The 57,671-nt window shown below is 41.9% G+C and carries 44 protein-coding genes (2 of these 44 running past the window's edge); 16 read left to right on the top strand and 28 right to left on the bottom strand.

The window, feature by feature from the left end; genetic code table 11:
• The 5 genes from JMX75_RS04830 to purH form a co-directional block, all read left to right on the top strand.
• Positions 1-462, top strand: the 3' portion of a protein-coding gene (locus JMX75_RS04830; RefSeq protein ID WP_201531264.1) for a tetratricopeptide repeat protein. 411 nt of this gene lie to the left of the window's left edge; only the last 462 of its 873 coding nucleotides appear in the window; its start codon lies off the left edge, out of view; it ends in the stop codon at positions 460-462.
• Positions 463-578: 116 nt separating this feature from the next.
• The gene (gene prmA, locus JMX75_RS04825; RefSeq protein ID WP_149409569.1) at positions 579-1,505 is read left to right on the top strand and encodes a 50S ribosomal protein L11 methyltransferase; all 927 of its coding nucleotides are present in this window, start codon (positions 579-581) and stop codon (positions 1,503-1,505) included.
• A gap of 179 nt (positions 1,506-1,684) precedes the next feature.
• The gene (locus JMX75_RS04820; RefSeq protein ID WP_201531263.1) at positions 1,685-2,941 is read left to right on the top strand and encodes a DUF3426 domain-containing protein; all 1,257 of its coding nucleotides are present in this window, start codon (positions 1,685-1,687) and stop codon (positions 2,939-2,941) included.
• A 202-nt stretch (positions 2,942-3,143) separates the two neighbouring features.
• The gene (gene fis / locus JMX75_RS04815) at positions 3,144-3,404 is read left to right on the top strand and encodes a DNA-binding transcriptional regulator Fis (protein ID WP_088591987.1); all 261 of its coding nucleotides are present in this window, start codon (positions 3,144-3,146) and stop codon (positions 3,402-3,404) included.
• Positions 3,405-3,605: 201 nt separating this feature from the next.
• Positions 3,606-5,186, top strand: coding sequence for a bifunctional phosphoribosylaminoimidazolecarboxamide formyltransferase/IMP cyclohydrolase (gene purH / locus JMX75_RS04810; RefSeq protein ID WP_201531262.1), 1,581 nt, complete (start codon positions 3,606-3,608; stop codon positions 5,184-5,186).
• 126 nt (positions 5,187-5,312) lie between these two features.
• Here the strand turns inward: purH and JMX75_RS04805 are convergent, their stop codons facing one another.
• Positions 5,313-7,187: a SurA N-terminal domain-containing protein gene (locus tag JMX75_RS04805; protein ID WP_201531261.1), complete on the bottom strand. Its 1,875-nt coding sequence runs from the start codon at positions 7,185-7,187 to the stop codon at positions 5,313-5,315.
• A 394-nt stretch (positions 7,188-7,581) separates the two neighbouring features.
• Complete coding sequence (locus JMX75_RS04800) at positions 7,582-7,854, bottom strand: HU family DNA-binding protein (RefSeq protein ID WP_011513979.1); 273 nt, start codon at positions 7,852-7,854, stop codon at positions 7,582-7,584.
• Positions 7,855-8,363: 509 nt separating this feature from the next.
• On the opposite strand from JMX75_RS04800, the gene JMX75_RS04795 reads away from it, so the two are divergent.
• The 8 genes from JMX75_RS04795 to fdx all read left to right on the top strand — a co-directional run bounded on the left by JMX75_RS04795 (position 8,364) and on the right by fdx (position 15,469).
• Positions 8,364-9,011, top strand: a complete 648-nt coding sequence (locus JMX75_RS04795) for a hypothetical protein (protein WP_201531260.1) — start codon at positions 8,364-8,366, stop codon at positions 9,009-9,011.
• A gap of 381 nt (positions 9,012-9,392) precedes the next feature.
• Positions 9,393-9,905, top strand: a complete 513-nt coding sequence (locus JMX75_RS04790) for an Rrf2 family transcriptional regulator (RefSeq protein WP_201531259.1) — start codon at positions 9,393-9,395, stop codon at positions 9,903-9,905.
• Complete coding sequence (locus JMX75_RS04785; RefSeq protein ID WP_149491857.1) at positions 9,902-11,128, top strand: IscS subfamily cysteine desulfurase; 1,227 nt, start codon at positions 9,902-9,904, stop codon at positions 11,126-11,128. Before JMX75_RS04790 ends, JMX75_RS04785 begins: the two co-directional genes overlap by 4 nt.
• A gap of 207 nt (positions 11,129-11,335) precedes the next feature.
• Positions 11,336-11,722, top strand: a complete 387-nt coding sequence (iscU, locus tag JMX75_RS04780; RefSeq protein ID WP_011513983.1) for a Fe-S cluster assembly scaffold IscU — start codon at positions 11,336-11,338, stop codon at positions 11,720-11,722.
• 218 nt (positions 11,723-11,940) lie between these two features.
• Positions 11,941-12,261, top strand: a complete 321-nt coding sequence (iscA, locus tag JMX75_RS04775) for an iron-sulfur cluster assembly protein IscA (RefSeq protein WP_011280745.1) — start codon at positions 11,941-11,943, stop codon at positions 12,259-12,261.
• Between the two features lie 60 nt (positions 12,262-12,321).
• Positions 12,322-12,903, top strand: coding sequence for a Fe-S protein assembly co-chaperone HscB (hscB, locus tag JMX75_RS04770; protein ID WP_201531258.1), 582 nt, complete (start codon positions 12,322-12,324; stop codon positions 12,901-12,903).
• A 252-nt stretch (positions 12,904-13,155) separates the two neighbouring features.
• Complete coding sequence (gene hscA / locus JMX75_RS04765; protein WP_201531257.1) at positions 13,156-15,033, top strand: Fe-S protein assembly chaperone HscA; 1,878 nt, start codon at positions 13,156-13,158, stop codon at positions 15,031-15,033.
• 97 nt (positions 15,034-15,130) lie between these two features.
• Positions 15,131-15,469, top strand: a complete 339-nt coding sequence (gene fdx / locus JMX75_RS04760) for an ISC system 2Fe-2S type ferredoxin (protein WP_011513987.1) — start codon at positions 15,131-15,133, stop codon at positions 15,467-15,469.
• A 143-nt stretch (positions 15,470-15,612) separates the two neighbouring features.
• Here fdx and JMX75_RS04755 read toward each other — a convergent pair whose 3' ends face one another.
• The 5 genes from JMX75_RS04755 to JMX75_RS04735 form a co-directional block, all read right to left on the bottom strand.
• Positions 15,613-17,031: an adenylate/guanylate cyclase domain-containing protein gene (locus JMX75_RS04755; RefSeq protein WP_201531256.1), complete on the bottom strand. Its 1,419-nt coding sequence runs from the start codon at positions 17,029-17,031 to the stop codon at positions 15,613-15,615.
• A 353-nt stretch (positions 17,032-17,384) separates the two neighbouring features.
• Positions 17,385-17,816 carry an HIT domain-containing protein gene (locus JMX75_RS04750; protein ID WP_011513989.1) on the bottom strand — a complete coding sequence of 144 codons (432 nt, stop codon included), beginning with the start codon at positions 17,814-17,816 and terminating at the stop codon, positions 17,385-17,387.
• A gap of 228 nt (positions 17,817-18,044) precedes the next feature.
• Positions 18,045-21,776: a transcription-repair coupling factor gene (gene mfd / locus JMX75_RS04745; protein WP_201531255.1), complete on the bottom strand. Its 3,732-nt coding sequence runs from the start codon at positions 21,774-21,776 to the stop codon at positions 18,045-18,047.
• Positions 21,777-22,005: 229 nt separating this feature from the next.
• Complete coding sequence (gene rraA, locus JMX75_RS04740; RefSeq protein ID WP_188018897.1) at positions 22,006-22,521, bottom strand: ribonuclease E activity regulator RraA; 516 nt, start codon at positions 22,519-22,521, stop codon at positions 22,006-22,008.
• 273 nt (positions 22,522-22,794) lie between these two features.
• A complete protein-coding gene (locus tag JMX75_RS04735) occupies positions 22,795-23,496 on the bottom strand; it encodes an NAD-dependent epimerase/dehydratase family protein (RefSeq protein ID WP_181210099.1) in 702 nt (233 codons plus the stop codon).
• Positions 23,497-24,024: 528 nt separating this feature from the next.
• Between JMX75_RS04735 and rpsT the strand changes: the two genes are divergently transcribed.
• Positions 24,025-24,291, top strand: a complete 267-nt coding sequence (gene rpsT / locus JMX75_RS04730; protein WP_011513993.1) for a 30S ribosomal protein S20 — start codon at positions 24,025-24,027, stop codon at positions 24,289-24,291.
• A 128-nt stretch (positions 24,292-24,419) separates the two neighbouring features.
• On the opposite strand, the gene JMX75_RS04725 is transcribed toward rpsT, so the two are convergent.
• The 19 genes from JMX75_RS04725 to JMX75_RS04635 all read right to left on the bottom strand — a co-directional run bounded on the left by JMX75_RS04725 (position 24,420) and on the right by JMX75_RS04635 (position 46,970).
• Positions 24,420-25,256, bottom strand: a complete 837-nt coding sequence (locus tag JMX75_RS04725; RefSeq protein ID WP_181210100.1) for a histidine phosphatase family protein — start codon at positions 25,254-25,256, stop codon at positions 24,420-24,422.
• Positions 25,257-25,421: 165 nt separating this feature from the next.
• A complete protein-coding gene (locus tag JMX75_RS04720; RefSeq protein ID WP_201531254.1) occupies positions 25,422-26,219 on the bottom strand; it encodes a metallophosphoesterase in 798 nt (265 codons plus the stop codon).
• Positions 26,220-26,341: 122 nt separating this feature from the next.
• Positions 26,342-27,040: an orotidine-5'-phosphate decarboxylase gene (gene pyrF, locus JMX75_RS04715; protein ID WP_201531253.1), complete on the bottom strand. Its 699-nt coding sequence runs from the start codon at positions 27,038-27,040 to the stop codon at positions 26,342-26,344.
• A gap of 75 nt (positions 27,041-27,115) precedes the next feature.
• Positions 27,116-27,544 carry a LapA family protein gene (locus JMX75_RS04710; RefSeq protein WP_133104463.1) on the bottom strand — a complete coding sequence of 143 codons (429 nt, stop codon included), beginning with the start codon at positions 27,542-27,544 and terminating at the stop codon, positions 27,116-27,118.
• A 159-nt stretch (positions 27,545-27,703) separates the two neighbouring features.
• Positions 27,704-28,012 carry an integration host factor subunit beta gene (locus JMX75_RS04705; protein WP_041753160.1) on the bottom strand — a complete coding sequence of 103 codons (309 nt, stop codon included), beginning with the start codon at positions 28,010-28,012 and terminating at the stop codon, positions 27,704-27,706.
• A gap of 317 nt (positions 28,013-28,329) precedes the next feature.
• Positions 28,330-30,021, bottom strand: coding sequence for a 30S ribosomal protein S1 (gene rpsA / locus JMX75_RS04700; RefSeq protein WP_201531252.1), 1,692 nt, complete (start codon positions 30,019-30,021; stop codon positions 28,330-28,332).
• Positions 30,022-30,330: 309 nt separating this feature from the next.
• Entirely contained in the window at positions 30,331-31,086 is a 756-nt protein-coding gene (gene cmk, locus JMX75_RS04695) for a (d)CMP kinase (protein ID WP_201531251.1), read from the bottom strand.
• A 177-nt stretch (positions 31,087-31,263) separates the two neighbouring features.
• A complete protein-coding gene (tadA, locus tag JMX75_RS04690; RefSeq protein WP_201531250.1) occupies positions 31,264-31,857 on the bottom strand; it encodes a tRNA adenosine(34) deaminase TadA in 594 nt (197 codons plus the stop codon).
• Positions 31,858-32,595 carry a uracil-DNA glycosylase gene (locus JMX75_RS04685; RefSeq protein ID WP_020443774.1) on the bottom strand — a complete coding sequence of 246 codons (738 nt, stop codon included), beginning with the start codon at positions 32,593-32,595 and terminating at the stop codon, positions 31,858-31,860.
• Positions 32,596-32,732: 137 nt separating this feature from the next.
• Positions 32,733-35,270: an ATP-dependent Clp protease ATP-binding subunit ClpA gene (gene clpA, locus JMX75_RS04680; RefSeq protein ID WP_201531249.1), complete on the bottom strand. Its 2,538-nt coding sequence runs from the start codon at positions 35,268-35,270 to the stop codon at positions 32,733-32,735.
• Between the two features lie 532 nt (positions 35,271-35,802).
• Positions 35,803-36,210 carry an ATP-dependent Clp protease adaptor ClpS gene (locus tag JMX75_RS04675; protein ID WP_011514003.1) on the bottom strand — a complete coding sequence of 136 codons (408 nt, stop codon included), beginning with the start codon at positions 36,208-36,210 and terminating at the stop codon, positions 35,803-35,805.
• 127 nt (positions 36,211-36,337) lie between these two features.
• Complete coding sequence (locus JMX75_RS04670) at positions 36,338-37,222, bottom strand: hypothetical protein (RefSeq protein ID WP_201531248.1); 885 nt, start codon at positions 37,220-37,222, stop codon at positions 36,338-36,340.
• A 103-nt stretch (positions 37,223-37,325) separates the two neighbouring features.
• Positions 37,326-38,393 (bottom strand): N-acetyl-gamma-glutamyl-phosphate reductase, encoded by a 1,068-nt coding sequence (gene argC / locus JMX75_RS04665; protein ID WP_201531247.1) that lies wholly within the window; start codon positions 38,391-38,393, stop codon positions 37,326-37,328.
• 92 nt (positions 38,394-38,485) lie between these two features.
• Entirely contained in the window at positions 38,486-39,622 is a 1,137-nt protein-coding gene (gene hemE, locus JMX75_RS04660; RefSeq protein ID WP_201531246.1) for a uroporphyrinogen decarboxylase, read from the bottom strand.
• A 127-nt stretch (positions 39,623-39,749) separates the two neighbouring features.
• Positions 39,750-40,922, bottom strand: a complete 1,173-nt coding sequence (proB, locus tag JMX75_RS04655) for a glutamate 5-kinase (RefSeq protein ID WP_201531245.1) — start codon at positions 40,920-40,922, stop codon at positions 39,750-39,752.
• Positions 40,923-40,993: 71 nt separating this feature from the next.
• Complete coding sequence (gene cgtA / locus JMX75_RS04650; RefSeq protein ID WP_201531244.1) at positions 40,994-42,211, bottom strand: Obg family GTPase CgtA; 1,218 nt, start codon at positions 42,209-42,211, stop codon at positions 40,994-40,996.
• A 280-nt stretch (positions 42,212-42,491) separates the two neighbouring features.
• Positions 42,492-43,937, bottom strand: a complete 1,446-nt coding sequence (locus tag JMX75_RS04645; protein WP_201531243.1) for a glyceraldehyde-3-phosphate dehydrogenase — start codon at positions 43,935-43,937, stop codon at positions 42,492-42,494.
• A gap of 345 nt (positions 43,938-44,282) precedes the next feature.
• The gene (locus JMX75_RS04640) at positions 44,283-45,389 is read right to left on the bottom strand and encodes a lipocalin family protein (RefSeq protein ID WP_201531242.1); all 1,107 of its coding nucleotides are present in this window, start codon (positions 45,387-45,389) and stop codon (positions 44,283-44,285) included.
• A gap of 498 nt (positions 45,390-45,887) precedes the next feature.
• The gene (locus JMX75_RS04635) at positions 45,888-46,970 is read right to left on the bottom strand and encodes an NUDIX domain-containing protein (protein WP_201531241.1); all 1,083 of its coding nucleotides are present in this window, start codon (positions 46,968-46,970) and stop codon (positions 45,888-45,890) included.
• A 214-nt stretch (positions 46,971-47,184) separates the two neighbouring features.
• Between JMX75_RS04635 and hemP the strand changes: the two genes are divergently transcribed.
• Complete coding sequence (hemP, locus tag JMX75_RS04630; protein WP_020443783.1) at positions 47,185-47,349, top strand: hemin uptake protein HemP; 165 nt, start codon at positions 47,185-47,187, stop codon at positions 47,347-47,349.
• Between the two features lie 185 nt (positions 47,350-47,534).
• On the opposite strand, the gene JMX75_RS04625 is transcribed toward hemP, so the two are convergent.
• Together JMX75_RS04625 and JMX75_RS04620 are read right to left on the bottom strand one after the other, a co-directional pair.
• Positions 47,535-52,529, bottom strand: coding sequence for a translocation/assembly module TamB domain-containing protein (locus tag JMX75_RS04625; RefSeq protein ID WP_201531240.1), 4,995 nt, complete (start codon positions 52,527-52,529; stop codon positions 47,535-47,537).
• A 77-nt stretch (positions 52,530-52,606) separates the two neighbouring features.
• Positions 52,607-55,978 (bottom strand): autotransporter assembly complex protein TamA, encoded by a 3,372-nt coding sequence (locus tag JMX75_RS04620; protein WP_201531239.1) that lies wholly within the window; start codon positions 55,976-55,978, stop codon positions 52,607-52,609.
• A 487-nt stretch (positions 55,979-56,465) separates the two neighbouring features.
• On the opposite strand from JMX75_RS04620, the gene JMX75_RS04615 reads away from it, so the two are divergent.
• Positions 56,466-57,671 carry the 5' portion of an MFS transporter gene (locus tag JMX75_RS04615; RefSeq protein ID WP_201531238.1) on the top strand. Its footprint extends 135 nt past the window's final position, so only the first 1,206 of its 1,341 coding nucleotides appear in the window; it begins with the start codon at positions 56,466-56,468; the stop codon falls past the right edge of the window.

The raw sequence follows: 57,671 nt of genomic DNA, 5'->3' as shown, positions 1-57,671 counted from the left end.
CCGATCGTAACTCAGCCTGATACCGTGATCCTCACGCCTGCTCATGAAGATGAAGTGATATATGTGCCATCTATCCCGTCGCATAATGAGCTACTAGAGCGTGCGCGGCAGAACTCGCAGCGCAGTCAGAAAACCACCAACAATAATAGCAACTTGCCCGCCTTTCGTAACCTGATGCAAGTGGGCACTGAGCAATTAAAGGCAGGCAATTTAAATGGCGCTGAGAGCAGCTTTACCCGAGCTCAGCGCCTAGCACCCAAATCATCAGCGGTATATTTTTATCTTGCGCAAGTGGCACTCAAAAAAAACCAGCCACGCAAGGCTGAAGCAATGGGACGGCGTGGGCTTAGTGTCTCTCAAGACAGCAGTCGCCGCCGTGCGCTATGGCAAATTATTCTACAGTCTGGACAAGCACAAGGTAATGCACGGGTGATAAAAGAAGCCAAACAAGCATTACGCTAATAGTACTATCTTTTTGATTAACCATGACGACTGACTATATAAGCGCTAAAATAGGCTTTTATAGTCGGTCGTTAATTTTTATTATCTATTTTTTATTTTGAAACAAGGTTACTTTTATGGCATGGCAACAACTTCACTTACAATGTGAAAAAGACAACGTAGATCTTGCTGAAGCACTACTATTAGAAGCAGGCGCGCTATCTATTGCACTTGACGATGCAGGCGACCAACCTTTATTTGAGCCACTTCCTGGTGAATCACCACTATGGGACGAGGTAATTTTAACAGGGCTCTTCGATGCTACGATAGAGACTGGAACTCGTGATGTTATCGAGCAACTCAGTCATGAGATTGCAGCCCAAGTACAGGCGAGCCGTAGTTGGGTAAGTGCTGTCGATGACAAAGATTGGGAGCGTGAATGGATGTCCAATTACAAACCCATTGAGTGTGCCAATGACTTGTGGATTGTACCTAATTGGCTGACTCCGCCTAATCCTGAAGCGACAAACATCATAATGGATCCAGGCTTGGCATTTGGTACTGGCTACCATGCGACCACTCGCCTATGTCTTGATTGGCTAACTGAGCAGGACCTTACAGATAAAGTAGTGATTGATTATGGTTGCGGCTCAGGTATCTTGGGTATCGCTGCCTTATTATTAGGCGCGCGCCATGTTTATGCGGTGGACATTGACCCGCAAGCGGTACTGGCAACCAATCAAAATGCAGCACGCAATTCGGTCGACAATCGTTTGCAAGCGTTTTTACCAGAGGATTTCACTGCCTTTTGGCAACAGCAAAATATAGCGCCTGTAGAAGTGATGGTTGCCAATATTTTAGCCAAGCCACTGATAGGTCTAGCGCCTTATTTTGTCACCTTGATGGCACCAAAAAGTCGTATCGTCCTTGCCGGTTTGATTGAATCACAAACTGAGCAAGTGACCGAAGCGTATCAGCCTTATTTTGCGCTTGATCCTAAGCATGCTTTTACTGCACAAGAAGATCAACATTGGCAGAGATTGTCTGGTACATTTACAGGCTAGCAACATTAAATTACATCTGTTACGATAGAGTAGTAGTTAAATGTTGTGTATTTGGCGCTACTCTAGAGTTGCCTGTAGTTTATAATTAATAATACTTCAACAATGACATTGAAGTAATTGGCAGCGGTTGGTGAGTGGCTATACGGTATTCCTACTGATACCTTTTTGGATTCAACTCTATGACCACACCCATTAAAACCCAGTGTCCTCATTGTCATACAATTTTTAATATAAAAAATACCCAGTTAAATCAAAAAACCGCGACTGTCTGTTGTGAACATTGCCAGCAAATGTTTTTGGTGAATAACAATCTTATCGTCACTGCTGATATAGACAGCAATCGTAAGCTGACAGATACAGAAGTTTCTAGCGAGCGTGATAAGAAAATTAATGACATAACCTCTCATAAGAAACATTCTATTTTAGCTGCTGCAAACTCAAATGATACAGATATCCTAATTCATGACGATATGATACATGATGACATGATTCATGACGATATCGATATTGAGGCATCTGCTGACAAGAGTCTAGAATACGACTCACTAGATAGTATGGATGCGTGGCTTACACAAGCCACTGATAACAATAACGTTACCAAAAGCGCTCTATCAGCAAGAAGTACTGCGAAAAAATTAGATAAACATTCAGATACATCCCTTGATTTATTTGAAGAAACTTCTACCTCTACTAAGCATTCAAACCGCTCTCCTTCGTCCGCAGAAGTGGCTTTAAGCTCAACAGCGGCTAACAGTATTCATGCCAATATTGATAATGATGCTGATGACTCGTGGCTCGAAAAACTGCTTAAAGAACAGCACCCACCCGAAGATACGCCAACCAATGATACTGATTTATCGCAATTACTCATTAGTATGGGCGTCGACTTTAAAGAAGAAGACCGTAGTAAAGCGGCACATGCCAAAAGATTACAAGCGCAAGCCAAATTCTCACCAATACCATCCCATCGTTCAGTAGCTTCATTACTATGGACATTAGGCTGTTTGGTGCTAGTACTACTACTTTTTGCTCAGTACATTATGTTTAACTTAAATAACTTAGTTAAAAATCCTGCACATGCTCAACGCTTACAGACGATATGTACGATTGCAGCTTGCAGCCTGCCCAGTGCCGACTTGACTGCATTAACTCTGAGTGATATCAGATACCGAGCCGGTCAAATAAACAGTGCAGCTGATTCTAGTGATATAAGTGCTACTCTAAATAACCAAAGCTCACAAGCACAGCTATATCCTCATATAAAAGTCAGTGTATATGGTGCCCATGCGCTGATTGGTGAGTTTATCGCTCCACCAGATAAGTACTTGGTTGGTAAACAAAGTCAATTAGCTTCTAATGGTCGTAAGCAGTTACTCTTTACGGTACCTATTGCCAATGCTCAAATTAGTAAAATTGCTATCAATCCCATTTACTGATGTTCGCTCATTAGCCTCATCTTCTTAAGATGATCGCTGCTGATTTTGATATAATAGCCAACGAGAGCCTCATGGTTTTACTCTTTAACCCCAAGGACATTATCTTATGACACCACAGGCACAGTATAATGCCAGTCATGTTAACAAAAGCGCTGGTAATCTTGATTATTATGAAGAGGACTACCATCGCTCAATCCGTAATGTGGAATCTGCTTTAGATGACACAGGTCATGCGCATGAGCCATTACGGATACATGTTGAACGCGTGGTGCGTCAATATTTTGCAATGTTAGGTGATGAGATACCAACTGACTTATATGAGCTTATTTTAAAAGAGATAGAGCAACCTTTGCTGTCTGTGGTACTAGAAAAGAGCCGTGGTAATCAAACCAAGTGTGCACAGATTTTAGGTCTAAATCGCGGTACACTACGCAAAAAGCTCAAAATATATGGTTTAATGTAATACTATAAATAATGTTTTTGATACATCTGACTTATTAATAAGTACCATCAATCCTATTTATGAAACGCTTACCTACCCTAACTGATATTATGTATGGCAGTTTGTAGTTTATGATCTTATCACTCACGATATGTTCTATACTGATTGTCATTGTTACCTTGCCAGACGTTTACGTCAGGCTTTTTTTATGGAAATTTTTTTATGAGTAAAGCCCCACTAGCACTACTGTCGGTCTCCAATAAATCCAATATCGTTGAGTTCGCTCAAGGTCTGATTAAAGCAGGTTTTGGTCTGTTATCGACTGGCGGTACTTTCCGTTTACTCACAGAGCATAATGTCGCTGTCACCGAAGTATCAGACTATACGGGTTTCCCTGAGATGATGGATGGTCGGGTCAAAACGCTTCATCCCAAGATTCACGGTGGCATTTTGGGACGCCGCGGCACAGATGATGCGGTGATGAGTGAGCACGCGATTGAGCGTATTGATTTGGTAGTCGTAAACCTTTATCCATTTGCAGAAACGATTGCCCGTAGTGACGTTACCATGAATGATGCCATCGAAAATATCGATATTGGCGGACCTACTATGGTGCGTTCAGCGGCAAAGAATCATGCACATGTTGGTATTGTGACTGATCCAGCTGATTATACGCGTGTACTTGAAGCATTAGGAGATGGGACGACATTGACCCATGCCTTACGCTACGATTTAGCGGTCAAAGCGTTTGAGCATACGGCACAATACGACGGGATGATTGCCAACTTCTTAGGCAGCCGTGTTAACGAGAATCAAGAGCCGGAAGATTTTTCACGTACCTTTAACGTTCAGCTAGAAAAACTGCAAGACCTGCGCTACGGTGAAAACCCGCATCAAAAAGCAGCATTTTATGTAGAAAACAACGCTTTAAAAAGCAAGCAAGCATCTATTGCTACTGCTAAGCAATTGCAAGGCAAAGCATTGTCTTATAACAATATCGCCGATACTGATGCCGCGCTTGAATGTGTGAAAGCTTTTAGTACGCCTGCCTGTGTGATTGTAAAGCATGCCAACCCTTGCGGCGTTGCTGTCGACACTGATCAAGTAGCAGCATATCGCACTGCCTTCAGCACCGATCCTGAATCTTCTTTTGGCGGCATTATTGCTTTTAACCGCCCATTAACACTTGCCGCTGCTAAAGCCATTATCGACAATCAGTTTGTTGAAGTCATTATTGCCCCAAGCATTGAAGACGGTGTCCTTGAAGCGACAGCTAGCAAGAAAAACGTGCGCGTTTTGGTCTGCGGCGACTTGCCAGCACCTGAATTACGTGACCGCCAGCTTGATTACAAGCGCATCAATGGTGGCTTACTGGTGCAAGAGCAAGATTTAGGGTTAATTACTGCCAATGACTTAAAAATCGTCACAGACGTGCAACCAACCGAAGCACAAATTGCTGACTTACTGTTTAGCTGGAACGTTGCAAAATACGTCAAATCTAACGCCATCGTTTATGCTAAAGGTCAGCGTACCATTGGTGTCGGCGCAGGTCAGATGAGCCGTGTTAACTCAGCTCGTATCGCTGCTATTAAAGCGGAGCATGCTGGACTTGCAACCGAAGGCGCGGTTATGGCATCTGATGCTTTCTTCCCATTCCGTGATGGTATCGATAACGCTGCCGAAGTAGGTATTGCGGCGATTATCCAGCCGGGTGGCTCTATGCGTGATGATGAAACCATTGCTGCTGCAAATGAGCACGGTATCGCCATGGTATTCACCGGTATGCGTCATTTCCGTCATTAATTTGTGATTGAGCGCTATTCTCATTAAAAACTCATCCTCTTGAATAAAAAAAGCCACTGTATGATTACAGTGGCTTTTTTTATGTTTAAAAATAGATTTATTTAGAATGGATAGCGCACAAAGTACTTATCGTCCTTGAGCATTTTCCATATTGGCTTTATTAATCTCAACCTTATACACCAAACGCAAATAGTCTAAGTAATCTTGCAACTGATCTTGACCTAAATTATCACGGATAATCGCTGCCGTTTGCGCTCTTTGAGCCGCAGATAATGGCGATTGCTGCTCTGTTTTGATACGGTCACCAACCAATACCGTTGCGCCCATTTCTGTTTTACTTGCTACGGCAACCACACCGTTCTCAGGTGCTTGCTTACTAAACGCTAAGCCGCGCTCTTTTTCTGTCAGCTGCGTAGTCTGACGATTGATCTCACCAAGCGCTTGGAATGTTACCCCTTGCTTATTGATATCAGCGGTAGTCTTAATACCAGCCGCAAGTTTTTTCGCATCATTTAATGCCAATTCACTAGCCTTTTGCTGACGTAATAACTGCGTGATTCTAGGCGTCGCAGCAGTTAAGGACAATGTTTTGGTCGGACGATAGTTACTGGGCTGTACCCATACTGTGCCATTACCAACTTCGATACCAGCGGTGACCGCTTGGTCTTGAATGGTAAACTCATCAAACGCTTGTTTAATCACCGCTGGCTGGGCAAGGACAGATTTATTGTTCTCTTTGCGATAATCTTTAAGACGTTTTAATGACACATTTTCTTGCTGAGCAATATCTTCAATGCTAAACCCATCTGCGGCTAAATCGTTAATCGCCGTTACTTTGTCAGCGTAGATTTCTTGACGCTTGTACTCTTTTGCTTTGGCAGTTAACTCATCACGCATACTCTCAAGGCTTGGTATCTTGTTACCATTATCTTCAGTCACGGTGAATATCTGATAACCAAAGCTGGTCTTCACCGGTACGCTGATATCGCCTACACTCAAACCTTCTAACGCTTTTTCTACTGCTGCAGCGTCATTGCCAAATACTGAGGGATTAAAGCGTCCGATATCGCCGCCTGTTTCGCCTGATGGATCATCTGACTCAGCTTTAGCAACCTTCGCAAAGGCTTCACCTTTGGCAAGACGCGCTTTAATTTTATCAGCACGTGCTTTGGCATCGCTACCAGTTAATAAGATTTGGCTGATCTTACGCTCATCGACGACGGCAAGGCTTTGCTTATAGGCTTCGTACTGCTGCTGTAAGTCCTCTTTAGTGACCTCGTTTACTTGGATGGTCTGAGGGCTAAGCTGCAAGTAAGCCAAATCGACCATAGCAGCGCTTTTCAGGGTGTCTTTATTGGCATCATAATACGCTTGAATGTCATTTTTAGTTAATTTAACTTTTGACACATAATCTTGCCAGTTAAAACGATGTAGCCAAATATTGCGTGCCTCTAGCTGTAAATCAATCAGTTGACTGACTGCTTTCATCGGATAGGCAGCAGTACCAACGATACTGGCATTCAGCTGATCTAAGCTCAACTGATTGCGGAACTCATCAAACAGCTGATTTTTCGTCATATTGCGTTGACGTAAAAAGCTTGCAAACTGATCATTTGAAAACTCGCCATCTGCACCTTTAAATATCTCTTCTTGACGCAACAGACGATTGATGGTGTCATCAGAGACGGTCATACCAAGCTTGCCAGCCTGCTGCTCTAGCAAGGTGCGGTCAATCAGACCTTTTAACACTTGCTCATGTAGCACATCTTCATTTAATAAACTGGCATCATCAACTTGGTCTAAAAGCTCAGTACGGCGATTGTTTACTGCCGTTTGATACTCTGATAGGCCGATACTCGCTTCCCCTACCTGAGCGATCTGATTGGGATCGACATTACCCCCAAAGTAGCTTTCGACGCCCAATAGAGCGAGCGGCGATAGGCATAAAATCAATAAAATGCGACCCGGCCAGCTTTTTAAGAAATCGCGCAATTTATCCATAGTTATCTCTGCTTTATTAACCTATATTGATGAAAAACCATTGTAATACTATTAATAATATCAACGCTCTACAAGCTGGCAATGGTAAGAAAATGGTAAAACTAAGAAGGGGTACATTTTATTATGGTTGCTCAAGGCGGATAACACCGTCTTTGTTCGAACAACATCTCTGTCGCGCGCCCTATGATACGTGATTTTTGATGCAGACTCAAAATATTCAGACGATATAATACAAACCACAGCACTAAAAAAAGCACCTATTATCTAGGTGCTTTTTTGATGAGTCGCTCATAGCTGTTATAAGCCATCACCTTTTATCACTTTACCGTCAACAAACGCGGTTCTTATTCGGGTATCATGCCATAAGCTGCGACTGTCTTTAAATAGATACGGCTTAGTTCAAGCGTTCTTTTAGGTTTTTACCAGCTTTAAAGCTTGGTACTTTGCTAGCTGGGATACTTAGCTCTTCACCAGTCTTAGGGTTACGGCCAGTACGTGCTTTACGGTCTTTTACGCTAAAAGTACCAAAACCAACTAGTGAAATGCTATCGCCAGCTTCTAGAGCTTCGCCAACGCTTTCCATAACTGCGTTCAATGCATCGCCAGCTTGAGTTTTATTTAGACCACTTTTCTCAGCAATGCTATCAATTAATTCTGACTTATTCATAAAATTTCCTTCAAGTTTTAGGGGGTAAAAAAACGCTCACGCCAAGCATTGTATCGCTCTCAGAGCACTTAAGCAATAAAAACCACTTGGCTTATGCATAAACAGGTTTTGCTTTGTTATCGCCTTTATAGCAAGGCAACATAAGGAGCGCAAGCAATTTTACATATTTTTGTGCACTCTACAACGTATTTGACACCCAATGTTACCTAAACCTGCTGCAATATGATGACAAAAACGCTATTTTAGCTTTTAATTTGTGTCTTAGCTTTTATTTACTGAACGCTTATCTAGACGCTGATGTTTATCAACGCCAACTATAAACTGTGATAGTTAACGCATGAAATAAAAGAATTATTGTCAGGTAATAATTTTGCAACTGACAGAAACCCGCGTTACTTTTTATCATAAAGGCGTTACTATAAGCGCAATGTCATTGCACACTTTGGGTGGTTTTTAACCCTTACTTATCTTCTTATGTTTTATTTGAACAATAAAAACGGATTATCTACATGAAGCGTTCTACGTTGTCTCACTCTTTTCTTAATGTCATTTTGGTGTTTATCGAATCGGCGCTGACCCTATTGTTACGTTTAGACCCAGAACTCCGTAAAGCCGCTTATCCACTTGCTAAGCAAGAAACTGTCGTTGCGCTTAGATTATATCTACCACACGTAGAGGTGTTCGCTACTTTTAGTACCAAAGGCGTGTTATTAGATGACAGGCTACCTATTGGTCGCAGTGAGCCTGATGTCGTGATCAATGCTTATAGCCTGCAAGTGATTAATGCCATTACCACGCATGATAGTGAAACCACTGAAAAGCTGCAAATGCGTGGTGAAACGGTACAGGTTCAGCTGGTTAAGCAATTTATTATGCAGCTTGGTCTAGGTAGCTTAATTCAAGGCTTAATCAAAAAGATTAAGGGTGGTAAAAGCAAGCCCAAGCCGACCGAAGCGGAAATGGCAGATAAAAAAGAAAGCTATAAGCTACGTATTAAAGAACAGCAAATCGAAATTACCACTTTGACCATCAAAAATCGTGAGCTCGAAACCGCTGTCAAAGAGCTACAAAGCAAACAAAAGACTTTTATCATCACGACAATAATTGCTTCTATCATTGCTCTTGCTGCCATCATTGCACTCTTTATAATGAATTAATGTTCAAAAAATAATCTGATGTATAGATGATTTTTTAAAAATATCTCTTAAAAGCGTTTGATATGACCTATCGTCTATCAAGCGCTTTTTTCGTTTTATCACCAATCATTGTTTTTATCAATCATCGTCATTAATATCACTAACCATTCAACCACACTTTAATCTTGACTAAATTACTCGGGATTGAGTATAATTACCTTATCGTTGCACACATCGGGTAAACCATCTGTTGTTTAATAACGATAAGACACACTTAGTCGACAGATGATTTTTCTTATTAGCAGCATAGCTATTTATATGTGACTGGCTATCTCTTAACCATCTGACCGAACTAAGATCGTTGTTAAATAAAATTATCCTTAAAAAGTTTGGAGATAACACATGCGTTTAACTACTCGAGGCAGATATGCCGTGACCGCTTTGCTAGATTTGGCATTACAAACCAGCCAACAAGAAAGCGCGGTGTCTTTATCCGACATTGCCAAGCGACAGTCCATTTCTATATCCTACCTTGAGCAGTTATTCTCAAAACTTCGTAAGCGTGGTTTGGTCACTAGTATTCGCGGCGCAGCAGGTGGCTATTATCTAGCAAAGCCACTTGATCAGATTGATGTGATGAGTATCATTTCTGCTGTCGATGAATCGGTCAATGCCATGCAGTGTGAAGGACGCGGCGACTGCCAAGGTGGTACAATGTGTCTGACCCATGATTTGTGGTGTGCATTATCAAATCATGTAGAGCAGTACTTGAAAAATATAACATTAGCGCAATTATTAGACATGGAGCACGTGCAGTCTGTATCAGATCGGCAGCACAGCGATGCTCTAAAAGATATTTCTATAAAAGACATTAACACTATTACTTTATCGACCAGCGAGGCAAACCCAGCATGAGCCAACATAACACCCTTATATATTTAGATTATGCCGCCACGACGCCAGTTGCTAAGTCAGTCGCTGCCAAGATGAGCGAATATCTGACGGTAGATGGCATCTTTGGTAACCCAGCATCACGCTCGCATGGCTACGGCTGGCAAGCAGAAGAAGCGGTAGAAACGGCTCGTCAGCAAGTTGCTGAGGTCATCAATGCTGATCCTCGCGAAATCGTCTTTACCTCTGGTGCGACAGAATCTGATAACTTAGCCATCAAAGGTGCTGCTCATTTTTATCAGTCTCGTGGTAAGCACATTATTACCAGTAAAATTGAGCATAAAGCGGTATTAGATACCTGCCGTGAGCTTGAGCAAGAAGGTTTTGAGATTACGTATCTTGAGCCGCAGCCAAGCACTGGCATGATTTTACCAGAGCAAGTAAAAGCTGCCTTACGTGAAGATACTATCTTAGTGTCTCTCATGATGGTGAATAATGAGCTTGGTACGGTGACTGATGTTGCAGCGATTGGTGAAATCACGCGCGAAGCGGGTGTTGTTTTCCATGTTGATGGTGCACAGTCTGTTGGTAAAGTACTTATCAACCTTGCAGAGATGAAAATTGACCTAATGAGTTTCTCAGGTCATAAAGCTTATGGTCCTAAAGGTATTGGTGCCCTATTCGTTAGTCGCAAGCCGCGTATTCGCCTAAAAGCCGAGCAGCATGGCGGTGGTCATGAGCGCGGTATGCGTTCAGGTACTTTGCCGACTCACCAAATCGTAGGTCTTGGCGCAGCATTTGAGTTAGCTAATCAGCGCTATCAAGAAGACAATGCACATGCGGCAAAATTACGCCAAAAACTGTGGGATGGTCTACAAGATATTGAAGAGATTTATCTAAACGGTGATTTAGAAAACAGCGTACCTAATATTGTAAATATCAGTTTTAACTTTGTTGAAGGCGAATCACTGATGATGTCGCTAAAAGACTTGGCTGTCTCATCAGGTTCAGCTTGTACGTCAGCGACTCTTGAGCCATCTTATGTTTTGCGCGCTATTGGTCGCCCAGACGAGTTAGCACATAGCTCAATCAGATTTAGCTTTGGTCGCTACACTACTGAAGAAGACATTGATACGGTTATCACCCAGATGCATCAAGCTGTTGATAAATTACGTGCGCTATCGCCACTTTGGGATATGTATCAAGAAGGCGTTGATTTAGATTCAGTAGAATGGTCTGAGCACTAATACTACATTTAAGCTTTATAATTTAAAAAATAATGGCAACAGCGATATTTTTATTTACTTTTTCTACTAAACATAAAAATATCGCCATAGCTAATGAATCAGACAATTATACATTAAGTGTTTGACCCCAATTATCGATGAGCCAGTAACCCATTAACAAAGACAGTCATTAAATGACAGCTCATCATCTAACCAGGAGAAAACCCCATGGCCTATAGTGACCAAGTTATTGATCATTACGAAAATCCACGCAACGTTGGCAATCTTGATAAAAATGCCAAAAACGTCGGCACTGGTATGGTCGGCGCACCAGCCTGTGGTGATGTCATGCGTTTACAAATCCAAGTCGATGATAACGGTATTATCGAAGATGCACGCTTCAAAACTTACGGTTGTGGTTCAGCCATTGCGTCAAGCTCGCTCGTTACTGAGTGGCTAAAAGGCAAAAGCTTGGATCAAGCTGGTGAAATTAAGAACAGTCACATTGCTGAAGAATTGGCGTTGCCACCAGTAAAAGTGCATTGCTCAGTCCTTGCAGAAGATGCAATTAAAGCGGCTATTAGCGACTATAAAGGCAAGCATGTTCCTGCCTGAGCCCAGTCGTCGTTAAAATGACCAGCTATATTAAGTAGCGTACAAGCTGTTTAATATATATTGTTTAGCAACTTGTTCTCTGTATGAAAGCGCAAGCTGCCAAAAAGCAGCTAACGCCAAGGAGGTGACAATGACGCTTATGTAATTGTCACCTTTTATTTATTTCGTTATTTATTTTGAATTTTTATCCCTATTATTGATAGTCAATGGGAGTTGGCATGATTGAAATGACAGAACGCGCCGCTCAACATGTGCGTGAGTTTTTGGACAATCGCGGTAAAGGCGAAGGCATACGCGTGGGTATTCGTACGGCAGGATGTTCAGGCTTGGCTTATGTTTTAGAGTTCGTTGATATTCCTGACGAAAATGACACTCGTTATGAGAGCCTTGGTGTTAGTATTTTTATTGACCCTAAAAGCTTGGTATATCTCGATGGTCTATTAATGGATTATGAAAAAGAAGGTCTCAATGAAGGCTTTAAATTCAGTAATCCTAATCAGAAAGGCGAATGTGGCTGCGGTGAGTCTTTTACGGTGTAACCGTTTTTACTATATAAAATAGAAGCCCTTAAAATAATAAATAAAATAAAGGCAGACGATATGACAGATAGCACGTTAGAACCACAGTTTGATAATTTTTTTGCTTTATTTGAGCAGCCTGTACAGTTTGAGGTTGTACAAGACAATTTGGATCAGCGTTTACGTTTTTTGCAAAAACGCTATCATCCTGACAATGTCGCAAAAAATATAGCCAATATTGCAAAAGCACAGCAGCAATCTGAGCAAGCATCAGCGCTTATTAATCAGGGCTATCAAACTCTGAGTTCGCCTGATAGTCGAGCCAGCTACTTGTTAGATATGGCAGGTCAAGCGCAAAGTCTAGAGCATTCCATCGCAGATCTGGACTTCTTAGAAGACGCTATGGAAATGCGCATGGATTTAGACGACGCTATTGGTGCTCAAGACATAGCAACGCTAAAGCAGTTACATCCACAGATTACAGAACGTCTAGCAAAGCAGTCAGCAAACTTTAAAAACGCTTATGAGACTCAAGACTGGCAAACCGCTATTGATTCTACCCAAAAGCTGAAATTTCTGGTGAAGTTAAATGCTGACGTCGTGACAGCCATTGATGGAATTTCGGCAGCTACACATTTAGATGATGATGATTTATATGTGTAATTAATGCGCTTATTAGTAGCGTTATTATTGAATATAATAATAACGGCTCAATTTATAATACGTTTCAGAAGTTTTAAAAAGCGACGGTTAAAGTAAGACCAATTATCTCGTATAATCTTGACTCTAAAAGCCTTTAATGGCTAGTTTCTATATTCAAACATTTATAGCAAAACTATTTTATGTTGTACTCACGATAGTCGATTTATCGTCTTTGTATCATTTCACTTATTCATTTTATCTTTGAGTTATCTTATGTCCTTAATGCAAATTGCTGAACCCAATCAAAGCACCCGACCTCACGAGCATCGTTTTGGCCTAGGCATCGACCTTGGTACCACGCGATCATTGGTCGCCGTGGTACGCTCAGGCAAGGCCCAAGTTTTGCAAGCAAGCACAGCGACAGATACCTTGTTGCCTTCTGTGGTGTATTATCCAAGTGAAGGTAGCCCATTGGTTGGCTCGGACGCCCTCGCCCACGTAGTAGATGATCCAAAAAATACTATTATTTCAGCCAAGCGCTTTATGGGTCGTAGCCAAGCTGATATCAAATTCTCTCATCCTTATGAGCTAAGCGGTGGCAAAGATGAAATGCCAGCTTTTGTCACTGCGCAAGGAGCCGTATCTCCTGTTGAAGTGTCAGCGCGTATCTTAGCAGCGCTAGAACAGCGTGCTGCTCACGCATTGCCTGAGGATAGCATTCAAGGTGCGGTCATTACCGTGCCTGCCTATTTTGATGAAGCACAGCGTCAAGCTACTAAAGACGCCGCTCAAGCAGCTGGCATCAAGGTACTGCGTCTGTTGAACGAACCTACTGCGGCTGCGGTTGCTTATGGACTCGACCAAGCAACTGATGCAGGTATCGAGAAACATTACCTTATCTATGATTTGGGCGGCGGTACGTTTGATGTATCGATTTTGAAACTAAACGATGGCGTTTTTGAGGTGCTAGCGACAGGTGGTAATAGTGCACTTGGTGGTGATGATATTGATCGCTTATTGACCAATTGGCTGATCAAGCAGTTGAATATCGATCCTAAAGACGTCAGCCTGCATGATAAATCAATCCTTGCTCAGCAAGCCAAAGCCTATAAGCAAGCGTTGACGGATGCTGAGCAAGTTGAGATTGATATTATCGTGAATGAGCAATCCTTTAAGGGCATATTGCGCCGTGAAGATTTATTAGTCATTGTAGACCCAGTGAGTCGCCGCACCTTGAGCGTTTGCGAACAAGTATTACGTGATGCTAAACTTTCAACATCTGACTTAGATGAAGTTATTTTAGTTGGCGGCTCGACTCGCATGCCTGCTGTTAAACAAGTGGTTACTGATTTTTTTGCAAAGCAGCCACTTTGTCGATTAAATCCAGATGAAGTCGTTGCTTTAGGTGCTGCACAAACTGCGCATCAATTGGTCAACGGTGATAGTGATAATAACTTATTATTGTTAGATATCACTCCGCTATCGCTTGGTCTTGAAACCATGGGCGGTTTGGTTGAAGTGCTTATCCCGCGTAATACCCCCATTCCAGTTAAGAAACGCCAAATATTTACCACTTATCAAGATGGCCAGACTGGCATGGTGATTCATGTGGTACAAGGTGAGCGCGAGACTGTCGATAACTGCCGCTCACTGGGACGCTTTGAGCTATACGGTATTCCGCCTATGAAAGCGGGATTTGCGCGAATCGAAGTGACTTTTAGCATTGATGCTAATGGCCAACTGACAGTGAGTGCACAAGAAACCACTACCAAGACCGAAAGTAAAATTGAGATTGTGCCTTCTTACGGCTTGTCTGATGAACAAAAAGAACAGTTACTCATTGCAGGATTTAAATACGCTGAAGAAGACAAAAACGCGCGCTCATTGATTGAAACCAAGGTTGAATCAGAACGTGAGATACTGGCACTGCAATCGGCATTGAAAGATTTTGACGCTTTACTTTCAGAAGAGGCTAAGCAGTCTTTGGCACACACTATGCAAGACTTGCAAGCTGCGCTTGATACCAATGACTTAACCCTTATTGATGCAAAAAAGCTGGCGCTTAAACCGCATAGCGACGCCTTTGCTGCTCTTATCATGAATCAAAGTGTCAAGACTAGTATGGCAGGTACCAGCGCCAAAGACTGGTAACAGAAATAAGTTACCATATTACTGACGTGTCAAATTAAGCATATTTTTATATTTTTAGATGTTATTTTAAATGGATTAGCACCGGATAGACTACCTTATGCCAAAAATCACTGTACTACCCCATCATGAAATTTGCCCTAAAGGCATCGAAGTTGAATTAGCAGCAGGCGAAAACTTATGTAAAGCCTTATTAGAAAAAGGCATCAAGATTGAACATGCTTGCGAGATGTCAAAAGCTTGTACAACTTGCCATGTCGTCGTACGTAAAGGTTTTAATAGCTTGGATGAGATGGATGATATCGAAGCCGACTTACTTGATCGTGCTTGGGGGCTGGAACCTGATTCACGCTTGTCTTGTCAGGTGATGCTTGAGGATGACGATTTAACCATCGAAATTCCTAAATACACTTTAAACCATGCTAAAGAAAATCACTAATTATTGATGACTTTATACTCATAAAAAAGCCAACTATGTCTTATAGCTGGCTTTTTCCTATTCCAATATCTGATACTTTAAGTAATCACAATCTATTCATGAGCAAAGAAAATTATTTACTATCATTATAGTATTGCTATCAATTATTTATGCTTCCCTTCTTTTTTACTGGCTGCGTCAATTTTAATAGCGACAGATTTTTCTTCTTGTTCGATGCGTTCAAGTGCAAGATTGAGACGAATTCTGATATCTTGATAATCATTATCTTGCATGTCTCTAAAGTTCAAATGCAGATTAAAACCTGGAAGCGTGTGGTCTACCCATTTCGATAACTTGCCTTTATTTTCATCTGGATCCAATACTTTCCAAGCACTTACTTTATCATCGAAACCTTTTAGCGGGAAAGCACCTGCGTATTCGCAGTCAAAATCATGAGCGATATAGTCGTGAGTGCTCTCGCTAATGTATATTTCACCCTTACCAGCGACAGCTTCAAGCCTTGAAGCCAGATTGGCCTCTTTGCCAATCAGCGTATAGCTCAGACGATTATTACTACCAAAGTTACCAACATGACAGTAGCCTGTGCTAATACCTACGCGTATATATAATCCCTCAAAGCCCATCAGTCGCCATTTTTGCCTCAATGTGCGCATTTCACGGCGCATATCTATTGCCATAGCTACACAATCTAGGGCATCTTGACGCGGACCACGGCTATTTGGCTCTCCAAAAAAACACACCATGCCATCACCAATAAACTTATCTAATACTGCCCCATGTTTATTAGCGATCAAAGTCATACAGTGCATATAAGTGTTTAAAATATCAGCCAAATTATCTGCACTTAAGCTATCAGACAGCTCAGTGAAACCAACGATATCTGAAAACATAATCGTCAACTTAGCGCGTTTATTAGCGACAGTAACTGGACCGTCCGCTTTGACAATAGGCTCCCATACTTGCGGTGGTACGAAACGTGTCAACTTATTGATTACCGACACCATCGTACTTAAGCGACCAACCACTTGCTCAGCCCGTGCCTCATAATGGACATACTCATGATATATATGGCGAAAATGACAAAGTATTACGAGCATCGCTGCTAGCAAGATGATAGGCGTTATCCAAGTGGTATGACAATCTATCTCGGCACTACTCAAAATGACACTAACGTAGTAAAAAATAATGATGGTAACGATGGATACAGAAACCAGCTTTAGATGATTCTCAGGGCTGCTGAGAATGATACGTAGTCCAATTAACGCTGCCAAACTTAATGAGATGAGGGGACAAAGCTGAATAGAACCAATGACCACAGAAAATAAAATAATAACAATATTAGACGTCCAAAAGCTTTTTTGACGACGAAAGTTATAAATTAAAATCATGAGGCTAGGTAAGCAGACGACGATTAAAAGTGCCATCGAAGTTGGACTGAAGTCAAAATGGATAGCGAGCAGTATCACGCTGAGTATGAGAACAAAGATTTCAGGATAATCAAATCGACAGACATCAGTACCCTGTATAGATTTTTTGGGGCTAAAGGTGTCTAAAAGTGCCATGAGAGCTATTCGCTTAAATCAGTAAAATCATTGAAAGTACTCATAAAGATAGTATAGATAATGTACCTTATCCTTATAAAGAATATTTATGCTTATAAATAATATAAGAGAAATTAAACAGTTAACTTGCATATTATACGTTCTAATCTTAGTAACAGCTATGTCATTGAGTCCTCAAAGTATACCGTTTGTCATTTATTTTGTTACCAAAGCCAATGAAATCATCATCTCAAGACCTTTGTACTAAACATAAATATCAAGTTAAAGCTAATGGCAAAAAAGCCAGATAATATATCTGACTTCTTTTAACTGACATGTACCAAACAATGTTAAAACTATCAATAAGTAGTTAATTACATCTGCCAATCAAACGGCATTTGATGATGACCGCGCAGTGCCATCATCAAAGTCTGTTGCATTTGCGCCAATACTTCTTTGCTATAAGGCACTGCAGGAACGCCCCATACCGGATTTGGCCACTGCATATCGTTTTGATAGCGGACAATATGATGAAAATGAAGCTGTGGTACTTGATTACCGAGTGCTGCCACATTCATTTTATCTGCCTGAAAAGTTTTAGCGAGCTGACTTGATAACCAGCTCGATTCACGCAAAAACTGCGTTTGGTCTGCCTCAGACAATTCATACAATTCTTTGATGCCTGATACTCGTGGCACCAATATCAACCATGGAAACTGGCAATCATTGATTAAGCGACAGGTTGATAGTGGAAAATCACCCACTAAAAAACTATCGGCAGCAAGTTTATGATGAAGTTGGAACATAATGGCGGTTCTCTTGTTATGAAACTCAAGGATAAGAAAGAAAGATTAGGCTTAACATTTAAAACAGATATTTAAGGTAAAAATACAGTGACGCTATTTTATCAGTTATCCAATCGATAAAATAGCGTCATGATTTATTGTCTAAATGTCCTGCTTTTTAAATCTCTTAGTCTATAAGGTAAAGGTTAAACAGCTATTTTCCATGGTATATAGTGATGATTGAATATCCTAAACCGACTCTACCACCATATGCTTGCTAAAATAGCTTAATAACTCTTGAATCACCGTGACACGCTGCTGCGGTGTTGCCAATTTATCAGCATCCTGATAGCGAATGCCAGAAGCACCATTCATACGATAGTGCTGCCCATTTGCTTGAATTAGTTTAATAATCGCCAAAGCATCGACCGGGGTATCGGGTGCAAACTCTAATGTCATGCTATTACTATTGGCATCAATTTTATTAATTTTCAAAGGCTCGGCTTGTATGCGTAGACCATGAACCGCAAATAACTGCTTGGTCTGCTCTGGCAAAACACCAAAACGATCAATCATTTCAGTTCGAATATCAGTTAGTGCCTCTTTATCATCGGCATTACCAATACGTTTATAAAATAACAAACGCTGATGCACATCATGCAGATACTCTTCTGGTATCAGTGCCGAGCTATGCAGATTGATTTCGCTGGTTAGCGATAATGGTGTACTTAAATCAGGCTCTTTACCGGCTTTAATCGCCTTTGTTGCTCGCTCTAACATATCCATATATAGACTGAAACCAATTGCCTGCATATTACCACTTTGCTGCTTACCAAGTATTTCTCCAGCACCGCGAATCTCTAAATCTTCACTTGCCAGCATAAAGCCTGCACCTAATGTGTTAGCACGCTCAATAGCATGCAATCGGCGCTTGGCATCCCCTTTAAGCCCCTTAATAGACGGTACAAGTAGATAGCAATAAGCTTGATGATGACTACGACCCACGCGACCACGCAGCTGATGTAATTGAGCCAAACCAAACTTATCCGCGCGCTCTATAATAATGGTATTAGCATTCGGTACATCAATACCGGTTTCGATAATGGTCGAACAAATTAGCACATTGAATTTTTTATGATAATACTGCTGCATGACTTGTTCTAGTTGACGTTCTTGCATTTGCCCATGAGCGACCCCTACTCGCGCTTCAGGCACTAGTTCACGTATGGTCTCTGCCATACGCTCAATACTGGCCACATCGTTATGCAATAGATAAACTTGACCACCACGCAACAGCTCACGCAAGATAGCCTCTTTCATCAAAGCGTCGGTCTTCTGCATAACAAAGGTCTTAATTGCAAGACGACGGGCTGGTGGCGTGGCAATAATCGACATATCACGCATACCCGAGAGCGCCATATTGAGCGTTCTCGGGATGGGCGTCGCTGTCATCGACATACTATCAACATCAGTCTGAATCGCCTTAATACGCTCTTTATGGCGCACCCCAAAGCGATGTTCTTCGTCAACAATCATTAGACCTAGATTAGAGAACTTTACATCGGGTTGTAATAACTTATGCGTACCAATGACGATATCAACCTTGCCTGCCGCAAGGTCTGTTAGCACAGTATCTTGATGTTTTTTACCGCCAAAGCGCGAAAGCGTTTCAATACGTACTGGCCAATCAGCAAAACGATTGCGGAAATTGTCTTCATGCTGACCGGCTAGCAAAGTAGTCGGCACCAGCACCGCTACTTGATAACCAGCACTGACCGCGATGAATGCCGCGCGCATGGCTACTTCCGTTTTACCAAAACCTACATCGCCACAGATGAGACGATCCATGGGCTGATTTTGCTTCATATCTTCCATGACTGCATGAATAGCATTGGCTTGATCCGGCGTTTCTTCAAAGGCAAACTGACTAGCAAACAGCTCGTATTGCGAGATATCTATTTTAAAATGAATACCGACCTTTGCCTCACGCCGTGCTTGTATATTAAGCAACTCAGCTGCGACATCATGGATTTGCTCGAGCGCTTTCTGTTTAGCTTTGTCCCATTTTCCACTACCAATCTTGTGCAATGGTGCAAGCGCTGGGTCGCCGCCGCTATAGCGATTAATCATTTGCAGATTGGCAACCGGCACGTAAATACTGGCATCATCAGCGTATTTTAGGTGAATAAATTCTTGCTCACCATCTCCGACATCTAAGGTTATTAAACCATTATAACGCCCAATACCATGCTCAATATGGACGACTGGACTGCCATCAGTTATTTCAGTCACGCTTTTAACCAAGAATTCTTCTGATACACCGCTCTGGCGACGACGGCGCGTTTGCAGCACTTGCCGACCAAATAATTGTGTCTCACTAATCAACACCAAGCGCTCAGGAACATAGACGCCACGTTCAATAGGCGCAACCGTTAGACCAACCTGTGGCAACTTTTTATTATTAAGCCCCGTTGTTTTATCGGCAGCTAAAAATGCCTCAAAGCTGTCATAAGCCTTGATCTCAATCTTACCTTTAAACAGCTCGATGAGAATCTCACGGCGACCCGCTGTTTCAGCGACAATCAATACTGGTGTTGCTGTTTGCGCTTGTAGCTCTAAAAACGCTAGCAGCTCAGTAAGTGGCTCTGCTTTTTGATGATTGACTGCCAACTGTGGCGGCTCTTGCGCACTTAAGGTCACCAAGCCTTGTTGCTTATTCTGAACAAAATCTAACTGTGGTTGCTCAGATAACTGTAATGGACTCTCCAATACTGTCTCGTCAATCGCAGATGCATCATTCATTGTCGACAGTTCATTACGTGCACTGAGTATCACCCGTGGATAATGATTGAGATGCTCGTTAAGAGTATTTGACAATAAATACAGCAACTCAGGGGCGACAATAGGCTTATCAATATCATGACGGCGCTCTTCATAGCGGCGCTGGATTTGCGACCAATAATCCGCCTGTTTCTCGTTAATTAGCTCATCAGTGATGAATAGCGTATCGCTTGGCAGATAAGCAAATAAACTACTCTCTACCGTCCAATCCTTTAAATCAAAAAACAGTGGCTGATAATATTCCAATCCGCTACTCGCAATGCCTGCCATTACATCTTTATGTAATTCGAATTTACGGCTATTGCTATTGGGGAACATGGCAGCAAAATTGGTGCGAAAGGTTTCACGCCCTTCATCAAGTGGAAACTCTTTTGCGGGTAGGATCTGAAACTGTTTAATAGGCTTTGAGATATCTGGCAGTTTATGCAGTAGCGACAATGACTCTTTGCCCATACTACTATCGTTGCCACTCATCATGACTTTTAGGTCATCGACAGTTAATGTCCGTTGGGTCTGCGGATTAAAAAAGCGAATGGTTTCAATTTCATCGTCGAATAAATCTAGACGTAGCGGGAATGGCTGACCCATGGCAAAGATATCAATGATACTACCACGTACCGCAAATTCCCCCGGCTCAAAAACGTTGTCTACCGCTCGATAACCTGCTTTTGCGAGCAGAGAACGCTGAGTATTGATATCAAATTGATCGCCAACACTTAAATCAAAATGCTGTCCAATTAACCAGCTTGGTGGCGCAATACGGTGCATTAATGCTTGCACAGATATCAATAACACGCCTGACGTTGGCATATCGGTTAATAAATTGATACGCTCGCTGACAATATCTTGATGCGGTGACAACTCATCATAGGTCAGCGTCTCCCAATCAGGAAATACATGAGCATCCACGCCGCAAAATGCCAGTTCTGTCTCTATTTGATTCAGCTGATTTTGGTCACGCGTCACTACGACTTTTAGACGCTCGGCAACATTCCATATAGGTGCTTGTACTAAACTTGCCAGCCATAAGCTGCTGACAGCACCATGTACAGGTGCAAGCCAGCGGCGCTGGGCATTTTGGATAGGGAATAATTGCTGGTTAATCGGGGCAAAGGCGTCAGTCAAAGCAGTGATAGGCATAAAGGGTAAGATCAAGGTTAAGAGTCAGAAAGCTATTATACGAATATTTGCGCAATTACCAAAATTTATGCCGTAACGGTTTGTCACATAGCATTATTATAGAAAACACCAAGAGCCAAACACTTTATAAAATAAAGATTTATTGCTAAGAATAGGGCTGATAAACGAAAAGACCTTAGCTTGCGAGCCAAGGTCTTTATAGGGAACTCTTCAAAAACAGACTTTGTCTTTAAATTAATGGCTTGTCACTAGCGATAATGCCGTTATTGTCTGCGTAGACAAACATACCAGAATTTAGCGTTAAATCACCAAAGCTGATTTCAAGATCGGTTTGACCTTCATCGCGGCGATTTGATTTACGCGGGATACAACCAAGCGCCATGACCCCGATGTCCATTGCTGCCATATCATCAACATCACGAACACAGCCATACACCACAACCCCTGCCCAGCCATTATCAATAGCCGACTGTGCAATCATGTCACCTAACAACGCACAGCGCATAGATCCGCCACCATCAACGACCAATACTTTGCCATTACCGTCTTTGTCTTTACCATCACTGTTAAGCAACGATTTGACGCGACTATTATCTTCAAAACATTTGACGGTCACAATCTCACCGCAGAATTTGTCTTTGCCGCCAAAACTATAAAACGATTTACCTTCGATATTAGGCAGGCATACCTGTGATTCAGGATTGGCATCTAATAAATCACAAGTTACAAAGTTTTCTTTGGTCATTGTTACTGATTCTGGCATGGTGAGACTCCTTGTCTGTTATGGTTAAATTGTTCTGACTTATTAAACTTAAAAATTACTTAGGCTATTTATTATAGTATAGTTTATCCTAGATAAAACCGATACATCATGTTTTGACGCGGCACTAGTATAAATTTTTCTAGCTTGCTGTGCCTGCGCAGACAGAGGCTGCAAAAAATTCATTCTAGTCCCGCTGTATCGTTTTTATACTGAGTTTACTATAGTAATAAATGTAAAAGTTATCTGATTAATAGCTTAATGTTTTACACGGGTCATCGCAAGCATCTGTTTATTTTCGATAATATCAGTGGTTTTAATCGCGGGTTCGCTGCGGTATTTACTACGATGATAGATATCATGGGCGCTCATCGCCATGGCACTAGCGACACGCTTAGCTGAAATAGGATGTAAAGATAATGACTCGGACACCAATGGCGAGATAAGCTGAAAGGCTTTTTGTCCCAGACTTTCAAGCGGACGACCCTTATGTTTACCAAGTAGTAACGACGGACGGAAAATAACCAATTGGGCAAACCCTAATGCCATTATGGACTCTTCCGTTTCAGCCTTTACGCGATTATATAAAAAGCGACTGTTGATGTCCGCATTCATCGAGGACAATAAAAAGAAGTTTTCAACGCCTTTCTCTTGGCAAAGTTTGGCGAAACCAACATTATAATCATGGTCAATCTTGCGAAAAACTTCATCACTACCCGCTTGTTTTTTGGTGGTGCCCAAGCAACTAAAAGCATCCGTTTTTCGATCAGCGCCAATGCTTGTAAAGATTTCAGCTAAGTTGTCAAAATCATTCACCTGATAAAAACGCATGCTCGCATTGATGTAGCGAGGAGGACGCCGTGCAATCACAATCAATGTGTCATAAATCTCACTCAGCTGCTTTACAAGATGTTGCCCGACCAATCCCGTTGCACCTATTACCATTGCTTTTCGCTGCATATCCTATCCATTTATAGAGTGTTGGAATACTTATGATCGTCAAAAATGTGACTTTTTAAAGCCCGTCGGTGACGCTGACCACTGTAGTATCATACCTAAATTAATCAATCATCGAGGCTATTATGCATGATTTATTGTAAGAGATTTTATCAGCAAACAGTTTTACTCAGCTCATACGCTCGTTTAGACTCAAATACTCACTCAATATTATGATAAATACCTTTATAAATACCTATTAAAGGCATAAAATCCCGCTCATCCACGTAATGCCGTAACTTCTTTGAGCATTAATCATCAAACTTATTGTCCTAAGGGCGATAATTTGCTAAGATAACCGGCTTTACACGTCAACGCTGTTTAATTATTCCAAACAGTTTTGGCGCTTGCGATGATTTATTACTATCAGATACTTTAATAGTAGGCATCGACATCATGTTCGGCGAGACGGCTGCTCGTTATCGATGATGGTTAAACCCTTTATTGCAATCCACATTCATAATTTTATCTGTCTTTATCAAGGAGATTCGCGTGGCTAATACTGCACAAGCTCGTAAACGCGCCCGTCAAAACACCAAACGTCGTCAGAACTCTGCGTCACAACGCTCTATGGTTCGTACTTATTTGAAACGTGTTGACGCGGCTATCGCTGCTAAAGATTATGACGCGGCTACCGAAGCTTACAAAAAAGCGGTACCGGTTCTTGATCGTATGGCTGACAAAGGTATTCTTCATAAGAATAAAGCTGCTCGTCGTAAGAGCCGCCTAAACAAAACCATCAAAGGCTTACTAGCTTAAGATTGGTTGCGTTTAGACCGTATGATGCTTCGATAACATCATAACTAAAACCTTGTCACTGGTTCTAATACTGGGGCAAGGTTTTTTTATGCCTGATCAAAAGTAATTAATAATTTCGTAAATAACGCTTATGTCCATTTTACTTCTGGTGGCAATAATAGCTTATTTGGATGAAAGCCAGCGGTACGGTAGGCTTCAAGCAAAGTGTGTATTGGACGTACATAAACTTCACCGCGCCAGACAAAATACGCACTTGCCTGCTCGAATGGCTTGTCATCAAACCACAAAAATACCCCTTCCATCATTTTTGGCCAATCGTTCCAATCAATCTCAACAACATCAAACATCACCGCTAAGAATGCAGATAACAAAGTGTCATGGCTGACAGCGAGCATTAGATGCCCGTGTTGCGGCTGATTTTGATAAAAAAGCGATAGAATATCGAGACCGCCCTGATAAGCGTTTTTAGTGCCTTCAAGATTGCCTTGCAAGAATCGATTGATAAAATTGAGAACACCAATCTCTTTAAAGATGGGATTTGCAATATCAGGTTCGGTCACTAAGCTACCAGGCTCAACCAACAATGACTGGTGCGCGATATCACGCCTTAGTCCTGCCCCTTCTTGCATCAGCTGCGCCGTATCAAGACAGCGACCAATCGGGCTTGAGATGCTATCAACATCGAGCGAATACGGCAGATGTCCTGCCAACCAACGACCCCAAGATTTTGCCAATACACGACCTTTGGGTGTCAATGGCAGCTGATAACTGGCAAAGCCATTACCATCAGAGCGCTCACGCAGGGAATGTCTGGTAAATAAAATCAGGCGCTTATCTTCAGGTAACAACCTGACCGACGACATCATACTATCAGGAAGATGTGAGGGCGCTGGTGCACTTGGAGTATGACTCGCAAGCTTCTCAGTGGATAGGCTCGATGTGGTGTTATTAGGAAGTTTACTCATCACATAAGCCTATCAGATTTTTCGACAGGAATGAACCAAATATAAGTCCAATTGCAATATAATCTAAAGCAAATATATTGAGAGCAGACCCGTTAATTTTATTAGAAATAAGACGCTATGACACGGTGAAATCAAAAAAGAAATACTCATATTTATTACGTTTGACTAACCGATATCAATTACTCTATCCCATGTAAACGATAATGCCGTACTACTAACCTCATTTGGATAAGCACGCGGATTGACGATAACGCGCGTATTATGAATGTGGTAATCAAATGCTTCATGCGTATGCCCATGCACCCATAGTGCTGGTGCCCACTCTTCATACATCCAGCTTGATAAATCACTGATAAATGCGGCATTACTTGGTAGCTCAGCATACTTCTCAGAGACAGATAATGGACTGATACTATGATGACTCATCACCACCGTTTTTTTGCCCATTGCTTTTGCCGTTATCAATGCTTTTTTAAGCCATTGACGCTGCTTAGCATGAATCTGTATCGACATTTCAGGTGAAAATAGTTCGTTGCCGGCATAGATCTGTTTGTAGTCACGCATAAAGCGCATTGCCACTGCCCTAGTCTCTTCATTGGCTTGATATTGATAATCTGTCCAAAGCGTACAACCTAAAATGCGCACCTCTCCGATATCAATATGCTGACACTGCAAAAATCGTACGCCCTGCTTTGATTCACTATCATAATTGTCCCAAGTCGCCAGCTTTTTATCAAAATGCAGCACGTCTTCATTAAAGTACTCATGATTACCAGCGATAGTGATTAGAGGGACTTGTAAGCGCGCTGCTTGCTCTTGTAGCCATGGCATACCAATATCACTATTTGCTGTATCTCCCGCTACCAGTACGATGTCTGCGTCGGTTTTGGGGATATGCCCTATCGGATGGGATTGACGTATATAACTGTCAATATGTAAGTCACTCAAAATCTGTAATTTCATAGCAGCCTATATCATTAAATAAACATAAATAGTTTAGCACCTTTTCATCTAGGGACAAAAAGTAAAAAGACAGCGGATTAGGCTGTCTTTTTACTTTTTGACTGAAGTATCTAATTGAAAAGTTAGAGACTTTGGAGTATTAACTGTAATTTCGCTGCAGGATCTACTGCTTGAGTAATTGAGCGCCCAATCACCAGATAATCAGAGCCATCAAGTAATGCCTGTTTTGGCGTACAAATACGCTTTTGATCATTAGCATTATCATCTAGCAGACGAATACCAGGCGTAATCAGTTTAAAGTCCTGACCACATAATGCCTTTAATGCCTTTGCTTCTTGTGCTGAGCATACTACACCATCGAGACCGGCTTGCTTGGTTAATTGTGCTAAGCGGCTCACTTGTGCCTCTAAGCCGTCGGTGATGCCCGTTTGTATGAGCGCTTCATTGTCCATAGATGTTAAGACAGTCACTGCAATCAGTAGCGTGTCAAAATCATTATCTAGCAAGCGCTGTTTTGCCAATGACATCGCATCGTGGCCCGCACTTGCATGGACGTTGACCATCCATATACCAAGCTCAGCCGCAGCCAATACTGCTTGTGCAGTGGTATTGGGGATATCATGAAATTTAAGGTCTAAAAAAACCTCAAATTGGCGCTGATGCAATGCTCTGACTATCTCAGGGCCACAGCGGGTATACAGCTCTTTACCTACTTTCAATCGGCATAATGCCGGATCTAATTGGTCAGCTAATGCAAGAGAGGCATCCTTTGTCATATTATCTAATGCAACGATGACAGGAGAATTAATTGCGTTGTTCATTGTTATGCTTCTTTATATCAGGTTTATCAAATTATTATATTTATAATCAGCAGTGAAAATGCATATTACAAATTATTAGTAATCGCGTTTTTGCTTGGTCAAACTTGACCCATCATGCACATTGGCGTTGGGATGAGCATTGGGCATTGTCGTATCCTGTACATTAACCGCTGTTGCACCATAAACAGCTTCTTCTACAGTAGGCGCATTCGCTTGACGATCAATCACCATATTGGCTTGGGTTATCTGCTCTTGCAAATTGGTATTTGCCTTTTGTAGACGCGATATTTCCCACTTATTTTGCAAAACACGGAAAATTAGCAGTGCTAACAAGATACCTATAACGATACCAAGTATGAGACAAAGTATCATTAGCAAGCCTAAATTCATCGTTGGTGCTTGTGAAAACAAAAGATTGACGCCAACTTCAGTATTGTTTGCCAATACCAAACCTAGCGAGTAAGCGAAGCTCAAAAATAGCAGCACTAATAATAAAATACGCATCAGACGTCTCCTTAAGTTTTTAATAGAACAGATAAGTGGATAAAAACTAAGCCATACTGATTGATATTACTACGTTATAAAAGGTTTGGTATAAATAAGAAAAATCGGCTCATACTTTAGTAGTAGATCGGTATGATATCTTATATTACTTCAATTAACTTACTGTCCGCCTGCTACTTTTTCGTTTACAGCTTCGCGTAATGCTTTGCCTGGCTTAAAATGCGGAATTGCTTTTGCAGGTACTGGTACGCTTTCACCCGTTTTAGGATTGCGACCCATACGAGCACGGCGATGATGAAGACAAAAACTGCCAAACCCACGCACTTCTACTCGACCATCATTGGCGAGCGTATGAGTCATCAAGTTTAATATCTCGCGTACGGCGTCATCGACAACGGTATCTGTCATCGTGTCACAATTTGCACTCAGATTACTAATAAATTCGGACTTATTGATTGTTTGCTGCATTATCATACTTGCCTTGTTCATTGATAGATAAGATGATGGAAATAACTAAAATGATTACCACAGATATTATAAAATATTAGCTGACAACCACGCGATTGTTGACTAAATATCTGTTCATTTATAATGACTTGGGTCTAATTTTACATCTCGTTACTCGATGTTGTAAATGATAGCGGATATTGAAGGAAATTGGAAACAAGAGTTCCTCTATCAAGGAAAAAACTGTATCAATTATCGTTAATACTAAAATTTAGCCATAAAAAAAAGCGACCGGAGTCGCTTTCTTTTATAAGATCATAACATTAGCAGTAAATAGCTTACTGCATTTGTTCTTTGATCAAGTCACCAATCGTTTTTGGTTGTGCATCAGAACCAGCAGCAGTACTAGTCGTAGTTGTGCTACTTAACTCTTTAATCGCTTGACGCTCTTCAGCTTCGTCTTTCGCTTTGATAGACAGGCTGATGTTACGCGTTTTACGATCAACACTGATGATTTTCGCTTCTACATCATCACCAACAGTTAGATGCTTAGTCGCATCTTCAACGCGGTCACGTTGAATCTCTGAGGCACGTAGATACGCTTCAACTTCATCAGCAAGTTCGATAGTAGCGCCTTTAGCGTCTACTTCTTTTACTTTACCATTAACGATAGCACCGCGGTCATTGTTGACTAGGTATTCGTTAAATGGATCTGAAGTTAATTGCTTCACGCCTAGGCTGATACGATTGGCTTCTGAGTCTACAGACAATACCATTGCTTCAACGGTGTCGCCTTTGTTGTAGTTACGGATAGCATCTTCACCAGTTTCATTCCAAGAAATGTCTGACAAGTGAACTAGACCATCAATACCGCCATCTAGACCGATAAAGATACCGAAGTCAGTGATTGATTTGATCGTACCAGTGATTTTATCACCGCGCTCATGTTTCTTATCAAACTCATCCCAAGGATTAGCTAGAGTCTGTTTGATACCTAAGCTGATACGACGACGTTCTTCATCGATATCAAGGATCATTACTTCAACTTCATCGCCCACTTGAACAACTTTCGACGGATGGATGTTTTTGTTGGTGTGATCCATTTCTGATACGTGTACTAGACCTTCAATACCTTCAGAGATCTCAGCAAAACAACCATAATCAGTTAGGTTAGTAACGCGTGCTTTAACAACTGCACCTACTGGATAAGTGCCACCAACGTTATCCCAAGGATCAGTACCTAGTTGTTTTAGACCTAGGCTTACGCGATTGCGCTCACGGTCAAATTTAAGTACTTTAACTTTAAGATCTTGACCAACTTCAACCACCTCAGATGGGTGCTTGATGCGGCGCCATGCCATATCAGTGATGTGCAATAGACCATCAATACCACCAAGATCAACGAATGCACCGTAATCAGTTAGGTTCTTAACGATACCTTCGATCTCGATACCTTCTTCAAGCTTGTTCAATAGCTCTTCGCGCTCAGCTGAGTTTTCAGCTTCCATAACGGCACGGCGACTAACGACAACGTTGTTACGTTTTTGATCAAGTTTGATAACTTTAAATTCTAACTCTTTACCTTCTAGATGCGTCGTATCACGGATAGGACGTACATCTACCAATGAACCTGGCAAGAAAGCGCGTACTGAACCGATATCTACAGTAAAGCCGCCTTTTACTTTGCTAGAAATAATACCTTTTACAATCTCATCATTGTCAGAGATTTTTTCAAGGAAATTCCAAGTTTCAACGCGTTTGGCTTTTTCACGTGACAGTAAGGTTTGACCCATACCGTTATCAACCGCTTCAACCACTACGTCTACTGTATCGCCAACTTCAACTTCAAGTTCGCCTTCTTCGCTTAAAAACTCTTCACGAGCGACGATACCTTCAGATTTTAGACCCGTATCAACAGTGATCCAGTCGTTATCGATGGCGACAACAGTACCAGTAATAACCGAGCCACGCTCGATATCCAGACCTGTTTCTTCGATGCTCGCTTCAAATAGTTCAGCAAATGATTCCATTATGTCTACCTTTGTATAGCCGTATCCTGTCCAGCACAGTACGGATCAAATTTATGACTGTATAAAATGAGAATACTGGTTTTATATCCTATGCAGTCATATATAAAAACGTTTGTTGCTAATAAGCGAATGCGTCAGCAAACTCACTAGCAACAACTGTCTTATATTAAAATGCGTTATATTTTTTAAATTATGACCTTTAAACAGTAGATTCCATTTTTTTCTAAAGATTACTGGCGTCTACTACTGTAATTTTATACTAAAATCAATCCTATAGGAAACTTTTTCATGCTTACTACCTTGTTATTATTAGCTATTGAAGCAAATACCTTTATCTTGACAATATTGTTTTACTTGCTTATAAACCGCATCAGCATCTAAATTGGAGCTGTCTAATAGTAGCGCATCTGCTGCAGGCTTTGATGGTGCCGTTGTACGGTTTTCATCACGATCATCACGGGCCTTAATCGTCGCTAGAATCGCTTCAAAATCTGCTATTTGACCAGCAATTAGTAGCTGTGTTACACGGCGCTCGGCACGCGCTTCAGCACTGGCAGTCAAAAATACCTTGACGTCAGCGTCTGGAAACACGACTGTACCCATATCACGACCATCCGCAACCAATCCTGAACGAGTTGCCATATCTTGTTGCAGCGTTAGCAATGCTCGGCGAACTTTTGGAAATACTGCTATCTGTGATGCGTAACCGCCAACCGTTTCATTACGAACTTGCTCACCTACTGCATCACCATTTACGATAATATCGACACGTCCTGATGCATTGTTAGGTACAAAGGCAATCTCTAAGCTTTGAGTTAACGCTAATACAGCCATCTCGTCAATGGTCTGACTTGCATCAGCAGTAATCAATCCAGCTTCAAACGCCTTAAGTCCAACGATACGATATAACGCCCCTGAATCAAGTAGCTGATACCCTAAAGCTTGTGCTAAACGCCATGTAACTGTGCCTTTACCTGCGCCACTTGGCCCATCAATACAAATAACAGGATAACGCAATGAGGGCTTCTCACTGTTAGTATTCGCGTTAGGGTTGGCAACAGTCATAATACTCACTTAAAGTCGGCAATTTCTACAACCACATAAATAATTATAAAAGTATCAATAAAGCATTTTTCACTTACTTATCAAAGCATTATAAGGAAATCACTCTATTAACAAGTAAATAGGGCGATATTATAGCAAACAAAGCCACCTATCACTAGCAGCAAGAATCATATCTTGTTAATCACTGCTGTTACACTTAGCTTTTGCCGCTTTTCTGCGCTGACGAAAAAAATCTTTGAGCATCTGGCTGCTGTGCTCACGGCACAAGCCTGCATCGACTTGCATACGATGATTATAAAAAGGCTGTTCAGCCAAGTTCATTTGACTACCAAGCATCCCTGCTCTCGGCTCATGCGCTGCATATACTAGCCTATCTACACGTGCATGAATCATCGCACCCATGCACATGGTACAGGGTTCTAAAGTCACATATAAGGTCGTCTTTAGGGGCAAGCGATAATTCTTTAAGCGTGTACAAGCATCTCTTAACGCTACGATTTCAGCATGAGCCGTCGCATCACAGCGTCCAATCGGCTCATTAAACCCCTGACCAATAATATGCTGGTTATGTACCAAGACAGCTCCTACTGGCACCTCTTCTCTCTCAGCGCCTTGCTTGGCAAGTTTTAGCGCCTCTGTCATCCACTTGATATCCTCAACTGACCAAAATAGAGCTGTTTTAATCTGCTCACTTATCAGCGGATTACCATTAGTAAATGGACTATGTATTAGCTGGTAAGGTAATAAATTAGTGTTTAGAAAATTTTTCATTTACTGTGGTAATTGCCAGTCGATAGGCGTTTGACCATATTGCACCAGATAATCATTGGTTTTTGAAAACGGCTTAGAACCAAAAAAACCACCACGATTAGCAGCAAGTGGTGATGGGTGTACTGCCGTTAAAATCAGATGTTTATCAGTATTGATATACTTGCCTTTTTTCTGAGCTTTACTGCCCCATAAAATAAAAACAGTATGTTCAGTCTGCTCATTAATAACATCAATAACCGCATCAGTGAACTTCTCCCAGCCTTGATTTTGATGACTGTTTGGTTCGCCTTCTCTTACTGTCAAAGAGCTATTTAACAATAATACGCCTTGCTGTGCCCAATACGTTAAATCACCATGTGCTGAAGGTTTGATACCAATATCGTCGGCCATCTCTTTCAATAAATTGTTAAGTGACGGTGGCTTTGGGATAACTTTAGGGACAGAAAAGGACAGCCCCATTGCCTGTCCAGGACGATGATAAGGATCTTGCCCTAAGATAACAACTTTCACCTGTGATAAAGGTGTTAAATTAAACGCATTAAATATCAGCTGTGCTGGAGGATAAATACCATCCTCTGACTGATAGGCTTCTTTTAAAAAAGCTCGCAAGCTATCCATATTGTCAGAAGTTAATTCTTCTGACAACGCCTGCTTCCAATCTTCTGGCAAGCGTACATTGTCGAGAATCGCTTGCTTTTGCGCGACTGTTTTTGTGGGTTGTACGTCAAATAATTCCATGATGAATCCTTTTTTATTTGTTATCAGGATGCGTTAAGGTTGATATTAACAAAATATTAGGGTTGCGTTGTCATATATATTAGCAATAAAAAAACGGTTACCGCAGTAACCGTTTTTATCATAGTGCGAAAAATAACTTAACTGGCTAATGATTCGGAGTCTGGACGTGGCTCATGAGTCTCAACAACAGTCAATATAATACGGCTATCCGCTGACCCTTTATCTGACGACTTATCAAGCTTCACAGTATCACCATCTGATGCCTCTGGCTCCAAGGTTAAATGTACAACCCCACCATTCACTAAATCACCAAATAGAATCATATTTGCCAGAGGCTTTTTGATTTCGTCTTGAATCAGGCGCTGCATTGGACGTGCGCCCATTAAGCGATCATAGCCTTTAGCTGCCAGATAATCACGTACCTCATCATCAATCTCTAAAGTAACTTGCTTATCGTCAAGTTGTACCTGTAGCTCAACCAAGAATTTATCAACCACGGATACAACGACTGAGGTATCAAGCGGATTAAACTGGATAATAGCATCAAGACGGTTACGGAATTCCGGAGTAAACACACGCTTGAGTGATTCTGTATTGTCACGGCTATGATCTTGCTGGGTAAAGCCCATAGAAGATCGACTGATACTCTCAGCACCGACGTTGGTCGTCATAATAACAATGACCTGCTTAAAGATAGCAACCCGACCATTATTATCTGTCAATGTACCGTGATCCATCACTTGTAATAACAAGTTGAAGACATCCGGATGCGCTTTTTCGATCTCATCAAACAATAACACACAATGAGGATGCTGATTGATTTTTTCAGTCAATAGACCACCTTGATCATAACCCACATAACCTGGAGGCGCACCAATCAAACGTGAGGCAGTATGTGCTTCCATATACTCTGACATATCAAAGCGCACCAGCTCAACACCCAACAGATTTGCCAATTGACGAGAAACTTCCGTTTTACCAACCCCTGTCGGACCAGCAAACATGAATGAGCCGATTGGCTTATCTGGTGCTTTCAGACCAGCACGAGACAGCTTAATCGCATCTGCTAGAGTCGCAATCGCTTCATCTTGCCCAAATACTAGATGCTTAAGGTCGCGATCTAGATGCTGAAGAATACTCTTATCATCACTAGATACTGACTTGGGCGGAATACGTGCAAGCTTAGCAACAATCGCTTCGATATCTGCTACATCAATTTTTATCGGAGCGCGCTTTCCTTTTGCTTTCTTATCAACAGACGATTTTGCACGATCATTGGCTTTTGCAATATCTGCCTCATCCTGCATTTCGTTATCACTATAAGTATCACTGTCGAGACCGTCGATATCAGCCTCAATCTGTGCATCAAACTCTTGCTCTATATCAGCAATGAAACTTTCTTCCGCTTCTATATCGTCTGCATCAGCCACAACCCCTAAACGCTTATAAGCGCCAGCCTCATCAATAACATCAATGGCCTTATCCGGCAAAAAACGCTCATGGATATGTTTCGCTGACAATTGAACGGCAGTAACCAGTGCTTCATCAGTATAGACAACATTATGGAACTCTTCGTACCGCGGTTTAAGACCACGCAAAATATCAATCGTATCATCAACACTTGGCTCTTTCACGTCGATTTTTTGGAAGCGACGCGATAAGGCATGGTCTTTTTCAAACACTTGACGGTATTCAGTAAAAGTGGTTGAACCGATACAACGCAGTTCACCATTGGCAAGTGCTGGCTTAATCAGGTTGGACACATCCATATTACTGCTCATTGATGAGCCAGCGCCAATAATCATATGAATCTCATCAATAAACAAGATAGCATTGGGTTTTTTCTTCAATGCATCTAATAGCGATTTCATACGTTTTTCAAAATCGCCGCGATATTTAGTACCCGCAATCAATGAACCAATATCAAGACTATAAATCACGCAACCATTCAGTGGTTTCGGGGCTTTATCATTGATAATCAACCACGCCAACCCTTCAGCAATAGAGGTTTTACCAACACCCGGCTCACCGACCAATAGTGGATTATTTTTGCGGCGGCGACACAAAACTTGCGCGGCGCGTTCAATCTCAGGACCTCGCCCAATCAATGGATCTGTTTTACCTTCAGCAGCACGCTGATTTAAATTGGTCGCAAACTCAACCAATGGATCTTTACTGGTTTTTTCTGAGGCACTACTACGGCGCTCGCCCGTCATAGAAGCACGCGGCTCAGATGCCTCATCTTTATCTTGACCATGTGATAGATACTGAGTCAGCTCAAGACGACTGATGCCCTGTTTTTTGAGCAAATAAACCGCATAAGTATCATGTTCTGAAAACATTGACACCAGAATATCCGACCCTTCAACCAAACGACCGCCACCAATAGACTGCACATGAAAAATTGCCCGTTGTAGAATACGATCGAAGCTTTGGGTCGGCTGCGGGGATTGCTCAGTATCAGGATCGACCGTTGGAGTATGCTTATTAATATAAGCCTCAAGCTCAGTACGTAGTGCTGAGACATTTGCATTACAGGCCGTCAATGTGTTGGCAGCGTGCGTATTTTCTAAGAGTGCCAGTAAAAGATGTTCAACAGTGAGATACTCATGCGATTTTTGGCGCGCAAGTGTCATTGCTAAACGCAAAGAAACTTCAAGATGACGACTTAACATAACGACTTCCTACGGTTATACCTATCTTTATAATTGATAGCTTTATGAATGAGTTAGTAAGTAAATCAGGGCGGTAGATGGATTGTTCAAGGGCAATATGAGTATTATTAAATGACGCTGTTAAATAATGGCTTCTATGGCTTGGCTATGATCCTCACTTGTCTTTATCTCAACATGATACTCAGATATAGTCAATCTATTAACACATACTAAAATGTATCGAAGTGTCCCTAGACCATTTTTCAATGATAATATTCATTCAACAATAATAGAGCGCATGTACTAAAGCTACAGACAATTCAAGAATTTGAATAATGTAAAAAGAGAATAAATACAGGCAGTAATGAGAAAAGCGGTTATATAAGAAAGTCTAAGCTAGTTTAAAAAAGAGAGGTGCAGAGCAAGTTTGTGCTTAAATAAACTTGCTCTAAAAACACTAGAAGAAAATATTTTATTGAAAATATTAAAGATATATAGTTAAAATATAGTGAACTTGAGAGAAACATACGTCATCAAGAATTAGAGTAAGGCTTTACTCGCCTTGATGCGGTTCGATTTGGGTCAATAATGGATAGCCTTCACGATGTGCCAGACTGTTAACTTTTTTGGCCTTGGTCTCAGCAATATCTTTAGGATAAATACCAGCAATACCTTTGCTGCTATTATGAATCGTCAACATAATCTCAACGGCCGAATCCATACTATGACGAAATTCAGATTGTAAAATATAGACGACAAATTCCATCGGCGTGTAATTATCATTATACATCACCACAGCATACATAGGCGGCTTGGCGACTTCCGGCTCTGCTACCAATACATCAGCCTGTGGGGCTGTTTCACCTTCAGGCTCACCCACTTGCGCAAGACGCATGGGTATATGTGGAAAGTGCCAATCTGATGTAATTGGCGTCGCTCTTGCTATCGTTTGTTTTATCATAATTGGAATACAGATGAATCAGTAGGTTTAATGAATGGTTATCTTTAAGAGACTATCAAATCGTTAAAAATAAGGGGTAACAATAGATATCTGGCTAGCAGCTACGACAACTAATGCTCAATAAGACTTAAGGCTCAATAGGACTTTCATCGACGTCTGGCAAATCTAACAGTGATAATGGCATATTATCAACTTTAGCACCAAGCTTCCAATCATACAGCTGCTCGACTTCTTGACCAGCGGCTTTTAGATTTAGCTTGATTTGCAATGGCTTGAAACCCGCTGGCATTGTAAAGCGACCACGTATACGCGTCACGCCTTCAATAGTGTAGCTGACGGGTTCTAATGGCACTTCTACAAAATCATCATCATCAAGCAAAGTCAGCGTTGGATTCAAACGTTTGGCTTTACCATCACTTGCGAGCATACCTATATCGAAACCATATTCAAAGGCATTTTCAGGTAAGGGCTCAATCTTTGCGCCTAGTATCTGTAAAGGCATGCCGCCCTTCTCACTCACAATCTCAGCATAGAGGTCATTGAGCTGCGCTACCTGTCTATTTTCAACCATGATGGCTTGCTGATTTTCGCGTAACTCTTTTAAGTTTGCCAAACTTATTTCTAATTCTTGTTTAGAAGTAGCAACTTCATTGGTCGCTATTTTATGACTGACGCGTAAATCTTTTAGCTCTTGGAGCGACTCTTTGCTGGTAATGACTGCTTGCTGGGTTTCATTTTGCATTGAATAATAGCCACGTTGATAACCAAGTTTGTGACCAAATACTAATGCGACAATTGCTGTCACCAATATCGCAATCACAAATAACGCTAACACCAATGTGGAAGCGCCCTGCTGCGAGCAAGCAATGCTGTAATGCTTCATAACACTACGCTGAGTTTCAGTATTTAGAGATGAACAATGTAAGCTACGCTCCAATTTATACGAAACAGAGTCTTGGCACGATGGGCGTGCTGGCGGTGAGCAAAAGCGTAGTACACTCTTAAAACGCATTTAGGCAGTATCTCTTAACAGGAAAGGCAAGTTATTATAGCGGAATTTATAATCAATACCTAGTATCATAAATGAGGATAATTTAATCACAACTAAACATTTGTTAAGGAACAATGGGCGCAAAATTTAAACCAAGAGACTCATCAAGTCCAAACATGACATTCATGTTTTGTACTGCTTGCCCAGCTGCCCCTTTGACTAAATTGTCTTGTACGACAATGACCGTTAATTCGGCACGCTCATTGTCTTGATGAACAGCAATACGCAATCGATTGCTAGCGCGCACACTACGGGTATCGGGATACAGCCCTTTTGGCATAACATCTATAAATTGTTCTGATGCATAGCTTTGCTCAAATACCTGTTGCCAATCCACTAAAGCACCTGCATCGGTCAGCTCCATATGGATAGAGCTCAACATACCGCGTATCATCGGTACCAGATGCGGCAAAAAACGAATACGATGGTTAAACTGACTGTCTAGTAACTGGGCAACACCTTGCTCAATCTCTGGCAAATGGCGATGACCTTCAACGCTGTATGCTTTAAAATTGTCTGTGCTTTCAGCATAGTTAAGTGCAAGACTGGCTTGGCGACCAGCGCCAGAAACACCAGATTTGGCATCGATAACAATGCGTGATTCAATAAACTGTTTAGATTGCTTATTTTGCGCTTCAATTATCGGCTTTAAACCCAAGATAGCTGTAGTCGGATAGCAACCTGGGTTGCCAACCACCAATGCCTCAGCAATTTTGGCGCGATTGACTTCAGGCAAGCCGTAGACGGCAGCTTTTAATAACTCAGGACAAACATGTGGTTGTTGATACCAGTGCTCAAACTCGCTCAATGACTGCAAACGAAAATCTGCCGCCAAATCAATGACTTTTACCCCAGCTTGAGTCAAAGCCTCTGCTTGCTTCATTGCAACGCCATGCGGCGTGGCAAAAAACACCACATCACATTTTTGCAACGTCGTTAGCGTCTCCTCCCCTAGATCACTAAACACAATATCTGAGATACCGCGTAAACTTGGGAATATCTCATCAGCGCGAGTGCCCGCTTCGCTACGGGAGGTCAACAAATCAATAGACACTTTAGGATGGGCAGATAATAGACGTATCAACTCAATACCTGTATAACCTGTCCCACCGACAATCGCTGCTGAAATCATAAGATATCCTTTTCTGCTACTTTACTATTACTTAATAAATATGAGATATAAACTCAGTCAAATAAATAAGAACATATCTCAAATCGTACTTTTTAGATTTTATAATCATGTACTGCATCGATAAACACTTTGGCATTGTCAGGATTGACCCACTGGGTAATGCCATGACCTAGGTTTGCAACATAACCGGTCTTTTCACCATTGGCATAAGCACTATCGAGCATCGCATTGACTTCAGCACGGATAGTCGCTGGAGAGCCGTACAAAGTTGCTGGGTCTAAATTACCCTGAATGGCTTTGCTACTTTGTAGTTTTTTATGGTGCTTGGTTAACTGACGCTGACTTTCGGTCAAAACTTGACGGGCACGATCAATCGGCATTGTCCAGTCTAGACCCAACGCATCCGCTTCACTATCTGCTTGCACATCAAGCCATAGCCCGCCGCCTTTAGTAAATAATACTACCGGTATTTCAGGATGACGTACCTTTAGCTCAGCGACAATACGCTTATTATAAGCATGTGAGAAATCAATAAATTGACGATGACCAAGCGCGCCGCCCCAACTATCAAATATTTGTAGTATCTGTGCGCCTGCCATGACTTGCGCATCGAGGTAATCAATCACTGACGTCGCTAATTTATCTAATAACTGATGTAAAAACTCAGGATTGCTATACAAAAAGCCTTTGGTATAGCGATAATCCTTTGAGCTACCACCTTCAATCATATAAGTGGCTAGTGTCCAAGGACTACCAGAAAAGCCAAATAACGGCACTTGCCCATTGAGCGCGGTACGAATACTGGTTACCGCACGCATTACGTAGTCAAGAGAATCATTAACATCGAGCACAGGCAATCTATCCAAATCAGCTTGCTGGCGAATAGGATGTTTGAACTTAGGACCTTCACCCGCTTCGAAATAGAGACCCAACCCCATGGCATCAGGAATGGTCAATATATCACTGAACAAAATAGCCGCGTCTAAATCATAACGACGTAATGGCTGTAAGGTGACTTCTGTCGCACGCGCGGTATCTTTACACAGGCTCATAAAATCACCTGCTTCAGCACGGGTCGCTTTATACTCTGGTAAATAACGACCAGCTTGACGCATCATCCAGACAGGTGTGGTATCGATCGGCTCAAAACGAAGTGCTCGTAGCAATCTATCATTTTTCAAAGGCGCAAATTTTTGCTCAAGCGAATTATTATTGTCTGAAGCACTCATGTACAAATCTCCAAAACAGCACTATATGTCACCAAAGCGCATATAACACTGGATAAATTACGTTAAAGGAAAAAATAGCAAAGCGCTTGTTATCAAGATACTTATAGCTCTATAGATATTAATTTTTTTACATCGTCAATGCTAAGTTATCACGGTGTACCATGACGACACGTTCTTCATTGTTACCAAGGATACGATCGAACTGCTCAGTACGCTCACGAGCAACGCGGCAGGCATCGCGAGAAGAGAAGTTGACTTGACCAACGGCGATACGCTCACCAGTATCCTGATGGACGATTTCGACCACATCGCCTTCATCAAAATCCCCACGCACTTCAGACACGCCAACTGGCAATAAGCTTTTTTGATGTTCGACCACCGCTTTTGCTGCACCTGCATCAACAATTAAAGAGCCTGACATACGCAGATGCGCGGCAAGCCACTGTTTGCGAGCAATAATTTTGTCTTGATCATTGGTGGTCAATAAGGTACCAACTGCTTCGCCTGATACCACTCGAGTAATCACATCATCAATAGCGCCACTCACAATCACCGTCGGACAGCCACCCATAGCAGCAAGACGACCAGCACGAATTTTGGTCAACATACCACCACGACCCAACTTGCCACCATCACCTGCAATATCAAATAAATAATCAGCCATCGCACGCTCTTGACGGATCATTCTGGCATTAGGGTTGTGGCGTGGATTGTCAGTAAAGACACCTTCTTGATCAGTTAAGATAATGTACAAGTCGGCATTGACCATCGCCGCTGCCATCGCACCTAGAGTATCGTTGTCACCAAACTTAATCTCATCAATAGTAATGGTATCATTTTCATTAATGACCGGCAGCACACGCCATTCTAGTAGCTGCGTAAGCGCACCAGTAGTATTAAGATAGCGACTACGGTTAGACAAATCATCATGCGTCAGCAGTAACTGTGAGCTTTGAATACCGTGCTGAATCAATGCTGACCACCAAGTTTCAATCAAACCCATCTGTCCGACAGATGCACAAGCTTGTAATGCCGCCAGTTTTTTAGGACGCTCCTCAAGATTCATACGCACCACCCCTTCAGCAACAGCACCTGAAGATACGAGCAGCACCTCTACGCCTTGCTTATGGAGTTCAGCGATCTGCTTTGCCCATTCGTAAATGGCAGTTCGATCAAGCCCTCGACCATTATTGGTTAATAACGATGAGCCAATCTTGACAATAACGCGCTGAATATCAAAGTTACGAGCTTGCTCAACAAACCTTGCTTCTTCTATCGTGTTCTCTATGCCAACTGCCATATAAACTCCTGTTGCTATGGTAAATTAATCATGGGGATACATCTAAAAAATATGTGCAAAGACCAATCAGATTAAGGAGCGTAAAATACTTCGACGCCATCATCATCGTCATCGCTATCATCAAAATCGTCATCCGACAAATCCGTACCTTCACGCGCCGCTTTACGAGCAGCACGATACGCTTCACGCTGAGCTTCCGTATTTAGACGAACTTCTGCTTCTAGACGCTCAAATCGTGCTTTTTGTGCATCAGCAAAGATAGGATCTTCGATTTCACGTTCGCGTTCGCGTTCAATCTCATTCATCAAGTGGTACTTAATGGCATCAACGCCTTCACCTGTTAGAGTGGCGGTACGGAAAACGATACCTGTCCAGCCAAGCTCTGCCACAATATGGGTACAAAGCTCATTTAACTCTTCTTCAGGCACTTGATCGATTTTGTTTAATACCAAAATCTGTGGCAAATTGGCCAGTTCAGGTGAAAAACGCTCAAGCTCATTTAAGATAACGCGAGCGTTTTCGACCGGGTCGCTGCCATCGATAGGCTTGATATCAACCAAGTGTAACAGACGACGCGTACGAGCGACATGCTTTAAAAAGCGAATACCAAGTCCAGCACCTTCTGAGGCACCTTCGATCAAGCCTGGAATATCGGCCATAACAAAAGAGCGATGACGACCAATATCAACCACACCCAGATTAGGAACCAGCGTGGTAAATGGATAATCAGCTACTTTTGGTCTAGCAGCAGAGACTTGGCGGATAAAGGTCGATTTTCCTGCGTTAGGTAAACCAATTAAGCCAACATCAGCCACTACTTTTAGCTCAAACTTAAGAACTTTTAGCTCACCTTCAAAACCTGACGTCGCTTTACGCGGCGCTTGGTTGGTAGAGCTTTTGAAATGGGTATTACCCAAACCACCATCGCCGCCTTTGGCAATCAGTAAAGTCTGACCAATTTCAATCAAATCACCCAACACTTCATCTGTCTCGGTATCAACGACCGTCGTACCAATAGGCACTGGTAAGAAAAGATCATCAGAGCCTTTGCCTGAACAGTTTCTACTATGACCGTTCTCAGCACGCATAGCGTCATGACGACGGGTATAACGATAATCAACTAAGGTGTTGGTATTATCCTCTGCAATGACATAAACATCGCCGCCCTTGCCACCATCACCACCATCAGGACCACCGCGCGGGACATATTTTTCTCGGCGAAAACTGGCGATTCCGTTACCACCGTCACCTGCTTTTACCGTTACGACGGCTTCATCAATAAATCGCATCTTACTTTCCTTTATTTATACTCTAGTTTATAAGCTTAATGACAGTCATAGACTGCTTCTTTTGCCTATAGTTATCTTTTAAAAAAATGGCAGACTTTCGTCAATATTGCTCTACATCATTGCTTTATTTATGACAATAACACCCGATAACCAATCGGACTATCGGGTGCTGTAGATATTACCGCTAAAACCATATCCGTTTCTTTATATAACTAATGACCATCGCTCTGCTCTTTGAATCAAAGCATTATGACCGAGTCATTGCTGCTATACAAACGTATTAAGCTGGAATCTGCGCATAACTGATACCTGCCATTTGCGTTGCCAAACGTAATACTTGCGTACTATAACCCACTTCATTGTCATACCAGATATAAACGATAGCATGATTATCGGTCAAAATAGTCGCTTGGGCATCAACGATACCTACATGTGTATCACCGACAAAATCCGTTGATACCGCTTCTGTAGAATCCGTATAAGCAATTTGTGTTTGCCACTGGCTACTATTTGAAATTTTGCGCATAAATTCATTTAACGCGTCGGCACTAGCGGGCGCTGTTTTAAGATTTAGATTTAAAATCGCTAAGCTAACGTTTGGTGTCGGTACACGAATGGCATTACCCGTCAATTTACCGCTAAGCTCTGGTAGCGCTTTCCCAACTGCCTTTGCTGCACCAGTACTGGTGATAACCATGTTCAATACCGCACTACGACCACGGCGATCCGCTTTATGATAATTATCAATTAAATTTTGATCATTGGTAAACGAGTGAATGGTTTCAACGTGACCATTTTCGATACCATATTCATCATTTAATACTTTTAACGTCGGGGTAATTGCGTTAGTAGTACAGCTCGCCGCACTAACGATAGTGTCATCGCCGACCGTATCATTATTTACGCCATATACAACGTTTTTAATCTCACCGCCAGCAGGTGCCGTTAATAGCACTTTTTTCACACCAGTCGATTGTAAATGCTTACCAAGACCAGCTTCATCTTTCCAGATACCCGTATTATCAATGACCAATGCATCGTTAATACCATAAGCCGTATAATCAATCTCGCTTGGGTCTTTGGCATAGATAATTTGTACAAAGCGACCATTAATGATCAAACCATTGTTTTCATCATCAACAATCACGCCGCCTGCAAAACTACCGTGAATCGAATCGCGCTCTAGCAATGACGCACGCTTAGCCAAGTCGCCTGCTGCTGCGGGCCGTACTACGATGGCTTTTAGCTGCATGCCTTTTGCACTTGAGGCTTGCGATAACAATAAACGAGTTAGGATACGACCGATACGACCAAAACCATATAGCACCACATCTGCTGCGCCATTGATAGCCGCTTTAGTATTATCAACAGACTGTAATGCCGATTGAATATCACTGTCATTAGCGATTAGCTGACCAACATCAATACGGACGGCTGGCAGGTTTTTATTCTCTGCTAACACTTTAACCATCGCTAAAGTATCAGCGATATCAATCGCATGAGCACCTTGATCACGCAAAGCAACTTTTTGATGCAGTGCCAATATTTGACCCACGGAATTGCTATCTAGCGTATCACCAAATAAAGTCACTTGCACATCTTGCTCATTGTAGAGCTTGTTCAATAGCCCCATGAGCTCAATCGCTTGTTGCTCCTGGGTGTTATAGTTGCTCAAATGGTCTTGATGTAATTGGCGTAAGGTATCAGCGTTACTCACGAGAAACATCCTTATGGTCAGTATTGGGGAATCAGTAAAATAGGAAGAAATATTATTGAATAGGGTATATACAGTCTATGTACTCACTCAGATATGCTAACAGACGACTGCTGTCATCGATTATTGTCATAGGAGTCTGTAGATAAGCTAGATTTTAGCTTAAAACGCCTTATTTTGCTAGTGATAACAAATTTGTATGAGTCACAAGCTAGTTTATGACTACCGATTTAGCATAATAAAACGGGTTATTACGATAAAGGCAGCATATTATGCTGCCTTATTATCAATCCACTTAAACAATGCTAAATACAAGAGCCATGGTAAATAAAGGCAATATAAACCATTATCAGACTTTTATGGAATCAAATCCACCGTCTGCTTACTCTGCGACGTTAATTTAAATTCTTTCAAATCATAACCCTGTTGCTGGGCAATTTGACGGTATTTGGCATAAGTCTCTTGGCTTACGTTTGGCGAACGAGCCAGCAGCCATAAATACTTTTTATCAGGTGTACCAACCAGAGCAGTTTTATAATCAGGATCACGTGCCAATACCCAATAGTCAGCTCGCCCTACCGGTAACCAACGAATCCACGATGGCAAAAAGGTAACTTTTAGTTTGCTTCCTGTCGCATCAGCAGGTTTTGCTAAGCCTTCAGCAATAATGTTCGAGCCATCTTCAGCCTTACACTGATTGATAACTTTGATACCTGAACCATCAGTTTTTTCAACATAATTAGCCGTCACATCGCTGGCACAGTTGCGCTGAAAATACATCGGCAAACGACCGATCTCATACCAAGTACCAGCATATTTATTGAGATCAACGCTATCTACCGTAGTCGGTGTATTAGCAGATTTATGAATAATACTGCTAGGTTTAACCGTGAGCACCTCTGCCGTTGCGTTGGTCATGTGCTTGCTAGCAACCGCTTGAGCCATAGGCGGTGTCGCTGCATAAGCAGAAAATGCTGCTAACGGTATGATAATAGCTAAGGCTATTCCAGTATGCTTAATAAGACCATTCATAAATATACGCTCTGGTATCTCTGCAACGCTTGCTGCATTTTTAGGAGACATAATGTGAGGTGTCTCGACTATGGATTGCTCAAATTCTTTGAAGATACTTGTCTTAATACAATCAACTTCAGCTGTACTGGCGTTAAAGGTGCTGTTATCAATTAAATTAGAGTTAAGTACACTTACATGAGTTTTTTTGACACATTTATAATCAAAAAAGCTGGTTTGTTGTGACATATCTTGTGCCAGAGTTTCTAAATATTCTTCACTGAAACCTACATTATTATAGCTGGCGTCATTACTGGCACGGTCAATATTACCTGCTGGTGTTGCCTGATCTTTATTCATCTGATACTTAGGTAGCTGGTCAGTATGCGGTGATTGAGAACCAGCTGCCTCAGAATCAGACCATACTGACTTCGGTAACTTATTGGTTTTCATAGGGATACCATTTTATTAACAGTGATTATTAGGAGCGATCTATCTACTTATAGGCATTTATTCATACCATTGTTATTTATAAGAGCGGCACAAAATGATTTTCACCCACTGGCCCTACAACAAAAAATGAATGGAAGTTAAATTGGCTATTACTTTTAACATCATAGTCATTAAAAGTCTTAACAGTTAGTAAGTCTATAAAAGCTTGATTTAGCGCCCTTCGATAATTAATGATTCATAGTAATAGCAAATCCCTAACCAAAACAGTGTGGCAATGTAGGAAAACGCAACGGTTTGTAAGTAATTCTGTTTATAAGATATGCGAAGTTACATTTTTATTAACCGATAAAGAATATTCAAATCAATTACTTATCTAGTGCTATTTTTCCTCTGAGAATTTTTTTATTTGACCTATCGTACTCTGGTTTTAGCGGTATTCAAATGGCAGCTTGATGCCCAAAATTATTATAAAAATGCGGGTAACAATAGTACCAAAAACTATTTTAAAAACTGGCGAATTCCAGCAACAGCAACGCCTCCATGTAGCACGGCTTGTTTATACATCATAGGTGATAGTCCACCTAAGCCGATAACTGGCATATCCGCTAATTTTGCTAAATTTGACCACGCATCCCAACCTAATGCCGGTGTATCAGGATGGGTTTGGGTACACTCAACAGGTGCCAAGAAAATACCGATAACGGGTGGCAACTGCTGCTGTAATCGAATATACGCCAGTTGATTGGCAGCATTGATGCTATCTACATCATGACAACTAACGATTAATGGCAAGCTTGTAGACAAGGCAGAGTACGACATGGGCTCCTTAGCTACTCCGCTTGACCATTGCATAAGCTGTGTCTGTGTTAAATGACTTGCTATTATTTGATTATTTGCTTCTACATTGTCTGTTTTGTCGATATCTAAGTGGTCAGGAGTAATCGCTTGAATATCAGGACGTAGTTGTAATAGCTGCTTGATACTGTTTTCTGTCCCTGCTGTTTTTGTCCGTATATAAACCCAAGCGCCAGCCGTTATATGCTCATGATGATACTGTAACCATGCTGCCATAGGATTAGAGGCAGCATCAAAATGCGATAATGGATAAGTAACTGTTATCTGCATAGGCAGCTGTAACCATGCAAGGATTGTCTTATTGGCAGCAGGCAAGTCATAATGTCCTGCTAGCAGCTCGGCCTTCTCTACCCATGTCAGCTTTTGACCTTCTAGACCATAGCTTAGGTTTTTATATTGTGCATATTGTTGTGCAGTCACTTCAATACGGTAAACTTGTAAGCAGACCTGCTTATCACCATAATCATGATGCAATCGACCGAGTTTAACTGCCGTATTATTAGCAATACTGATGCCTGTCTCTTCGGCAACTTCTCGTATCAGTGCTTGTTTTGCTGTTTCATGAGCGTCTATCTTTCCGCCTACAAACTCATAGCGGTTCCCTTGGTGTTGAGAAGCCGCCCTAAATCCTAGTAAATATTGATCCTTATAATGAATAACGGCAACCGCTACATTGACTGTCGTTATTGAAGTGTCTTTTATAGAGTTACTTTGTTCAACTGTCATCCTATTTTCCTTTAATGCTACTAAGATTGATGGCTAAAATTGTTTGAATGAAAAAAAACGGTTAGATAAGTTTACATAATCGCTGTTATTTATTTTATAAATTTGCTTGCAAAATTATTCAATCTAAATGATAATTATTATCGTTAATAAATTATATTCTATTAGTATTTATTGTTTTGAATATTTGCTACTTTGCTATCAAAAGGAATTTACCATGAGTCTTGTAATCTCTCGTCATTTGAACTTCCGTGAAAACCGTCTGCCTACTTTGCAATCACAGCACTTGTTTGCTTTGACTAAAGAAGTACGTATTGAACATGAAGGCGAAGAATATCGCCTACGCTTAACACGTAATAATCGATTAATTTTAACCAAGTAAATTCTCTTAATGCTCATAAAAAAACGCCTTTTCATAAAGGCGTTTTTTATTTGATCAAATATCGATAATGGATTAATTTATAAATAGTTATTTCCAGTCAACCAATCTGCCAATCTGCCAATCTGCCAATCTGCCAATCTGCCAAAATCACAGCAAATATGAGGGTAGATATCTAAGTACAATCTTTAGAACTGCCAACTATAAACCACATCCACGGCATTTTCTGCTGCTGACGTTGCCTCTACATAGATACGGCGGGTCAACTGGTAACGTATCGACAAGCTGTTCTGCGCATTAAAAACGCCCACACCATAGCGGATATATAAGTCAGGGGTCACATAACCGGTGACATTGACGTTGGTATCTTCACTGCTGCCCGAAGCATCAACCGTTAAGCTTTGGAAACCAAACGCTTGACCGATTTGATTGGTCAAATTACGTGTGCCGCTCAGCCCAAAGCTCAGTCCAGCGGCCGCTAAGTTATTGGTGACTTGAGATTTAAAGCCTTGCTCACTGATTTGAGTAGCACTTTGATTATTAATACGACCCGTGACCAAGGCATTCATCGCTTGCTGCTGCGTAAGCCCCGCATTATTGAAAACGATAATATTAGGGCTTTCAGTATTACCTTTGACACGGACACCGACTGTTTTACCATTAATATTTTTGACCGCTTCGATACTTAAACTCGGTTTCATCACATCGCCGTTGAAGCGCACTTGACCATAGTTAAGCTCTAGGTTTTGACCAAAAGCATTAATATTGGTACGACGTGAGACCTGTACCACCCCTTTTGCACGCATGATGCCTGTACCACTTTGCGTGACATGAATGGCACCTGCTAGAGGAATCACGGCACCAAAACCACGGAAGTTAATGTCATTACCCAAATCGATACCGATATCAGCATTGATTGACCAAGGTTTAGAGATAGCTAAAACCTCATCAATATTGCCGATAAGACGACGATCAAGTACGACAGCGTCTTCAGTCTGAGTAATAATATCTTCACTGGCCTCTGGCGGACGAATGGTCGCTGATGGCACACTGACTGCCCCAGTGATATTGACGTAGCGATCGGAAGGACGCACGATAATATCGATATCAGGGTCAACACTCGCCACCAATAATGGCGGCTGGGTCAATATCAAACCTTTACCATCTATACTCAGCTTAGCCTGTAACTTTTGCTGCCAATTGACAGTACCAGCAACCGTCCCTTTCCCTGTACCACTATTGAACCTACCATCGATCGTTGCTTGAGTTCCACGGATTTTGGCAGTGGCATTCACTTTGGTCAAATTGACCGGCAAATCAAGCATCGCCATTCGACCATTCGCTAACTTCACATCGCCATAAAACTGTGGCTTATCCAGTGTGCCGCCCAAGCCACCTGCCATAGTGATGTTGCCTTCGAGCACGCGCATACCAGGGAAGAAAGGTTTAAAAACAGCCAAATTAAGCTCATTGAGCACCAACGCACCTGATATAGGTTTGGGCGTCTTATATGGATCGACGATCACTTCTGCATAACCACGAGCACCTTCACCCGTATTGATATCTGAGCGTATTTTTAGACCATTTGGTACAGATACAGCAATGAGCGAGATACGCTTGTAAGGTAAGGTGACAGGCAAGCTATCACCATCTTGAATCAAGCCAATTTTACCGTTGTCAGAATACAGCGTGGTATTAATCGTTGGTGGACGACCACGTTGCCAGCCAACAATCGCTTTACCGTTAATCTTGCCATGCCAATCGATATCTTTTGGTAAAAACGCTGAAAATAGTGAGGTGTCTATTTTTTGTATCGCCAAATCAACTTGACCACTGGCAGCTGAAGCAATGAGGTTTTCACGTAAGCAGAGCTTTCCTGTTTGATCAGTCGCCTGCCAACAATGTGCCGCCAGCTGTACTTTTAGCTCTGTGCTATTTTTACCTTGCTTCTTAGGCAAATTAACAATCAGCTGCGCTGGCTGCAATTGGTTTAAGGTTGCATATTTGGACTTAACTTGACCCTTGCCAATAACACCTGACCAGCTGAGCTTATCTCGATTAAAGCCACCCTTAAGCCTTGCTGAGATACTGAGCTTCTCATTAAGCAGATCAAAATCAACTATGTGAGCTTGTTCAGTACCATTAAAGGTTGCATTAAAGTTTTTAAAATTTTGCCCCCCCGCTTCTAAGCCTTCGGCAGTGATAATAAACTGGCTTGGACTGTTTGCCAAGTTAACCAGTTTACCGCGTATACGACCTTGACGTAATATAAAGCCTGGTAGCGTAATACGCTCACCAACCAAATCAACATAAATCGTCGGCAATGCTTGTCCTGCTGGCTGTGACAAGGTAGCACCGCCAGAGACTTTACCACCAAGCTTGTCTGAGAGCTGATCAAGGCTTGTGATATTGATTTTGGCTTGTAGCTGCTTAGCATTACCATTAGCGGTGATGTAATTATTACCCCAACGCAGTACCAAATTATTGGCATTTAAGCTTTCGATCAAAGCGTTCACTTGCTTATATTGTGCCTGCGCATCTTGCTTCTGCAAACGTTGGAAATAGCTTGCCAAGTCTTTTGGTAGATGTAGTTTGGCTATCAAGCTGCCTTTGGCGCTAAGTGGTTGACCCTTTAACATCCCATTCAAATTCACTTGCTTGATATTAATCATCTGTTGGGTATCGCTCCAACGTCCACTAGTATCAATAGTGCCGGTAATCGTACTCGGTATGTCCTTGAAGAAATAACCTAAATTAAAGCGATCCATGACCGCATCAACATCCCAAGTAAGACCTTGGCGCACATCAACGGTGCCTTTAGCATCAATACTGCCTGCTGCGCCCACATGTCGGAAACGCTTGATGCGAATGAGCTGTGCATTACCACTGGCATCAATAGTCAGTTTACCTGCTGGCAATTGCTCAGCGTCTAAGACACCATCAAAGTTTACGACGAAGTTTTTCAGTGCGCCTTTTGCCTTAGCATTATTCTTTGGCGGACTTTGCCACTCGCCAGTGGTTTTTAAATCACCAGTAATAATGGCGGCATTATTGGGCAAGAAATAACCCAAATTAAACTTATCAAAGCGCCCATCTAGCGTCCAACCGATATTCTTTCTTAGGTCGATGACACCCTTAGCTTTGACCGCACCTGCTTCGCCATTATAATTTAACTTGCGAACACTGATCAGATTTGGCGTACCAGCGGCATCGATTGATAAGCGACCTTTTGGTACATCAGCCGTGTCAATTTGACCATCAAAACGCGCATCAAAGACCGATAGCTTACCGCCGATAATATCAACACTGGCATCGCCGCCACCAGTAATGCCGATAGCACGACCTTTTTGCGTGGCATCCAACTGCGCCTGCAAAGCGGTATTATTGAAACTAATAATATGCCGCTGACCTTTGACACGGTTTTTAGTGATATTCAGCAATCGTCCGCGGGCAATGATACGCCCAGTTAGGCGCTCAAGCGGTATATCACTGCGGTATTGCTTGGGCAATAAGCCATTAGTACGTGCATCAATCTGCCAAGTAAGCGGACGTTTTTTAGTGGCTAATTGAATCTGACCTGTCCCTGACAAATCGCCCACTACGCCTTTATAGTTTAGGCGGTTGATATCAATGATATTGCCAGCCTTACGAAGCCTGACATCGTAATTACCTTTAGGCGCTGCATTCAGCTCATTAATAATGGCTTTGCCATCGACAGAAAGATTTGAGCCGCGAACAATCACCTTTGCTTGCCCACTAGGGCTATTGATGTTGCCAATATTAGGGATATTTTTACGCACAAGGTTCTGCCATTTTGCATCAATATACAAAGGGGCGACTTGTTTAGATTTGACTGAGGTTTTTCCACGGACAATATTGGCATTGACTTGCTCACCATCACGCTGACGTAATGCGGCATCCATTTCCATATTACCGGCAGTATTTTTATGCTGATAATGAACGGATAAGCGACCATTTAACTTTTGCGGGGCATATACTTTAAAGTCCGCATATTGTTTAGGAATGACACGACGTACATCAAAATTACTGCCGCTCGCTCTTATCTTTACATCAAAGCTGCTGTTCCAATCCAAGATACCTTGCAATATCAAGTTGCCAGCGGCCACATCTGCATCTAGGCGATCAACACGTAGCTGACGATTGGCAAGAATAGCGCGTCCTTGGTAATGTCCTGAAGGAATGTCTTTAGCGGTCAATTCAGTGTTGATACGTAGGCGTATCTCTGAGATCACACCTGATGCAGTCGCGATGCCACTCTTTAAGTGAATGTTTTGACTGTCCGCATAAGGAACCAGAATGTCATCCCATTCAAGTTTTGCTTGAAACGGTGCATCAGGATCCAATCCCTGCACCACAAAGTCGCCACTAACTGCACTATCATTGTAGCGGCTACTAACCTTGCCAACAGTGCGCTTTAACGTGCCTGTTGCGGTGATATTCAAGGGATCAATATAGGCTTTTTCTAAAGCACTGACCTCTACAATGGCACTCAAATCTAAAGGATAGTCGCCTTGCAAATCGGCATGACCCTCTAATGCACTGACTTTAACAATATCGCCATATTGCAAACTACCGCGACCCACCGTCACCATACTGCCAACCCACGTCAAATCGCGGGCTTCAATATCATGCACAACAATGGGGTCACGAGTTACTTGCTTATAAATGATGGTTTTTACTTTTGCATAATCAAAACGTAGATTAACCGGTAAGCTTAAGGTTCTATAATCGAATGCCTCACCTGTTGGCGGTTTTTTATTGATAATTTCAATGGTTTGTATATCCGCATCACGCAAATGTACTTCTTTGGCAAAGACGGCGCGCCAGCCTATTTTAACGTAAGCTTTATCTACCAATATCTCAAGATCTTCATTGGCAACAATATCGATATCAGTGAGCCATAGACCATCGCGCAGATTGCCGCTACCGTATTTGAACTCAATACCTGTTTCTGCACTGATTTTCTCTAAGATAAACTTAGTGCCTGACTCAGTACCCGCCGCATATAAGAAGATAGCAAACATAATCGCTAGCACGATAAGAATCAGTACCAGCAATTTGAGCACAAAAGACAACGGATACCAACGTCTTACGGCGCGGGCATCTCGTTGTGCTGGATCTTCATCTAATGGCTTATTAGGCAGGGTATTTTTGGTCGACATGACACTCAACTACGTTAAAGAACGATTACCAGCAATCGCTAGAATAATAAAAAGACAACGGTTTTGTTTATATACTTTTATAAAGGAGAGCCAATAAACAGATGCAATCTCACTGGAATACTCTCTTCTGTCACACCAGCTGCAACATCGACGCGCACCACGCCAACAGGTGACGCCCAGCGGATACCAACGCCGACACCAACTTTGGTATCTGTCTCAAAATCTTTGTCATAAGCATTACCAATGTCAGTAAAAACAGCACCGCGAAAGCCGGGTTTAAACTCATAGTTATATTCTGCACTACCAACCGCGAGGATTTGTCCACCAGTCAGATAGCCTTTATCTAGTGGCGATAAGCTTTCATAGTCATAACCACGGATACTTTGGTCACCACCAGCAAAGAAGCGCAGCTTATAAGGCACCTCATCAAAGTCATCTGCCCAAATATAACCAGTATTGATACTGCCAAGCACTTGATGCTTGTCATCAGCACCAAAGCTATAAATACCGCTGACGCCAGCGCGAGCAATTGCTAGATTGGTATCGCTAAGCGCTTTATCAGCACCCGCTTCAATCGAATAGTATTGGCGGATACCGCTAGTGGGATTGGTGACACTATCTACATCTGTCTTACTGATGCCATAACCAAGTAATAATGCTTGCTGTCTAGGCTCTGAAGACGTAAAGCGAATAGGAAGATCGTTTAACTGCGCTTCATCATCAATACCCGTTTCTAACTCATCTAAACGGTAGCGCAGAGAGTAGCTGCGATTCCAACCCGTTTCACGGCGGATATTACGCGCTAGCGACCCTTTTAGGGTTTTGGTAGACAAATCAAAATTGCCTTCACCTTGATTAATCGCCTCTTCTTCATAAGTTAAACTTGCTTCAAGCTTGTCATTCAAAGGGTGCTTCCAAGGCCTGCTAGCATAGACACCGACATTTTTAGTGATTCTCGAAACTTCTGTCTCAAGTCCTGCCTGATAGCCTTTACGATTGAGCAGATTATAATCTATTTTCGCGGTTGCGCGGACACCAGTATCGGTACCATAACCAATACCCACCTGAGCATCACGCGGTTTATTCGCTGCCACAAACACGTATAGGGGTACTTTCTTACTCTCTAACACTTCTTGAGGTGTTTTACGCCCTGCCAATGTTGGTGGTACGAAGTTCTCATCCGCCAATATACTTTTCTCATCCGGGAATATCTTTTGTGCAATGTCACTGATAGCATCACTGATTTTACCTAAAATACTGTTTGAATCTTGGTCTTTTTCATCCAATACCCGATCATTTGGCAGACGGCTTAAGCGTTCTGCTTTTTGCTTAATGGCCTGCAGCTTCTCAAGCGTCTCTTCATCGGCTTCAAATTCGATAGCAGCAATGTCAGCCGCATTTACTTTCTCTCCGCTATTGGCATAAAGCTCGCCGTCATTACTAACACCTTCTATTTGGCGCGCATTAACATCAGAAGCATTGTTTACTTCGTCATCCATTGTTTCAATAAAATTGTCTACATTTGGTGAGTTATCAAAGGCCAAAGTAGCACTTTGTGTGCGCTCATCTGGCGGCAAAATCGACTCAACGTTGATGGTATTAAAATAACGGGTCGCCGATAAATCGTTACTAAATTTGGTGACAGCGGGACGATAAAAAGGATCGCCTTCTTTAAAGTCGAATAACTGCCTTAACAGTGACAATTCAACGGGCAGTTTTGCAGGATCACGGGTCAGTGTCCCTGATTCTCTATCATAAGTAAAAAATACCACTTCATCAAACTCATAGCGATCGCCAGTATTGTAAACCAGTGAAACATCTGCTGTGTTATCAGGCAAGATAATATCGACGGATTTATTTAACCAATATTGATCAAAGTAACCGTAAGTATTACTGAGCGACTCAAGGGCAGATTTACTGTCTTTATAGACGCGGTGGTTAAAGATATCGCCTTCTTTTGGTGGCAGATCTTTTTCAAGCTCAACAAATTCTTTTTGCTCACTGCCTGCACCGCGAATGTCGACAATCCGGCTATCGACACGTACGGGCTCACCCAGCTTTTCAATGACGACGTCGATCGTGTCTGTATAAGGCTGGCTTAGACGCAAAGTCACATCATAGTAACCAACTGCTTTTGCGGCATCTAATGCGGTTTGGCGTAAACGCGGTAAAGCTGCTGTAAAGTCAACGACAGACTGCACAGTGGTATCATCAAGCGCCGCCTTAATATTCTTAATAGGCTGCACATCGTCATCAGCTTTGACTAGTATCGGCTTGGTATTGACAGCATTGCTATTGTTAGCTGCGACTTGTTGTAAGTAAATCGTAGTATCTACATGTGGTAGCGCCAGTGAGCCTGAATTAAACAATCGATTATAGAGACGCTTGACAATATTGCCTTTGTTGCGCGCCATTGGACTCGGCGTTTTGGCTTGCTCGATACTTTCGCTAACGGCTTCGGTATCGTTTTGATAATCTGGCAAATAGTCATCAGGATTGATCGAGTTTTCTGTATTCTTTGATTGATTGACGTTGGCTAAAATATCGTTATCCATCACTTCACTGGCATTACCACTGCTGACAGCATCGCTAACCGTAATAGGACGCGCCATGATCTCTGCTCGCTCAGCAATGCTTTCATTGATGCCTAATGTATCTAAATTACTGGGTATCGGCAGATTGGTCGCGTCTAATTCCACATCCAACCCAATCGGCGGCGTACGATCGTCTAAAGTGGCGACAGGTGCATCAAAACCACTATTATTACTAGTGCCAATATTACTAGTGCCAATCCTATCGATATCTTGCGCGTTTTGTCTGTCCATCGCCGCAAGCTCACGATCAATCTCTTCAGGCGTCATCATCTGATAGCCCTGCTGCTGTATCGCTGCTGCTTGCTGCTCTAGATCTTGATTTGTATCAAAATTTTGCGCATCATCGAAATCATTATTAAAGCTATTGGCATTTTCTGGAATAACATTACTGTTAGTCTTGCCAGCTGAATTTTTCGCGTTTGGATTCTTAATACCTAGCGTTTGCTTACTATAGTCATCCAATACCGATTGCTCGATAATACCTTGCTCGACCGCTTTTTTTAGGCGCAGCGCATCTAACGCCATATCCAGCTGACGGTCATCATCAGAAATCGCCGCTTTGGCGGTTTTCGGTGACGCTGCTGTAGCATTTTTTGCTGTTATCTGGCTGCTTATAGCGCTATTATTTGAATCAGTAGTAGCGGCAAAAGCTGCAGGGGCAAGACTACAGCCAAAACCGACCAAGCTGGTGGTCAATGCACTAAAAAGCGCTGTGCGGGTAAAATAAAGACGCGGAGTGTCGTTAGCACTAATAGCAGCGCTAGATTTGATTGAACTATTTTGGCAACCTAAGAGGTCAGGCAACTTAACAGGTACGTTATGCACTGGTGTTGAAGGCTGATGTTTCATATTCATTCCTATTCCCTCACGCAGTGCAAGGTTGCTGACGCTGACGACTGCTAAGTCTTAGCGGTAAATACAGTGATGACAACAATTATAATGAGCTAAAACAATTTTTTAACTTGCAGCTTTACTTTTTGTCTGACGATTTAGCCTACGATTGAAGCATTAATATGTAATTAGTATATAAAAAATTACTTACATCAGACCATTTAAGCATCGGCATCAGACCATTTAAGCATCGGCAAACCTTTGCTATTGGCCACTTTATTAGGATTTAGTCGGCTAAAATTTACAAATCATAACTTAGTTAATTATGAAATCATAGCATTGGACGTATGTATTTTTGCCAAAGCCTTGCTATTATACGGCTTAACATTGATAAAACCTATGCCATATTTAGTTAAGTTTTTGATAGCGTTGATAATTACCCTAGTATTAATGACTATCTTCTCCGTCTTGCTTCACTTTTACTTGTCTTGACCCATTTGCAGGAATTTCCATGGCCAATCAGTTTCAGTTATTTAAGCGTCGCCGTTTTAGCGCCATGTTTTTTACCCAATTTTTGGGAGCGTTTAATGACAATATTTTTAAGCAAGCGCTGATATTAGTCTTGACCTACACGGCGGCGAGCCAGCTTGGCGTTGAGGTCAGTATTTTAAATAACTTGGCGGCCATGTTATTTATTTTGCCGTATTTTCTATTTTCGGCGCTGGCAGGGCAAATCGCTGACAAGTTTGAAAAGTCTAAATTGACCCGCTTAACCAAGCTGCTTGAGCTGTCCATTATGGTGATTGCGGCAGTGGGTTTTGTATTTGAGTGGTATGCACTCTTATTTGTCGCGTTGTTTTTAATGGGCACACAATCTACCTTTTTTGGGCCTATCAAATATGCCTACTTGCCACAAGCGATGCAAGAAAATGAATTGGTCGGTGCCAATGGTCTGTTTCAAATGGGTACGTCATTAGCGATATTACTTGGTATGATTATCGCTGGCGTCTTAACCCAAGTGCCACAGCCGCTATATTGGATTAGTCTAACCGTAATAGTCGTTGCGATATTAGGTTATTTCGCCGCCCGATCTATACCCACCATGCCAGCGATGCAGCCTGATTTGAAGATTAATTGGAATATCTTTACCACCAGTGTCTCAACGGTACGTTATTTATATTCCTTACGGTTTTTGTTCTTCGTTATCTTGGGCAACAGCTGGTTTTGGTTTTATGGCGCGACTTTTTTGACCCAAACACCTGAATTCAGCAAAGTCATTCTTCATGGCGATGAATCAGTGGTAATTTTCCTGCTGACTTTATTCTCAGTCGGTGTCTCTATCGGTTCATTATTATGCAAAAGGCTTACCAAGAATCAGGTCAGCTTACGTTTATTACCCTTTGGTATCGCTGGTTTGAGTATCTTTGCTATCGACTTGTATTTTTCGCTATCAGGATTGTCGATTGATGGGAATACTGAGACGTTAATCGGAGTGAGCGGATTATTCGCTATTTCTGGTAGCTGGCGCGTCTTCGTCGATTTATTCTTTTTGGGCTTTAGTGGCGGCTTATATATTGTCCCTTTATATGCATCTATGCAGGCTTACGCACCCAAAAGCCATCGTGCACGTATTGTTGGTGCCAATAATATTTTCAATGCCATATTTATGGTTGGCTCAGCGATTTTTTCTATCGTGGTATTAAATAGCTTAGGCATG

This window comes from Psychrobacter sp. LFX-11D (assembly GCF_904846475.1).
GTDB classification, from domain to species: domain Bacteria; phylum Pseudomonadota; class Gammaproteobacteria; order Pseudomonadales; family Moraxellaceae; genus Psychrobacter; species Psychrobacter cryohalolentis.
The sequence above is the reverse complement of the archived record's forward strand: the minus strand, read 5'-3'. Positions and strand labels throughout refer to the sequence as shown.

Excerpts from the sequence above, each read along its gene's own strand:
- prmA (WP_149409569.1), top strand. The coding sequence starts at position 579 with ATGGCATGGCAACAACTTCACTTACAATGTGAAAAAGACAACGTAGAT.
- JMX75_RS04725 (WP_181210100.1), bottom strand. The coding sequence starts at position 25,256 with ATGAGTAAACTTCCTAATAACACCACATCGAGCCTATCCACTGAGAAG.
- iscU (WP_011513983.1), top strand. The coding sequence starts at position 11,336 with ATGGCCTATAGTGACCAAGTTATTGATCATTACGAAAATCCACGCAAC.
- JMX75_RS04735 (WP_181210099.1), bottom strand. The coding sequence starts at position 23,496 with ATGCAGCGAAAAGCAATGGTAATAGGTGCAACGGGATTGGTCGGGCAA.
- JMX75_RS04755 (WP_201531256.1), bottom strand. The coding sequence starts at position 17,031 with ATGGCACTTTTAGACACCTTTAGCCCCAAAAAATCTATACAGGGTACT.
- hemP (WP_020443783.1), top strand. The coding sequence starts at position 47,185 with ATGAGTCTTGTAATCTCTCGTCATTTGAACTTCCGTGAAAACCGTCTG.
- JMX75_RS04675 (WP_011514003.1), bottom strand. The coding sequence starts at position 36,210 with ATGATAAAACAAACGATAGCAAGAGCGACGCCAATTACATCAGATTGG.
- argC (WP_201531247.1), bottom strand. The coding sequence starts at position 38,393 with ATGATTTCAGCAGCGATTGTCGGTGGGACAGGTTATACAGGTATTGAG.
- JMX75_RS04685 (WP_020443774.1), bottom strand. The coding sequence starts at position 32,595 with ATGGAATTATTTGACGTACAACCCACAAAAACAGTCGCGCAAAAGCAA.
- JMX75_RS04800 (WP_011513979.1), bottom strand. The coding sequence starts at position 7,854 with ATGAATAAGTCAGAATTAATTGATAGCATTGCTGAGAAAAGTGGTCTA.
- mfd (WP_201531255.1), bottom strand. The coding sequence starts at position 21,776 with ATGCCTATCACTGCTTTGACTGACGCCTTTGCCCCGATTAACCAGCAA.
- proB (WP_201531245.1), bottom strand. The coding sequence starts at position 40,922 with ATGGCAGTTGGCATAGAGAACACGATAGAAGAAGCAAGGTTTGTTGAG.
- JMX75_RS04710 (WP_133104463.1), bottom strand. The coding sequence starts at position 27,544 with ATGCGTATTTTATTATTAGTGCTGCTATTTTTGAGCTTCGCTTACTCG.
- JMX75_RS04750 (WP_011513989.1), bottom strand. The coding sequence starts at position 17,816 with ATGTTCCAACTTCATCATAAACTTGCTGCCGATAGTTTTTTAGTGGGT.
- JMX75_RS04645 (WP_201531243.1), bottom strand. The coding sequence starts at position 43,937 with ATGTTTCTCGTGAGTAACGCTGATACCTTACGCCAATTACATCAAGAC.
- JMX75_RS04820 (WP_201531263.1), top strand. The coding sequence starts at position 1,685 with ATGACCACACCCATTAAAACCCAGTGTCCTCATTGTCATACAATTTTT.
- JMX75_RS04625 (WP_201531240.1), bottom strand. The coding sequence starts at position 52,529 with ATGTCGACCAAAAATACCCTGCCTAATAAGCCATTAGATGAAGATCCA.
- purH (WP_201531262.1), top strand. The coding sequence starts at position 3,606 with ATGAGTAAAGCCCCACTAGCACTACTGTCGGTCTCCAATAAATCCAAT.
- JMX75_RS04620 (WP_201531239.1), bottom strand. The coding sequence starts at position 55,978 with ATGAATATGAAACATCAGCCTTCAACACCAGTGCATAACGTACCTGTT.
- rpsA (WP_201531252.1), bottom strand. The coding sequence starts at position 30,021 with ATGGAATCATTTGCTGAACTATTTGAAGCGAGCATCGAAGAAACAGGT.
- JMX75_RS04720 (WP_201531254.1), bottom strand. The coding sequence starts at position 26,219 with ATGAAATTACAGATTTTGAGTGACTTACATATTGACAGTTATATACGT.
- hscB (WP_201531258.1), top strand. The coding sequence starts at position 12,322 with ATGACAGATAGCACGTTAGAACCACAGTTTGATAATTTTTTTGCTTTA.
- JMX75_RS04785 (WP_149491857.1), top strand. The coding sequence starts at position 9,902 with ATGAGCCAACATAACACCCTTATATATTTAGATTATGCCGCCACGACG.
- rraA (WP_188018897.1), bottom strand. The coding sequence starts at position 22,521 with ATGACCAAAGAAAACTTTGTAACTTGTGATTTATTAGATGCCAATCCT.
- JMX75_RS04640 (WP_201531242.1), bottom strand. The coding sequence starts at position 45,389 with ATGAAAACCAATAAGTTACCGAAGTCAGTATGGTCTGATTCTGAGGCA.
- JMX75_RS04790 (WP_201531259.1), top strand. The coding sequence starts at position 9,393 with ATGCGTTTAACTACTCGAGGCAGATATGCCGTGACCGCTTTGCTAGAT.
- pyrF (WP_201531253.1), bottom strand. The coding sequence starts at position 27,040 with ATGAACAACGCAATTAATTCTCCTGTCATCGTTGCATTAGATAATATG.
- tadA (WP_201531250.1), bottom strand. The coding sequence starts at position 31,857 with ATGAAAAATTTTCTAAACACTAATTTATTACCTTACCAGCTAATACAT.
- hemE (WP_201531246.1), bottom strand. The coding sequence starts at position 39,622 with ATGAGTGCTTCAGACAATAATAATTCGCTTGAGCAAAAATTTGCGCCT.
- JMX75_RS04705 (WP_041753160.1), bottom strand. The coding sequence starts at position 28,012 with ATGCAGCAAACAATCAATAAGTCCGAATTTATTAGTAATCTGAGTGCA.
- clpA (WP_201531249.1), bottom strand. The coding sequence starts at position 35,270 with ATGTTAAGTCGTCATCTTGAAGTTTCTTTGCGTTTAGCAATGACACTT.
- cgtA (WP_201531244.1), bottom strand. The coding sequence starts at position 42,211 with ATGCGATTTATTGATGAAGCCGTCGTAACGGTAAAAGCAGGTGACGGT.
- JMX75_RS04795 (WP_201531260.1), top strand. The coding sequence starts at position 8,364 with ATGAAGCGTTCTACGTTGTCTCACTCTTTTCTTAATGTCATTTTGGTG.
- iscA (WP_011280745.1), top strand. The coding sequence starts at position 11,941 with ATGATTGAAATGACAGAACGCGCCGCTCAACATGTGCGTGAGTTTTTG.
- hscA (WP_201531257.1), top strand. The coding sequence starts at position 13,156 with ATGTCCTTAATGCAAATTGCTGAACCCAATCAAAGCACCCGACCTCAC.
- fdx (WP_011513987.1), top strand. The coding sequence starts at position 15,131 with ATGCCAAAAATCACTGTACTACCCCATCATGAAATTTGCCCTAAAGGC.
- cmk (WP_201531251.1), bottom strand. The coding sequence starts at position 31,086 with ATGACTGTTGCCAACCCTAACGCGAATACTAACAGTGAGAAGCCCTCA.
- JMX75_RS04635 (WP_201531241.1), bottom strand. The coding sequence starts at position 46,970 with ATGACAGTTGAACAAAGTAACTCTATAAAAGACACTTCAATAACGACA.
- JMX75_RS04805 (WP_201531261.1), bottom strand. The coding sequence starts at position 7,187 with ATGGATAAATTGCGCGATTTCTTAAAAAGCTGGCCGGGTCGCATTTTA.
- JMX75_RS04670 (WP_201531248.1), bottom strand. The coding sequence starts at position 37,222 with ATGCGTTTTAAGAGTGTACTACGCTTTTGCTCACCGCCAGCACGCCCA.